Annotated in this window: 38 protein-coding genes, 1 tRNA gene and 1 pseudogene; 9 read left to right on the forward strand and 31 right to left on the reverse strand. The window is 67.9% G+C overall.

Going from position 1 to position 42,497, the window contains the following annotated elements; genetic code table 11:
* Positions 1–53: 53 nt before the first annotated feature.
* From ACXJKJ_RS23480 to ACXJKJ_RS23495, 4 genes are all read left to right on the forward strand, one after another.
* Complete coding sequence (locus ACXJKJ_RS23480) at positions 54–1,328, forward strand: M48 family metallopeptidase (RefSeq protein WP_457392929.1); 1,275 nt, start codon at positions 54–56, stop codon at positions 1,326–1,328.
* A 258-nt stretch (positions 1,329–1,586) separates the two neighbouring features.
* On the forward strand, positions 1,587–1,922 hold the full coding sequence (locus ACXJKJ_RS23485) for a 4a-hydroxytetrahydrobiopterin dehydratase (protein WP_157281616.1): 336 nt from the start codon (positions 1,587–1,589) through the stop codon (positions 1,920–1,922).
* Positions 1,919–2,821, forward strand: a complete 903-nt coding sequence (gene rsgA / locus ACXJKJ_RS23490) for a ribosome small subunit-dependent GTPase A (protein WP_056197673.1) — start codon at positions 1,919–1,921, stop codon at positions 2,819–2,821. The genes ACXJKJ_RS23485 and rsgA overlap by 4 nt, the downstream gene beginning before the upstream one ends.
* Positions 2,821–3,498, forward strand: coding sequence for a DUF3047 domain-containing protein (locus ACXJKJ_RS23495; protein ID WP_056197675.1), 678 nt, complete (start codon positions 2,821–2,823; stop codon positions 3,496–3,498). The genes rsgA and ACXJKJ_RS23495 overlap by 1 nt, the downstream gene beginning before the upstream one ends.
* Position 3,499: 1 nt before the next feature.
* Here ACXJKJ_RS23495 and ACXJKJ_RS23500 read toward each other — a convergent pair whose 3' ends face one another.
* The 6 genes from ACXJKJ_RS23500 to ACXJKJ_RS23525 form a co-directional block, all read right to left on the reverse strand.
* Positions 3,500–3,766: a hypothetical protein gene (locus tag ACXJKJ_RS23500; RefSeq protein ID WP_056197677.1), complete on the reverse strand. Its 267-nt coding sequence runs from the start codon at positions 3,764–3,766 to the stop codon at positions 3,500–3,502.
* Between the two features lie 53 nt (positions 3,767–3,819).
* Positions 3,820–4,545: an SDR family oxidoreductase gene (locus tag ACXJKJ_RS23505; RefSeq protein ID WP_056197679.1), complete on the reverse strand. Its 726-nt coding sequence runs from the start codon at positions 4,543–4,545 to the stop codon at positions 3,820–3,822.
* A complete protein-coding gene (locus ACXJKJ_RS23510) occupies positions 4,545–5,510 on the reverse strand; it encodes a CsgG/HfaB family protein (RefSeq protein WP_056197681.1) in 966 nt (321 codons plus the stop codon). Before ACXJKJ_RS23510 ends, ACXJKJ_RS23505 begins: the two co-directional genes overlap by 1 nt.
* A gap of 92 nt (positions 5,511–5,602) precedes the next feature.
* Entirely contained in the window at positions 5,603–7,963 is a 2,361-nt protein-coding gene (locus ACXJKJ_RS23515) for a penicillin acylase family protein (protein ID WP_457392936.1), read from the reverse strand.
* Positions 7,963–8,751, reverse strand: coding sequence for an SDR family oxidoreductase (locus tag ACXJKJ_RS23520; protein ID WP_056197683.1), 789 nt, complete (start codon positions 8,749–8,751; stop codon positions 7,963–7,965). Before ACXJKJ_RS23520 ends, ACXJKJ_RS23515 begins: the two co-directional genes overlap by 1 nt.
* A gap of 75 nt (positions 8,752–8,826) precedes the next feature.
* The gene (locus ACXJKJ_RS23525; RefSeq protein WP_235531985.1) at positions 8,827–9,942 is read right to left on the reverse strand and encodes an ABC transporter substrate-binding protein; all 1,116 of its coding nucleotides are present in this window, start codon (positions 9,940–9,942) and stop codon (positions 8,827–8,829) included.
* Positions 9,943–10,179: 237 nt separating this feature from the next.
* On the opposite strand from ACXJKJ_RS23525, the gene ACXJKJ_RS23530 reads away from it, so the two are divergent.
* The gene (locus ACXJKJ_RS23530) at positions 10,180–11,766 is read left to right on the forward strand and encodes a sensor histidine kinase (protein ID WP_457392940.1); all 1,587 of its coding nucleotides are present in this window, start codon (positions 10,180–10,182) and stop codon (positions 11,764–11,766) included.
* A gap of 2 nt (positions 11,767–11,768) precedes the next feature.
* Here the strand turns inward: ACXJKJ_RS23530 and ACXJKJ_RS23535 are convergent, their stop codons facing one another.
* From ACXJKJ_RS23535 to ACXJKJ_RS23600, 14 genes are all read right to left on the reverse strand, one after another.
* Positions 11,769–11,972, reverse strand: a complete 204-nt coding sequence (locus ACXJKJ_RS23535; protein ID WP_056197689.1) for a hypothetical protein — start codon at positions 11,970–11,972, stop codon at positions 11,769–11,771.
* A gap of 55 nt (positions 11,973–12,027) precedes the next feature.
* Positions 12,028–13,524, reverse strand: a complete 1,497-nt coding sequence (gene gtfA / locus ACXJKJ_RS23540) for a sucrose phosphorylase (RefSeq protein WP_056197691.1) — start codon at positions 13,522–13,524, stop codon at positions 12,028–12,030.
* A complete protein-coding gene (locus tag ACXJKJ_RS23545; protein WP_056197694.1) occupies positions 13,521–14,834 on the reverse strand; it encodes an MFS transporter in 1,314 nt (437 codons plus the stop codon). The genes gtfA and ACXJKJ_RS23545 overlap by 4 nt, the downstream gene beginning before the upstream one ends.
* Before the next feature lies 1 nt (position 14,835).
* Positions 14,836–15,717, reverse strand: coding sequence for a PfkB family carbohydrate kinase (locus tag ACXJKJ_RS23550; protein WP_056197696.1), 882 nt, complete (start codon positions 15,715–15,717; stop codon positions 14,836–14,838).
* Positions 15,718–15,722: 5 nt separating this feature from the next.
* On the reverse strand, positions 15,723–18,047 hold the full coding sequence (locus tag ACXJKJ_RS23555) for a TonB-dependent receptor (protein ID WP_056197698.1): 2,325 nt from the start codon (positions 18,045–18,047) through the stop codon (positions 15,723–15,725).
* 254 nt (positions 18,048–18,301) lie between these two features.
* Positions 18,302–19,354 (reverse strand): LacI family DNA-binding transcriptional regulator, encoded by a 1,053-nt coding sequence (locus ACXJKJ_RS23560; RefSeq protein ID WP_056199551.1) that lies wholly within the window; start codon positions 19,352–19,354, stop codon positions 18,302–18,304.
* Positions 19,355–19,471: 117 nt separating this feature from the next.
* Positions 19,472–21,151 (reverse strand): MFS transporter, encoded by a 1,680-nt coding sequence (locus tag ACXJKJ_RS23565; protein ID WP_457392945.1) that lies wholly within the window; start codon positions 21,149–21,151, stop codon positions 19,472–19,474.
* 263 nt (positions 21,152–21,414) lie between these two features.
* Positions 21,415–22,074, reverse strand: coding sequence for a 2-hydroxychromene-2-carboxylate isomerase (locus tag ACXJKJ_RS23570; RefSeq protein WP_056197702.1), 660 nt, complete (start codon positions 22,072–22,074; stop codon positions 21,415–21,417).
* Positions 22,071–22,298 carry a DUF1289 domain-containing protein gene (locus ACXJKJ_RS23575; protein WP_457392947.1) on the reverse strand — a complete coding sequence of 76 codons (228 nt, stop codon included), beginning with the start codon at positions 22,296–22,298 and terminating at the stop codon, positions 22,071–22,073. The genes ACXJKJ_RS23570 and ACXJKJ_RS23575 overlap by 4 nt, the downstream gene beginning before the upstream one ends.
* Positions 22,295–22,807, reverse strand: coding sequence for a YbaK/EbsC family protein (locus ACXJKJ_RS23580; RefSeq protein WP_457392950.1), 513 nt, complete (start codon positions 22,805–22,807; stop codon positions 22,295–22,297). Before ACXJKJ_RS23580 ends, ACXJKJ_RS23575 begins: the two co-directional genes overlap by 4 nt.
* 34 nt (positions 22,808–22,841) lie before the next feature.
* Positions 22,842–23,231, reverse strand: a complete 390-nt coding sequence (locus ACXJKJ_RS23585; protein ID WP_457355260.1) for a hypothetical protein — start codon at positions 23,229–23,231, stop codon at positions 22,842–22,844.
* A 32-nt stretch (positions 23,232–23,263) separates the two neighbouring features.
* Positions 23,264–23,650, reverse strand: coding sequence for a DUF3224 domain-containing protein (locus ACXJKJ_RS23590; RefSeq protein ID WP_457392953.1), 387 nt, complete (start codon positions 23,648–23,650; stop codon positions 23,264–23,266).
* Positions 23,631–24,896 carry a cyanophycinase gene (locus tag ACXJKJ_RS23595; protein WP_457355264.1) on the reverse strand — a complete coding sequence of 422 codons (1,266 nt, stop codon included), beginning with the start codon at positions 24,894–24,896 and terminating at the stop codon, positions 23,631–23,633. The genes ACXJKJ_RS23590 and ACXJKJ_RS23595 overlap by 20 nt, the downstream gene beginning before the upstream one ends.
* A 124-nt stretch (positions 24,897–25,020) precedes the next feature.
* Positions 25,021–26,505: a cyanophycinase gene (locus ACXJKJ_RS23600; protein WP_457355266.1), complete on the reverse strand. Its 1,485-nt coding sequence runs from the start codon at positions 26,503–26,505 to the stop codon at positions 25,021–25,023.
* A 167-nt stretch (positions 26,506–26,672) separates the two neighbouring features.
* Here ACXJKJ_RS23600 and ACXJKJ_RS23605 point away from each other — a divergent pair, with 167 nt between their 5' ends.
* A complete protein-coding gene (locus tag ACXJKJ_RS23605; protein WP_457392956.1) occupies positions 26,673–29,375 on the forward strand; it encodes a TonB-dependent receptor in 2,703 nt (900 codons plus the stop codon).
* Here ACXJKJ_RS23605 and ACXJKJ_RS23610 read toward each other — a convergent pair.
* Genes ACXJKJ_RS23610 through ACXJKJ_RS23620 form a run of 3 tightly spaced genes read right to left on the reverse strand, consistent with a single transcriptional unit; the run spans position 29,368 to position 31,189 of the window.
* The gene (locus ACXJKJ_RS23610) at positions 29,368–29,787 is read right to left on the reverse strand and encodes an acyl-CoA thioesterase (protein WP_457392958.1); all 420 of its coding nucleotides are present in this window, start codon (positions 29,785–29,787) and stop codon (positions 29,368–29,370) included. The genes ACXJKJ_RS23605 and ACXJKJ_RS23610 overlap by 8 nt on opposite strands.
* Positions 29,784–30,407, reverse strand: a complete 624-nt coding sequence (locus ACXJKJ_RS23615) for a YceH family protein (RefSeq protein WP_457392961.1) — start codon at positions 30,405–30,407, stop codon at positions 29,784–29,786. Before ACXJKJ_RS23615 ends, ACXJKJ_RS23610 begins: the two co-directional genes overlap by 4 nt.
* Positions 30,407–31,189, reverse strand: coding sequence for an SDR family oxidoreductase (locus tag ACXJKJ_RS23620; RefSeq protein ID WP_457392964.1), 783 nt, complete (start codon positions 31,187–31,189; stop codon positions 30,407–30,409). Before ACXJKJ_RS23620 ends, ACXJKJ_RS23615 begins: the two co-directional genes overlap by 1 nt.
* 132 nt (positions 31,190–31,321) lie before the next feature.
* Between ACXJKJ_RS23620 and ACXJKJ_RS23625 the strand changes: the two genes are divergently transcribed.
* On the forward strand, positions 31,322–32,998 hold the full coding sequence (locus ACXJKJ_RS23625; RefSeq protein WP_457392967.1) for a 4Fe-4S dicluster domain-containing protein: 1,677 nt from the start codon (positions 31,322–31,324) through the stop codon (positions 32,996–32,998).
* A gap of 69 nt (positions 32,999–33,067) precedes the next feature.
* A complete protein-coding gene (locus ACXJKJ_RS23630) occupies positions 33,068–33,883 on the forward strand; it encodes a DUF72 domain-containing protein (RefSeq protein WP_457392970.1) in 816 nt (271 codons plus the stop codon).
* Here ACXJKJ_RS23630 and ACXJKJ_RS23635 read toward each other — a convergent pair.
* Positions 33,880–34,497 carry an FMN-binding negative transcriptional regulator gene (locus ACXJKJ_RS23635; RefSeq protein WP_056197727.1) on the reverse strand — a complete coding sequence of 206 codons (618 nt, stop codon included), beginning with the start codon at positions 34,495–34,497 and terminating at the stop codon, positions 33,880–33,882. The genes ACXJKJ_RS23630 and ACXJKJ_RS23635 overlap by 4 nt on opposite strands.
* 38 nt (positions 34,498–34,535) lie before the next feature.
* Here ACXJKJ_RS23635 and fdhD point away from each other — a divergent pair, with 38 nt between their 5' ends.
* Positions 34,536–35,300 carry a formate dehydrogenase accessory sulfurtransferase FdhD gene (gene fdhD, locus ACXJKJ_RS23640; RefSeq protein ID WP_457324876.1) on the forward strand — a complete coding sequence of 255 codons (765 nt, stop codon included), beginning with the start codon at positions 34,536–34,538 and terminating at the stop codon, positions 35,298–35,300.
* Here the strand turns inward: fdhD and ACXJKJ_RS23645 are convergent.
* The 7 genes and pseudogenes from ACXJKJ_RS23645 to ACXJKJ_RS23675 form a co-directional block, all read right to left on the reverse strand.
* Positions 35,291–37,369: a diguanylate cyclase domain-containing protein gene (locus ACXJKJ_RS23645; protein WP_457392973.1), complete on the reverse strand. Its 2,079-nt coding sequence runs from the start codon at positions 37,367–37,369 to the stop codon at positions 35,291–35,293. The two genes, fdhD and ACXJKJ_RS23645, sit on opposite strands and share 10 nt — an antisense overlap.
* Positions 37,366–38,364, reverse strand: coding sequence for a tripartite tricarboxylate transporter substrate binding protein (locus ACXJKJ_RS23650; RefSeq protein WP_457392976.1), 999 nt, complete (start codon positions 38,362–38,364; stop codon positions 37,366–37,368). Before ACXJKJ_RS23650 ends, ACXJKJ_RS23645 begins: the two co-directional genes overlap by 4 nt.
* A 165-nt stretch (positions 38,365–38,529) precedes the next feature.
* Positions 38,530–38,623 (reverse strand) — tRNA-Ser (locus tag ACXJKJ_RS23655).
* Positions 38,624–38,671: 48 nt separating this feature from the next.
* A complete protein-coding gene (locus ACXJKJ_RS23660; RefSeq protein ID WP_457392979.1) occupies positions 38,672–39,952 on the reverse strand; it encodes an aspartate kinase in 1,281 nt (426 codons plus the stop codon).
* 60 nt (positions 39,953–40,012) lie between these two features.
* Complete coding sequence (gene tilS, locus ACXJKJ_RS23665) at positions 40,013–41,317, reverse strand: tRNA lysidine(34) synthetase TilS (protein WP_457392982.1); 1,305 nt, start codon at positions 41,315–41,317, stop codon at positions 40,013–40,015.
* Positions 41,286–42,257: an acetyl-CoA carboxylase carboxyltransferase subunit alpha gene (locus tag ACXJKJ_RS23670; protein ID WP_056197740.1), complete on the reverse strand. Its 972-nt coding sequence runs from the start codon at positions 42,255–42,257 to the stop codon at positions 41,286–41,288. Before ACXJKJ_RS23670 ends, tilS begins: the two co-directional genes overlap by 32 nt.
* Positions 42,258–42,362: 105 nt before the next feature.
* A pseudogene (locus ACXJKJ_RS23675) lies at positions 42,363–42,497 on the reverse strand (DNA-3-methyladenine glycosylase 2 family protein); the annotation flags it as partial.

Here is a 42,497-nt window from a genome sequence, read left to right on the forward strand (position 1 = left end):
ATGCTGGGCTCACTCTGAAGATGCGGAATTCTCGCAGCCTAAACTTGAGGCTTATGTCTCCCCTGCTGTTGTCCCTTGCTTTTGCGGCCGCGCTCGCCGCCTCGACCCTCGTCAAGTTCTGGCTGTCCTCTCGCCAGATCCGCCATGTCGCCGCCCATCGCGGCCAGGTCCCGGCAGCCTTCGCAGGCAGCGTGACGCTGGTGGCTCATCAGAAGGCGGCGGACTACACGGTCGCCCGCTCCCGCTTCGGCCTGCTGGCCCTGGCCTTCAATGCGGCCGTGCTGCTCGGTTGGACGTTGCTGGGCGGCCTGAACGCTCTGAACAGCTGGGCGCTGGAAGCCAGCCGCATGCTGCCCGAAGCTTGGCAAGGCATGGGCTACCAGCTCGGCCTGGTCGCCGTCTTCGTGCTGGCGGGGTCGCTGCTGGACCTGCCCTGGGAGCTGTGGTCCACCTTCCGCATCGAGCAGGCCTTCGGCTTCAACCGCACGACGCTCAAGCTCTTCTTCGCCGACATGGCCAAGGGCCTCGCCGTGGGGGTGCTGATGGGCATGCCCATCGTCGCCCTCATTCTTTGGCTGATGGGCGCGGCCGGCCCGCTCTGGTGGCTGTGGGCCTGGGGCGCGTGGATGGGCTTCAACCTGCTCATCATGGTCATCTACCCGACCGTCATCGCACCGCTGTTCAACAAGTTTGAGCCGCTGACCGATTTGGCGCTGAAGGATCGCGTCGAGAAGCTGATGGCGCGTTGCGGCTTTGCGGCCAAGGGCTTGTTCGTCATGGACGGCAGCCGACGCTCGGCGCACGGCAATGCCTATTTCAGCGGCTTCGGCCCGGCCAAGCGCGTGGTCTTCTTCGACACGCTGCTGACCAAGCTCAACGSCRGCGAGGTGGAGGCCGTGCTGGCCCATGAGTTGGGCCACTTCAAGCACAAGCACATCACCAAGCGCATCGTGTTGATGTTCGCTATGAGCCTGGCCGGCTTTGCGCTGCTGGGCTGGCTGGCGCAACAGCCGGCCTTTTACCTGGGCCTGGGTGCGACGCCGAATCTCGACGCACCCAATGACGCGCTGGCGCTGATCCTCTTCCTGCTCGCCGGCCCGGTGTTCGGCTTCTTCGTGACGCCGCTGGCGAGCCACTTCTCGCGCCGCGACGAGTTCCAGGCCGACGCCTATGCCCGCGCCCAGGCCAGTGGCGCCGACCTGTCCTCGGCCCTACTCAAGCTGCACGAGGACAATGCCGGCACGCTGACGCCGGACCCGGTCTACGCGCGCTTCTACTACTCCCACCCACCGGCCGCTGAGAGGCTTGCAGCGCTTGGGGCCTCTTGAGGGCTCGGAGGTCGGATGCGTTGTCACTCAAAAGCCCGCGAGCAAGGCGCGATGCCGAAGCTGGGGTCGCCCCCAGCGAGGCTTCGCAACGCCGCGCGCGGGTTTTTGAGTGCCAACCCTTCGGGAGAGGGTCTGCGCGGGCGCATGGCGTCGTTGCGCGCCTGGCCTGGGCACGAGCCCAGGCGGCGTCGCACGCCTAGCCCTGCACCCGCGCAGACCCTCTCGCACCGATCTCCGAGCCCTCAAGAGGCCCCTCTCATGAACGATCTGCTGCTTGCCCAATGTGACCCCAAGGCCCCGCTGATGGATGCCGACACGCGCAACCGCGTGCTGGCCGCCCTGCCCGGCTGGCTGCCCGACCCCGAGAACAAGCTGATCGGCCGACGCTTTGGCTTCGCGAACTTTTACCAGACCATGGCCTTCGTCGACGCGGTCGCCGAGATCGCCCATGCGCAGGACCATCACCCCGAGATGCTGGTCGGCTACGACGCCTGCACGGTCAGCTTCACGACGCATTCGCGCGGCGGGCTGACCTTGAATGACGCGATCTGTGCGGCACAAGTGAGCGCCTTGCCCGAAGCGACCGGTACATGAGTAAATTCCAGGCGCTGGACCTGGGACTTGTCGTGCGCGGCCATGGCCGCCACTACATCGTCGAGGACTCGGAGGGCAAGCGTTTCGTCTGCCACCCGCGCGGCAAGAAGAGCGAGGCTGTCGTTGGTGACCAGGTGCGCTTCGCCGATTCCGGCGATGAGGGAGTCATCGAAGCCGTCGAGCCTCGGCGCAATCTGCTGTTCCGCCAGGACGAGTGGAAGACCAAGAGCTTCGCAGCCAACCTGGACCAGCTGCTTGTCCTCGTCGCTGTCGAGCCGGTGTTCAGTGAGAGCCAGCTCACGCGCTCCCTGATCGCCGCCGAGTCCGCCGGCATCAGCATGGCCATCGCGCTGAACAAGACCGACCTGCCGGGCACCGATTCGGCCCGCGAGCGCCTGGCGCCTTATCGCGCCATGGGCCTGAAGATGTTCGAGGTCGCGCTGAAGGCCGACCCCGAAGGCTCCCGCGCGACGCTGGACCCCTGGCTGGCCGGCCAACGCACCTTCGCCCTCGGCCCCAGTGGCACGGGCAAGAGCACGCTGATCAACCTGCTCGTGAAAGACGCCAAGGCCCAGATCGGCGAGATCTCGCAGGCGCTGAACTCCGGCCGCCACACGACGACGACGACGCAGTGGTACTGGACCGACGAGACACGCACGACGGCGCTGATCGACTCGCCCGGCTTCCAGGAATTCGGCTTGCGCCAGATCGACGCCGCCGAGCTGTGGCGCTACATGCCCGACCTGCGCGAGCACGCCAACTGCCGCTTCGCCAACTGCAGCCACATCCACGAGCCCGACTGCGGCGTGCGCGCGGCGGTTCAAGCGGGGCTGATCAGCGCCAGCCGCTATCGCATCTACGGCGAGATCCTCGAAGAGCTGCAGCGCAAGACCTGGTGATGCGCGGCGCACTCGCCTTCAGCGCCCTGGCCTTGCTGGCCGGCTGCGCCACGACCGTCGCCCCGCCTCCAGCCGCCGAAGGCTGGCAGCCGCTGGCCCTGCCCGGCAAGAAGCTCACCCAGTACAGCTGGACGGAGAAGGACGGCCGCCCCGCGCTGGAAGCTGCTTCGGACCGCTCGGCCAGCATCTGGCGCAAGCGGCTGGAGCCGGCGCCGCCCAACGTCGGCGAGGTCAGCTTCTCGTGGTGGGTGCAAAGCCTGATCCCGGGTGCCAATGTCTCGGACATCGACCACGAGGACGCCGTCGCCCGCGTCATCTTCGGCTTCGCCGGCGACATCGACAAACTGCCGCTGCGCACGCGCATGAAGTTCGAACTCGCGCAGGCCCTGACCGGCGAGCTGCCGCCCTATGCGACGCTGATGTATGTCTGGGACAGCAAGCTGCCGGTCGGCACCGTCGTCATCAACCCACGCAGCGACCGCATCCGCAAGATCGTCGTCGACTCCGGCCCGGCCGAGCTGCGCCGCTGGCGCGAGCATCGGCGCGACCTGGCCGCCGACTTCCGCCTGGCCTTCGGCGAGGCGCCGGGCCCGTTGACGTCGATGGCCGTCATGACCGACAGCGATAACAGCCGTGCGTCGGCCCGCACCTGGTACGGACCCGTGGAACTGAAATAGCTCAGCGCTGGTCGGGTGAGCGCAACGATAGTGGCGCGGCGTCGTGCACTTCACGCGCTTCGACGTCCACCACTTCTCCCGCCGGCTGGCGGCGCTGCGCCCACGGGTTCTTGTTGACACGGAACTGCAGATTCGGCTTGCGGCCGGTCAGCAAGCTGACGAGCAGGAAGGCCAGGAAGGCCAGCACGGCGATCAGGAAGAGGCCCAGGCCGATAAAGGCGCCGACGACGAGCATCAGCAGGCGAAGCAGCAAACGGAACAGCGACATGACCCCTATTCTGAACGCTGAGCGCCCGCTGGGGCCGTGACGATCGTCACCCCTCAGCCCCGCCCGACAAACGGCATGCTCGTCGCCATCACCGTCATCGTCTGCACATTGGCCGACAGCGGCAGGCCGGCCATGTAGACGACGGCGCGGGCCACATCCTCGACGTCCATGCGCGGCTCCACTGCAACGGAGCCGTTGGCCTGGGGCACGCCGCGCGTCATCTTCTCGGTCATCTCGGTGGCGGCATTGCCGATGTCGATCTGGCCGGCTGCAATGTCGAAGGCGCGGCCGTCCAGGCTCAGCGACTTGGTCAGGCCGGTGATGGCGTGCTTGGTGGACGTGTAGGGCACCGTGTTCGGCCGCGGCGCGTGGGCCGAGATGGAGCCGTTGTTGATGATGCGGCCGCCGCGCGGCGACTGCGCCTTCATCAGCGCGAAGGCCGCGCGGGCGCAGAGGAAGCTGCCGGTCAGGTTGGTGTCGACGACTGCGCGCCATTGCGCCACCGTCAGCTCATCGATGGGCACGGCCGGCGCGGAGATGCCGGCGTTGTTGAACAGCAGGTCCAGCCGGCCGAAGCGCTCGCGCAGCGTCGCGAAGGCGGCGTCGACCTGGGCCTCGACACAGACATCGGTCTGCAGGGCCAGCGCATCCGGCAGGGTCTCGCGCAGGGCCGCCTCGCGACGACCCATCAACGCCAGCGTCCAGCCCTCGGCGGCCAGAGCGCGGGCCACGGCCCTGCCGATGCCGGAGCCAGCACCGGTGACGAGAGCGACCTTCATCAACGACCGCTCGGCGACACCAGGGTGCGCTGTACCCAGCCGCTGAAGTTGGCGGCGTCGACCTTGACGAAGCCGTCCTTGACCTCGCCGGTGGCAACGAGTTCATCGCTGCGGTTCAGCGTGGCGACGACCTTGCTGTCGCGCGACGGGGCGGCGTAGGCCTTCACGTTGGAGATCTTGGCCACGAGCATCTGGCCCGCCGGAACGGGTGCGCCCGCCTGCGTGGAGGCGCCCGCATTCGCGTCGCCGGCGGCGCTGCCGGTGCGGATCAGGCTCTGCTGGTCGCGGATGCCCAGCACGATCTTGTTGTAGTTGTCGAGCAGGCTGGCAGCGATGAGCTTGCCTTCGGGCGTGCTGGTGTAGCCGCCCGCGGCGCCCAGCGCGCCGCCGCCGTAGCCCCAGCCGCCGATGGAGAAGTCGGTCTTGGTGGCCTTGCCTTCAGCGGCAGCGACCTGGATGCTGGAGCGCACGTCGGCGATCAGCAGGCTGGTGCTGGCCTCCTTGAATTTCAACCCGCCGGCGATGGCGCCAATGCCACCCAGCCGGTTGCCCAGCAGCCCACCAATGGCGCCGCCGACACCGCCGGTGTTGCTGGCAGCCACCAGCACATTGGGCGTCATGACGAAGTCGGCCGCCTGCATCTGGCCCTTGCCGACGTTGGATTCCTGGCGCATCTCGCCGGCGGCGGCGAGGTTGCGCTCCTGCTGCAGGTTCTGCATGGCCACGCCGCGCTCGACGACGTCAAAGCAGCCTGACTGCTGCACCATCATGCGCAGCAGCGATGCAGGGGAGCCAAGGCCGTAGTGCGACAGGTGGTTCCAGCCGTGCTGGGGCTCGGCCACGGCCAGCACGCCGAGCTTCTTGGGGCACTTCTCGACATTGGAGCCTGCCTCCTGGGCCTGCGCGGCCACCGCGGCAAAAGCCAGAGAAGCCAGCACGGCCCTGCTGAGCGTCTTGTTGTTCATCGTGATCCTCGCTTCGTTATCGGGTGACAGGGATTGTGCCCAGCGGGCGGTTCGGCTGGCGTCCCCATTCCGCGGGAATAGGGTCGCCTGGATCAGGGGCGCAGCACGAGTCGGTGCACGGTCTCGCCGGGCAGGAAAGGCAGGGCCTCGCCGGCCAGCCAGGCGGCATGGTCGCCCCGGTAGAAGGGCGACATCGGGTGGCCGCTCTGGCCACCCGGGATGACGAGGATGCCGCTTTCCTCATGGCCGGGCGACACCACCATGCGCTCGCTCTGGCCATGGCCGTGGTTGTGCACGCGTGGCATGTGGCTGTCGCCGGCCATGCCCTGGGAGGCCTGGTCCAGCCAGCTTGTGAGCGCCGGCACGGCGACGCTCAGCGGGTGGCGCACGCTGGTGGGGTTGTCGGCGCCCCAGGTGGCTGCGGCGAGGCTGCCGTATTTGCTCAGCAGCTCCTTGCGGCTGTCGAGCGCGGCGCGCTGCAGGAGCTCGGGCCAGGTCTTGAAGCTGCCTGGAAGGGTGTCAGGCCGCGCCGCCTGGATCAGCGCCCAGCCGGGCGTCTCGGGCACCAGTTTCAGGTCGGACAGCTTCGCGCCTTGCGCTTCCAGCAAGCCAGCCAGCGGGTCGAAGACGTTTTTCAGCGCCTGCAACCGGAAGGAGCGCACGAGCAGATAACCGACCGCGTCCGGGCGGGCTGCGTCGGCGCCCTTCTCGACCTCGGCGCGATAGTCCGCCAGGCCGTTGTTGGCCACGAAGTCGGGCGTCAGCACCTGCTCCAGCAGCAGCTTGCGCCAGCGCTGATGGAAGAGCGCGCGGTGGTCGAGCTGGATGGCGTGCAGGCCGGCCTCGTCGAACTTGTCCTGGGCGCGCAGGTCATCGCGGATCTGCTGGGCGCGGGCGCCGAGATCCCAGCCACCGTTGCCGAGCAGCTTCATCGCCTCGCCACCGACCATGCGCGAATTGGCCGTCCACAGCCGCCCGTCGGCCGGGTCGACGATGCGCGGCTGCTCGGCCGCGCCAAGATAGCCCTGCCAGCGCGAGCGACCGTCGCTCCAGTCCTGGGGGCGGTCCATATCCTCGGCGCCGACGCGTTTGGGCATCGCGCCGATGACGGTCCAGGCGATGCGCCCGCCGGCGTCGGCCACCAGCAGGTTCTGGGCCGGCATGCCGGCGCCCGCGGCCAGTTGCACGGCCTCGTCGACATTGGCGGCTGTCTCCATGTGCATCAGGCGCAAATTCATGCCCTCGTGGTCATGGGCCACCCAGCGCAGCGCATAGGCCTGCCCGCTCGCTGCCTTTTGAGGCATGACGGGGCCCCATTCGCTTTCCAGCACGACATGGTCGACCGGGGCCTCGCCCGCGATCTCGATGCGCTCGACGGCACGTTGCAGCGGCTTCTCAGCGCCGCCAGCCAGGTAGTGCGTGCCAGCCGCGTTGAGCTTCAACGCGACGACATCGGCCCAGTCGGAGGTCGTGTTCGTGAAACCSCAGGCCACGTGGCCATTGCTGCCGACGACCAGCAGCGGCGCGCCGGGCAGGGTCACCCCAGCCACGTCATGGCTGCCGGCCGCGTCCTTCCACTTCATGCGCGCCTTGAACCAGGTGCCGGGCGAGCGCAGGCCCAGGTGCATGTCGTCGGCCAGGATGGCCCRCCCGCCGGTGCCATGCGCGGCCGCGACGGCGAAGTTGTTGCTGCCGATGTCACGGGCGTCACGCAGGCTGCAGTCGCTGCAGGCCGTCTTGGCAGCGCGCAATGCGGCCGGCAGCGGCCCCGCTGGCAGGGGCACGGCAGTCACGCGGCTGTCGTCCATGGCGGCCTGCCAGTCGGCGCTGTGCTGAGTCAGGAAGGCATACCAGTCGTCCGGCACGGCCTCGCGCAGCAAGCCCGTGGCGACGTCGTCGCGGCCCTGGGCGCCCTGCAGGTCGAGGTACATGCCATAGGCGACGAGGACGGTGTCGGCCGCGACCCAGGGCTGGGGTTGCTGGCGCAGCAGCAGGTATTCGGGCGGGCGTGCGCCGAGGCCGGCCAGGCCAGCGTTGACGCCGCTCACGTAGGCGTCCAGCAGCGCGCGCTCATCTGCGGCCAAGGCCGCGATGCCGGCTTCAGCACGGTGGCGGAAGCGATGCAGGCGGCGCGACTTGTCCAGCGGCAGCGCCTTCGCGCCCACCAGCGCGGACAGCTCGCCAGCCGCGTTGCGGCGCATCAGGTCCATCTGGAAGAAGCGCTCCTGAGCGTGTGCGAAGCCCAGGGCCCGGGCCACGTCCAGGCGGTTCTCGGCCGTGATGGTCAGGTAGCCGCGCGCGTCGCGCTGCAACTCGGCCGGCGCACTCAGGGCGGCGATGGCACGTTCACCGTCGAGCTGGGCCAGGCTGCCACGCAGCGTCAGCCACAGCGCCAGAGCGAGCAGCAGCATGAGGGCCAGCAGGGCAAGGAGGATGCGCTTGAGCCACCTCATCAGAATGTCCCCGGGTAGCCGCCGCCGTCGAGCAAGATGTTCTGGCCCGTCAGGTAGGCGGCTTGGGCGCTGCACAGCATGGCGCAGATGGCGCCGAACTCGGCGGCGTTGCCGAAGCGCCGCGCCGGAATGGCCGCGCGGCGCCTGGCCGCCAGTTCATCCGCGCTGACGCCCGCCTTGGCGGCGCCGGCGGCGAAGCCCTTCTTCAGCCGGTCGGTATCGAAGGCACCCGGCAGCAGGTTGTTGATCGTCACGTTGGCGCCGGCCAGGCGCGGTTGGCGGGCCACGCCGGCGACGAAACCCGTCAGGCCGGAACGCGCGCCGTTGGACAGACCCAGCGTGTCGATGGGCGCTTTAACCGCGCCCGAGGTGATGTTGACGATGCGACCGAAGCCGCGCGCCGCCATCGCGTCCACCGTCGCCTTGATGAGCTCGATGGGTGCCAGCATGTTGGCGTCCAGCGCGGCGATCCACTGCTCGCGGCCCCAGTCGCGGAAATCCCCGGGCGGCGGGCCGCCGGCGTTGTTGATGAGGATGTCCACCCGCGGGCAGGCCGCGAGCGCCGCTGCTCGGCCTTCGGGAGTGGCAATGTCGCCGGCCACCGCGCGCACCTCGGCGTCAGGGTTCAGGGCCCGCAGCGCATCAGCTGTCGCCAGCAGCTCGGCTTCGCCGCGCGCCGTGATGACGACGTTGACGCCCTCACCCACCAACGCCTCGGCACAGCCTCGGCCCAAGCCCTTGCTCGCCGCACAGACCAGCGCCCAGTGGCCTTTCAAACCCAGATCCATGTCAGCTCCTCGATCGCCATGCGCCGCCTTGACAGGCCCGCATCATCGCGCGGTCGAGGGTGCTGCGCGCCGAGTTCAGCGCTTGAACTTGCCGTCCTCGCCCACGATGGACACGTCGGTGTACTCCAGGCCGCTGTGCTCCTTCTCGGAGTAGTGCACCTGCAGACCGCCCAGGTCGATGCGGGCGCCGTCCAGCGCCTTGGCCAGGCTGTCGCGGCTGATCTCCTTGCCCGGTGTGCGCTTGAGGGCTTCGACGATCAGTTTCGCCGCGGCAAAGCCTTCAACATGGGCCGGCGTCAGCTCGTTGCGGCCGGCGGACTTGGCCAGGCTCAGCGCCTCCCGCACCATCAGGTTGGCCGTCGAGCGCTCGTAGGGGAAGAGCTGGGTCACGATGACCCCACGGCTGTCATTGCCCAGCGCCTTCACGAAATCGGCCGAGGCGTTGTTGGACAGCGTGGCCACGTGCGCCGTGGAGCCGGCCGCGCGCAGCGCCTGCACGCCCTCCACAACCGCATAGGCCGGCCCGATCAGCACGACGGCCTCGATGCCGGCCTTGGCGATGGCCTGCATCGTCGGTGCGAGATCGGGCTTGTTGCGGTCAAAGCGCAGGTTGGACATGGCGCGCAGCTTGATGTCGTCCAGGCCCTTGATGGCGCCCTTGCCGGCGTCATTGCCGAAGGGGTCGTTGACCTGCACGATGGTGATGCGCTTGACGCCAATGCCGGCCAGGTGCTTGACCGCGCGTTCGGCCTCCTTCTGGTAGCTGGCGCGCAAGTGGTAGACCCAGGGCTGGACCGGCTCGCGCAGGCTGATGGCGCCAGTGGCGGGCGCGATCAGCGGCAGCTTGTTCTCCTTCAGCACGGGCAGCAGAGCCTCGGTCGGGCCGGTGCCACGGCTCAGCATCAGCGCCAGCACACCCTGGCTGGCCAGGGACTTGGCAGCGGCCACGGCGGTCGCCGGGTCGTATTTGTCGTCCTGCGTGACGAGCTCGATGTTCTGGCCCTTGATGCCGCCCTGCGCATTGACCGAGTCGAAGTACAGCTTCGCCCCCTCGGCGCTCTCCTGCACGATGCCGGCCACGGGCCCTGAAAAGCCCGCCACCATGCCGATGCGCAGGGTGCTTTGCGCGAATGCGCCATTCATACCAATACAGGCAGCGAACAAGGCCGCCAGGCCAACCCAACGCTTCACTGTTTTTCTCCAGGACAAGCGCCACCGGGGCGCGTTTATGGCCGCGGATTGTGGGGCCAGCCCCCCCGCCCCCAGCAGCCCCTCTCCCCCAGGAAAAACCCGCCCTCCACCGGGTCTGAATGCGCATTTGCACCGCTTTTGGCGGGCCTACACTCTGGCCGCCTCGGTGCCGTGTTCGCGCTGCCAGCGCTCGTCTCCGCGCCGCCCATGCCGGAAAGCCCCTTGCCGCCTATCGCCTTGCCCCGCACGCCCGCACCTGCATACGGTTGGCAGCGCAGTTCCCTGACCTTCGCCGTCGTGCTGGCCCTGCTGCTGGGGCTGCTGCTGCCGACAACGGCCGTGTTGCTCTATGACGGCCAGAAGACCCGCGCCACCGCGATGGAGGACTTGAAGCGCGACCTGTCACGCGCCACCGAGGTGATGGCCCTGTCGCTGGCCGAGCCGGTCTGGCAGGTCTCGCCGGACCTGGCTGACCCCATGGTCAAGGCGCAGATGGACGATCCACGCTTCGTGTCGGTGCAGGTCGTCGAGCCGGCGTCATCGGCCCCCTTCCTGTCGCAGCAGCGCGCTGGCGAGCAGGGCGACAGCGATCTGGTGCTGAGCCAGACCCGGCCCATCCAGCGCGACGGCCGCGAGATCGCCAAGCTGACCGTTCGCATGAGCGCCGCGCCGCTGCTGCAGGCCAAGCAGGCCGAGGTCTGGCGCACGGTCTGGCGCAGCATGCTGACGCTGACACTGTCGCTGGCACTGATGCTGTGGGTGCTGCAGCGCTATGTGATGCGGCCCATGACCGAGTTGACCGGCTCAGCCGAGGCGCTGGCGGCCGGGCGGTTGGACCAGCCTTTGCGTGTGGCCGGCGCCGACGAGATCGCACGCGTGGGCGTGGCGATGGAGCGCATGCGCCAGGCCTTGCTGTCGGCCTTCGAGGCGCTGCGCCAGCACAACGTGAACCTGGAAGAGACCGTGGCCCAGCGCACGGCCGAGCTGACGACCAGCAATGCCGAACTGTCCGAGGCGCTGGAAACGCTGCAGAAGGCGCAGCGCGAGCTGGTCGAGTCGGAGAAGCTCGCGTCGCTAGGCCGCCTGGTGGCGGGCGTTGCCCATGAGCTGAACACGCCGCTGGGCAATGCACTGACCGTGGTGTCGGCCCTGGACGACCGCTACAAGCAGCTCGAGGCCATGCTGTCGGGCAGCGTGCAGATGCGCCGCAGCACACTGGAGGAACTGGCGCGCGACACGCGGCGCGGCCAGGACATCCTGCAGCGCAACGTGCAGAAGGCCGCCGACCTGGTGCGCGACTTCAAGCAGGTGGCCATCGACCAGACGGCCGACCTCAGGCGCGACTTCGACCTGGCCAAGGTCGTCGAGGACGTGCTCGTCATGGTCGAGCCCAGCTTCAAGCACACGCCCTTCGTCATCGACACCGAGCTCTGCCATGGCCTGGTGATGAACAGCTATCCCGGCGCGCTCGGCCAGGTGCTGACCAATCTGCTGATGAACGCGCTGCTGCACGGCTTCGACAGCGCGGCACAGGGGCACGTCAAGGTCTATTGCGCGGCGCTGGACGAAGAGCAGGTCGAGCTCAGCGTGACGGACGATGGCCGCGGCATGGACGAGTCCGTGCGGCGGCGCATCTTCGACCCCTTCTTCACCACCAAGCTGGGCACCGGCGGCTCGGGTCTGGGCATGCACATCGTGCACAGCATCGTGACCAATGTGCTGGGCGGCCAGATCGAGGTGCGCTCCTCGCCGGGCGAAGGCACGCAGATGCTGATGCGGCTGCCGCTCAACGCACCGCAACGCGCCAGCGGCGAGCCGGCATAGGCTTACTGCGACGCGCCAGAGGCCGGGGCGGACGCCGCCTCGACCGCAGCGGCGACGGCGGCCGAAGCCGCTGCAGAAGCGGCAGGCTCGTGTCCACCCGTCACGTCATGCTTCTCACCGCTCAGGTCGATGTTGCCGCCGCTCTTGGTCAGGATGAAAAGCGCCAGCGCGGCAAAAGCGATAAAGCCGACGATCAACTTCCACATGCTCGGGTCTCCACAGGTTTGTACTGCGGCGCATTCTGGCGGCCGAGGCTGACGCTCAACTGAAGGCGAAGGTCTCCCGGCGACCGCCCTCGCCGCTGTAGCTCAACTCGTGGGTGAGGTCGCGAAAGTTGACGCGCAGCGCCGCCCACTCGCCGTGCTGCTGCCAGCGCAGGTGCAACTCGTCGTCGCCACTGGGCTCGACGCGGAACTCGCCGCAGAACGCCGGGTGCTGGTTGCGCAGCCTGATCAACTCGATGAGCCGGCGCACCACGGGGCGTTCGCAGTCGCGCGCGATCTCACCTTCGCTGTAGTGATGGCGGTTGATGTCGCGGCCGACCTGCGTGCGTGCCAGCAGGGCCATGTCGTTGTGGCCGGCCAGCAGGCCGACGTAATAGACCTGCGGCACGCCGGGCAGGAAGAACTGGATGGCACGGGCCAGCAGATAGGCCGTCTCGTTGCGGCCCATCGCGTCGAAGAAGCTGCAGTTGACCTGGTAGAGGTCGAGATTGCTGGCCGCGGCCCCGGTGGCGCGCCGACTCTCGCCGCCGCTGGCCGCGTGGATGCGCTCCACCAGCGCGTCCAGCTCCGCGGGCGGCACGAGGCCGGGGTGGGCCGCGCGGTCGCTCGCGTCGGCACCGATGTCGATGATGCCGATGCCGTCGTGGGTGTCGAGCACGGTCAGCGCGTTGGTCGGGCGGATGTCGATCCAGCGCTTCAGCGCGGCGGCGGTGTGGAAGTTGAAGGCGTGCAGCACCAGTGGCGGCAGCGCGAAGTCGTAGACCCAGTCGACCCTGGCAGCGATCTCGATCTGGCGCTGGTGATAGGCGTGGATCTCGACGAGCACCTCGATGCCCAGCGCCCTCGCTTCGCCCGCGAACTCGGCGATGAAGTCGAAGGTCTCGGCCATCATGAAGCAGCTGCCGCCGGCCTTCTTGATGGCGTAGCCGACGGCGTCCAGCCGCACCATGCGAATGCCGTTGCTGGCAAAGGTGCGCAGGATGCCAGCGAGGTAGGCGCGGCCCTGGGGGTGGCGCACGGCGATGTCCACCTGCGCGGCAGTGAAGGTCGTCCACAGGATGCGGCGCTCACCGTTCTTCAGCGTGGCATAGGTAAGCGGCAGGCCGGGGCGGGGGCGGTAGACGGCCAGCAGGTCTCGCTCGCTGGCGCCCTCCGGGAAGACGGCGTCCAGCGTCAGGAACAGGCCCGCGTAGGCCGAGACCTCGCCCTTCTCGGCGTAGTCGAGGAACTGCGGCGACTCGCTGGACATGTGGTTGACGATGACGTCGGCCATCACGTCCAGATCCTTGGTCAGCGCCTTGATGTCATCCCAGTTGCCCAGGCGCGGGTCAACCTGCGTGTGGTCGATGGGGTCGAAGCCGGCGTCGGCGCCATCGATGGCATGGAAGAACGGCAGCAGGTGCACGCCACCGAACACGCCGTGCAGCGGCGAGCCCGGCTCACAGAGCAGCTTGCGCAGCCGTGCCAGGTCGGCGCCGTCGCGCTCGCCGCCGAGGCGGTCGACATAGGTGATGAGCTGGACTTGGTTCTTCATGGGGACTTGGGACTTTTGACCGCCAGCACGCACAGCGCGGCGAGCGCCAGCAGCACGCCGGCGAGGCGGATGACGTTCTCGGGCCGGCCGCCCAGCAGGCTGTCGTAGAACAAGGGCAGGGTCACCGCCTGGATCAGCATGGGGATGACGATGAACATGTTGAAGATGCCCATGTAGACACCGGCGCGCTCGGGCGGGATGCTGCCGGCCAGCAGCACATAGGGGTTGCCCATGATGGAACCCCAGGCGAGGCCAATGCCGACCATGGGCAGGAAGAGCCAGGTCTTGTCATGGATGCCGGGCAGCGCCCACATGCCGGCGGCCGCACAGGCGAGTGCGAAGGCATGGACCCATTTCGCGCCAAGTCGTTTGGTGAACGGCACCATCGCGAAGGCGGCAACGAAGGCGACGGCGTTGTAGAAGCCGCCGACCTGTCCGTTGAGCAACGCCGCGTCGCGAAAGCCGGCGCTGTGCGGGTCGTCCGTGCCGAAGACCGTCGCGGCCAGCGTCGGCACGATGTAGATCCAGTAGCACATCATTCCGTACCACTGGAACAGCGCCATCCACCACAGCCGCCGCATCGTGGCGGGCATGCCGCGCAGCGCGGCCCATATCTCGGTGAGCGTCGCGCCCAGGCCATGGGGCAGCGCACGCAGGCGGGCGATCTCTTCAGCCGGCAATGGCAGCTCCGGCACCCGGCGCACCGACCACCACACCGTCGTGAACGACAGCAGCGCGCCGATGACGAAGGCCAGCGTCGTGACGACCGGGATGCCGTTGGCGCCCAAGGCGTCCTTGTTCATGCCGAAGAAGACCAGCAGGCTGGGCGTCAGATAGGCCAGCGTCTGCGCCAGGCCGGTGAACGAGGCCTGCGTGAGAAAGCCGCTGGCGTGCTGCTCTTCGCGAAGCCGGTCGCTGACGTAGGCGCGGTAGGGCTCCATCGTCACGTTGTTGGCGGCGTCCAGGATCCACAGCAGGCCGGCCGCGAACCACAGCGCAGGGCTGAAGGGCATGGCCAGCAGGCCCAGCGAGCAGATCAGCGCGCCGATGAGGAAATAAGGCGTGCGCCGGCCCAGGCGGTGGGTCGTGCGGTCGCTCATGGCGCCAATGACGGGCTGCACCAGCAGGCCGGTGATAGGGCCTGCCAGCCAGAGGTAGGGCAGGCTCTTGCCGTCAGCGCCCAGCATCTGGTAGATCGGGCTCATGTTGGCCTGCTGCAGGCCGAAGCTGAACTGGATGCCGAGGAAGCCGATGTTCATGTTCACGATCTGCGTGAACGACAAATGCGGCGACAGGTGGGGCTTGTTCATCTCATTCCTCGGCCGGCAGCGCGTGCAAGGCCTCGCGCCAGGGGGCCAGCGCTGCCGGGTCTGGCGGCAGCGGACCGCGCACGCCGCAGATCATCGCGGCGTAACGGTTGGCCAGGTGCAGGGTCGCACCCAGGTCACGACCCAGCGCCAGCCCGGCCAGCAACACCGCCGTGAAGCCGTCGCCGGCGCCGACGCTGTCGACGAAAGCCGGCTGGGCCACGCCCTCGCCTGTCGCCAGCACGCGGCCGTGCTCGCCGTGCAGCACGTAGCCGGCGGCGCCGCGCGTCAGCACCAGGCCTTGCAGCGCAAAGCGGGCCATCAGCGCCGGCAGCGTGGGCTCGAACCAGGTGAGCAGGCAGCCGAGTTCGTCCTCGTTGAGCTTGACCCAGTCGGCCAGCATCAACACTTCAGCGGCCAGTTCGGGCGTGTCGGTGCCGGGGCGCAGATTGAGATCCAGCAGACGCGGGCCGGCCATGCGCTTGACCGTGGCGCGGATGGCTGCACGCGAGACGGCGTGGCGCTGGGCCAGGCTGCCGAAGTAGACGATGCCGGCGTCACCCACGGCCGGCGCTTCGAGGTGGTCCCAGGCCGCGTCGGTATGGATCTCGAAGCGGTGGCCGCCGCCCGCATCCTCATGCACGCTGACGCGTCCAGTCGCACGGGTCGTATCGCGCTGGATGCCGTCGATGGCGAGGCCGTAGCGCGCTGCACTTTCCAGCACGAGGCGGCCGGCCGCATCATCGGCACCGACGCGACTGACGAAGCGCAGCGGCACATCCAACGCGGCCAGCGAGCGCGCCACGTTGAAGGGCGCGCCCCCGGCGACCGGGCCGTCGTGGAACTCGTCCACGAGGGCCTCGCCCAGTACCAGGATGGGACTCATCGCGCTCAGAAGCTGTAGCGCAGCGAGGCCTTCACGGTGCGGCCCGTGTAGGCACGCGCGGCGCCGCGGCCGTCGTTGCTCTCGGTGTAGGCCAGCTCGTTGAAGAGGTTGTTGGCCGCCAGCGAGAGCGTCGCGCGGTCGGTGAGCGCGTAGCTGGCAAACGCGTTGACGACGGTGTAGGCCGGCAGCGTGATGGTCAGCGCACCGGTGGGGCCATCGTCCAGGCTCTTGGACGTGCCGACGATGCTGACGCCGAAGCTCAGTGCATCGTTGAGGTTGACCGTGGGCGTGAGCTGGTAGACGACCTTGGCCTGGCGCTTGGGAGCCCGGCCGTCGGCCTGCTTCGCGTCGGTGTAAGTCAGGCCGCCCAGCACGCTGACGACGCCGAAACGGGCCGAGCCTTCCAGCTCCAGGCCATTGCTGCGGTAGCTGTTGGCCTTGGCAACGATGGGGTTGGTCGTCACGTCGACGTTGACCTCGTCGGTCTTGGCGTGGAAGAGCGTGGCGAACAGGCTCATGCCACCGCCGCGGATCTTCACGCCGGCTTCCGCCTGCTTGACCTTGTTGGTCGGGATGGTCGGGCTCTTGCCGTTGACGAGGTTGGGGTTGTTGAAGAAGGTGATGCGGTCGGCGTTGTAGGCAGCGCCGTCGGAATAGCGGGCGAAGACGGACAGATCCTTGCTCAGCGCATAGTTGCCACCCAGCGAATACGAGGTGTGGCCGAAGTCGTAATCAATGGCGTTGGGCTTGGTCAGGTCGTAGCTGACGCCGGCGTTGGACTGGTAGTAGGCGCCGCTGGCCTTCTGGTTGTCGCGGCGCACACCGATGTCGGCCGACAGCGGGCCGGCCTCGTAGTTCAGCACCACGTAGGGCGCGTTGGTCGTGTACTTGCTGTCCTGTGTGTTGCTGCAGCAGCCGCCAAACCCCGGCGAGCCGTTGACGACGCCAGGCACGTTCAGCACGCGGGCGCCGTCCTGGCTGGCCGACAGCGAGTACTGGTTGAAGTTCCACGTCAGGTCCAGCTTCTGCACCGAGGTGTAGAGCCCTGCCACGGCGCTGAACTTGGTGCCCGCGCCGAGGTCAAAGTCACGCGAGAACTTCAGGTCGTTGGCCATCAGGCCGGCGTTGTCGACCTTGGTGTTGAAGACGACGGCGGTGAACTTGTTGCCCGTGAAGGCCGCGCCGGCATCGGGGCCGGTGGCCAGGGTGGTGCCGGCCGGCGCGGCGGCCACGTCGTCGCCCGGGAAGATGCCGATGAAGCGGCCCGAGTTGCGGCTCCACGAGAACTTGTTCTGCAGGCGGAAGCCCCCGCCAGCGTCGAGGTCCATCTCGGCGCCAAAGGCATCACTCTTGGCCGAAAGGCCATCGCGGATGTTGCTGGTGGCGCGGCTGTTGGTGTTGGTCAGCGTGCTGTCCAGCGGCCAGGCGACGTCGTAGAAGGCGGCGCGGCGCGGGTCCAGGCCGGGAATCTCCTGGATGCTGCCGTTCACGTACTTCACCGGCGTGGGCATGAAGGTCGGGCTGTGGTCGTCCAGGTGCTTGACGCTGAAGCGCACATAGCTCTTGCCCTCCAGTTCGAAGGTGACGTTGGCGCGCACCTGACCGCCGTTCTCGGTGCCGTCGGCACCCTTGCGGCCGCCGTCGCCCACGCGGTAGAAGCCGCCGATGAAAAAGCGCGTTTTGGCCGCCAGGCGACCGCCGTAGCCGAAGTCGACGCGGGTCTGGTCGAAGTCCAGGCCCTTGGTCAGCTGCAGGCTGCCACCGGGCTCCAGGCCGGTCTTGCCGATGAAGTTGATGATGCCGCCGGGCGCACCGGTGGCCAGCAGCGCGGCCGAACCGCCGCGCACGACCTCCAGGCGCTCGAAGCCGGCGTCGGCGCGCATCCAGGTGTCGGGCGTGGCGAAGGCGATGTCGCCGAACTGCAGCACGGGCAGCCCGTCCTCCTGGAACTGGATGTAGCGCGCGCCGCCCGCCGAGACCGGGATGCCGCGCACGGCGACGTTGGCGTTGGACTCACCGCCGCTGGCCTCGGCGCGGATGCCGGGCACGCCGCGCAGCAGGTCCGTCGCACTGGCGGCGGTGACGGCCGCGACGCCTTCGCTCTCGATGGTCGAGATGGCCACGCTGGAGCGCATCTTGGACTTGGCCGTCGAAGTGCCAGTGACGACGACGGCGTCGAGCTTGAGTCCATCGGCCGATTCAGCGGCGGTAGCGGCGACCTGTTGGCCTTGCGCGGCCACGCTCAACAGCGCCAGGGCCACGGCGGCGGACAGGGGTTGCAGAGACGGGCGGCGGCTGGACCGCGCGGCGGTCGGATGGGGGCTGGGCATGGAGTCTCCTGGTGTCGGTGTTTGAGCGCCCTCTGCGGGGCGAAGCGGCTTGGCCGCCCTGTCGAGCGCCGATCCGTGCCGCCATTCTGCGTCGCCGTCGTTTGTTTTGCAATCGATTGCATTTCAGTAGAAACACGTATTCGACAAACATCATTGGTACTGATATTTGACCGAATGAAAACGATAGGCAGCCGTGCTTCGGCCCACAGCTGCGCTGACCGGGCGGCGCGGGCCGCGCGGTCAGGGTGCTGCCGTCAGGCGTGGGGAGCGCTCTCGCGCAGCGTCAGGTAGACCGGCATCGTGCGCGGCCCGGCGCGTTCGCCACGCAGCTGGCCCAGCAGTGCTTCCACCAGCTCAGCACCCGCTTCGGCCACCGGTTGGTGGACGGTGGTCAGCGGCGGGTCGCAGTAGGCGGCCAACGGCATGTCGTCGTAGCCGATGACAGCCACATCGCCCGGCACGCTGCGGCCCACGGCGCGCAAGGCCTGGATGGTCAGCAGCGCCAGCACGTCGCTGCAGCAGACGACGCCGTCGAAGCCACGCTGTGCAGAACAGAACTCGCGCAGCACTTCGGTCGCCACGCCGGGCTCGAAGGGCGCGGCCAGCTCCAGCGCGGGGTCGACGTCCAGGCCCGCCTCACGCAGCGCCTGGGCGTAGCCCTGGCGGCGCAGCCAGACCTCGGGCAGATTGGCGTCGCCCACGAAGGCGATGCGGCGCCGGCCCAGTTGCAGCAGATGACGCGCGGCCAGCGTGCCGCCCAGCACGTTGTCGCCACCCACGCTGCAGTAGAGCTGCTGCGGCATCTCGCCGCCCCAGACGACCAGCGGGAGCTTGCGCGCGGCCATGTCGTTGAGCTGGTCGTGGTGGCGCCATTGGCCGATGAGGACGACGCCAATGGCCTTGCCGGAGTCGAACCAGTGCGAGGCCAGGTCCAGCCGCTCGGCGTCGACGCGCGACAGCAGCACGTCGTAGCCGCGGTCGGTCAGCGCGTCGGCGATGGAGCCGACGATGGACAGGAAGAAGGGGTCGGAGATGTGCTGGCGGGACTTGGCGTCGTAGGGCACGACGACGGCCACCGTCTTGTTCTCCTGCAGGCGCAGGTTGCGCGCGCCGAAGTTGATCGAGTAGTTCAGCGAGCGCGCCAGTTCGGCGACGCGCTGGCGCGTCTCGGCGTTGACGAGCTCGCTGCCGTTCAAGGCCCGTGACACGGTGGACACCGACACGCCGGCCAGGCGGGCGATGTCGACCATCTGCAGCCGGCGTTGCTCACCGGCGCTGCTGTCAGAAGGGTCTTTGGACTTGGGCATCAGCGGCATCGTCGCAGGGCAGACTGCCATCGACAAGCAGGGCTAGCCAGAACGAAAAAGGCCGGCATGAAGCCGGCCTCGTGTAGACATCCCGGGAACTCCCCGGGAAAAACATGATCAGTCGCGGGCGTAGATGTCCACGTCCTTGGTCTCGCGCACGAACAGCACGCCGATGACGAAGGTCGCCGCCGCGATGATGATGGGGTACCAGAGGCCGTGATAGATGTTGCCGTTCTGCGCCACCATCGCGAAGGTGATGGAGGGCAGCATGCCGCCGAACCAGCCGTTGCCGATGTGGTACGGCAGGCTCATCGAGGTGTAGCGGATGCGGGTCGGGAACATCTCCACCAGCATGGCCGCGATCGGGCCGTAGACCATGGTCACGTACAGCACCAGCACGAACAGGATGGCAATGACCATCGGCACATTGGCCTTGGCCATGTCGGCCTTGGCCGGATAGCCGGCAGCCTTCATCGCTTCGCCCAGCTCCTTCTTGAAGCCGGCGATGGCCTTGGTACTGGCTTCGTCGAACTTGTGCTCGGTCAGCTTGGTGGCGGTCGGGACGGCGATTTCCTTTTCGCCGACCTTCACGACCGTTGGTGCACCTGCGGGAGCCTCGATGGTCTCGGAGCTGGCCGACGACTGGGCCAGAGCACGCTTGGCAATGTCGCAGGCGCTGGTGAAGTCCACCTCGCGTGCCAGCGGGCTGCCCTGGAAGGAGCAACTGGCCATGTTGGTGGTCAGCGTGACCTTGGCGGTCTCCTGGGCCTTGGCGAGGTCGGGGTTGGCCGCAGCGGTCAGGGCCTTGAACAGCGGGAAGTAGGTCAGCGCGGCGAGCAGCAGGCCGGCCATGATGATGGGCTTGCGGCCGATCTTGTCCGACAGCGTGCCGAAGATGACGAAGAAGGGCGTGCCCAGCAGCAGCGAGATGGCGATCCAGATGTTGGCCGAGGTGAGGTCCACCTTGAGCACCGACGTCAGGAAGAACAGCGCGTAGAACTGGCCCGAATACCAGACCACGCCCTGGCCGGCCACCAGGCCGAAGAGCGCCAGCAGCACGATCTTCAGGTTCTTCCACTGGCCGAAGGATTCGGACAGCGGTGCCTTGGAGGTCTTGCCCTCCGCCTTCATCTTCTGGAAGGCGGGCGATTCGTTCATCGACAGGCGAATCCACACCGAAACGCCCAGCAGCAGGATCGACACGATGAAGGGAATGCGCCAGCCCCATTCGCCGAAGTCCTTGTCCGACATCGAGTTCTTCACGCCGAGGATGACCATCAGCGACAGGAACAAGCCCAGCGTCGCCGTCGTCTGGATCCACGAGGTGTAGGCGCCACGCTTGCCGTGAGGGGCATGCTCGGCCACGTAGGTGGCGGCACCGCCGTACTCACCGCCGAGGGCCAGGCCCTGCAGCAGACGCAGGCCGACCAGGATGACCGGGGCCGCGGCGCCGATGGTCGCGTAGGTGGGCARCACGCCGACGATGAAGGTCGASAKGCCCATGATCAGGATGGTGACCAGGAAGGTGTACTTGCGGCCGATCATGTCGCCGAGGCGGCCGAACACCAGCGCGCCGAAGGGGCGCACGATGAAGCCGGCGGCAAAGGCCATCAGCGAGGCGATGAAGGCCGCGCTGGGATCCAGGCCGGCAAAGAACTGCTTGGCGATGACGGCCGCCAGCGAACCGTAAAGGTAGAAGTCGTACCACTCGAACACCGTGCCCAGCGAGGAGGCGAAGATGACCTTCTTCTCCTCTTTGGTCATCGGCGTCGCGGCCGTCGAAGTCGCAGTTGCCATTGATATGTCTCCATCAGTTGTCGGGCCGCCCCACAGGCTTCCCTCACCGCGACTATTCACACCGCCTCTGACCGTGTTCTGACGCCAGTCTGAATCGAGGCTGACAAACTCCGCAGGAACCCGCAGTCAGCATTTCTCAATGCGAGATCAGATGACCCTCGCGGGTAAATCCTGAGACGTTTTGAATCATGTCTGCCGGCCTGCATGCAGGCAGTCCTTCGCGAGGCGTCGAACAAGCCGCAGGGCTTGTTCTTGGTCCGCGCTCAGTGTTTCCGGGTGATGCCGGGCCGGGCCTGGGCCGCTGATTCCCAAATGCCGCTGCGAAACCAGGGGTCGCCGTCCAGCGCAGCACGCAGCATCGGCAGCGCATCCTGGCCCCAGAACAGCCGGCCTTCGAACTCGACGGTCGGCACGCCGAAGACGCCCAGGGCCAGTGCCGCCTCGGTCTCGCTGCGCAGGCGCTGCTTGACGGGCTCGCCGGCCGGATCCTGCGCGGGCGCAAGGCGTTCGGTCAGCGCGGCGATGCGGGCGGCGTCACTGGCGTCGGCACCGGCGCCACGCCAGACGTGATGAAACAGCTGCTCGACGACCCAGCGCCCCGGCGTGTCGCCCGGCTGCCCTTGCGGCGCCGTACAGGCCCAGGCCAGCCGCAGCAGCGGCAAGGGGTTGAAGGGATGCTGGGCCGGCGGATCCAGCACGAGGCCGTGGGCATGCGCCAGCCAGGCCACCTGGCGGAAGGTCCAGCGCCGCTTGGCCTCGATCTCGGCCGGGCCCTTCTGGCCCAGGGCCTGCAGCAGCGCCGCGAACAGGATGGGCCGGTAGACGACCTCGACGCTGTGGCCCGCCAGCGCTTCGGGCAGGGCCTCGAAGCCCAGGGCCGCGTAGGGCGAGATGGGGTCGAAATAGAAGGTSAGCTGCTTCATCGGTCCTGTTCCTCGSTGTGGGGCCAGGGCCCCAGCCAAAGGCCGTGRCGATGCATTTCGACGCGCCTCTCGGGCAACTGGTCGAGGATGTGGCGCTGCACGGTCTCGGGCGCTCCGCCCCAGCCGGCAATCTCATTGATGCTGCGCCCGCAGCCGCGGCACCAGCCGCTGGCCGCGTCCATCTGGCAGACGTTCACGCACGGCGACGCGGCGACGGCTTTCATGCCTGGACAACGTCGATGACGGGCGCGCCCGTCAGCTTCTCCAGCTCGCCGGGCGTCAGCTTGAACACGCCATTCGGATGCCCGGCCGCGGCCCAGATGATGTCGAAGCGGAACAGCTCGCGGTCGATGAAGAGTTGAGGGGGTGCCGCGCCATCACTGGGTGCGAAGCCGGCCGGTGACACGCCACCGATGGAGAAGCCGGTGCGCGCCTTGACGAAGTCGGCGTCGGCGCGGCCCAGAGCGCCCGTGTGGGGCTTGAGCTTGGCCTCGTCGACACGCCTGTCGCCCGAGGTGATGACGAGAACGGCCGCGTCATCGGCCTTGCGCCGGAAGACGACGGACTTGGCGATCTGGCCCAGGGTCACGCCCAGGGCGTCGGCGGCCTCCTGGGCGGTGCGGGCCGCAACGTCCAGCCACAGCGGCCGGTGGGGATGGGCCAGGGCGGTGAGCGCGGCGCTGACGCGCAGAAAGCCTTCGGGTCGGGTATCGCGGAGATCGGTATCAGCCATGGCCGCAATTGTGTCGCGGCCGGCGCCCGCCACGTCAGTCGCGGTCCTTGCCCTTGTGCTTGCCATGGCCCTTGCCATGGCCTTTGCCCTGGTCGTTATCGTCGCCCCGCCGCTCGTAGCGCTCCTGGTACCAGTCCTCGCGGACGAAGTAGACCGGCATGCCGCAGGCGTTGTACTTGGCGCAGTGCTTGTCCCAGTGCTTCTGGTGGCCGGGCGGGATGCGCATATAAACGGGCTCGACATGCACCGGCCGCCGCTGTACCCAGACGGGCTCGCGCAGCACGACGGGCGGCGGCGCCGTCTGGCCGATGTCGATGCGGCCGTAGAAGCCGGGCTGGCCGACCTGGATGGACACACCGACGTCGGTAGCCTGGGCGGCGCCAGCAATCAGCAGCAGCGTGATGAGGGGCAGGATCTTCTTCATGGTGTCTCCTTGCTTCAGGCCAGGTTTCAAGCTTAAGGCAGCGTGAAATCGAAATCGTAGAAATGCTGGTGGCCTTCAACGCGGATGTTCATGCGGCCCACCAGGCCGGCCAGTGCACCGGTGCCGGAGTCTGGCACAACGGTGATGGCGAGGCTGGGCGTGCCGCGCTCCATCAGGCCGTGATGCACGAGGGCGAAGCTACCCTCGCGGCCCTCCAGGCTGCCGGTCACGGTCTCCAGCGCCACATAGGCCGCCGAGCCGGCGATGCTGCCGTGCGTGGCCAGCATCTGGCCGGCGCCACGGGCCTCGATGGCGCCGCGATATTGCTTGTCCAGCACCATGCGGCCGAGGGCCGGACTTGCCGCCTCGGCAGCCTGGGCCGTCATCCCCACCGTGAACTCACCGCTGACCGTCGCCATCACCACTCTCCTTCGAGCCGGGCCGGCTCGCCAACGCCGATTCGACCACGGGCTGCCCCTCGGCGGCGAGGGGTGTGAACAGTGGCTTGGCGACCCGCACGGGGATGACATCCAGTCGGGCCTGCAGCACCGTGTAGTCCTCGCCGCCGCCGCGGACGGCACTGCGCCAGCCCACGAAGCCAGGGGCACGGCGCAGCCGGAACTCGAAGCCCACGTCGGGCGCCGGATCGTCGGCGTGCGGACGGGCGCGGTAAGCGAGGCCGCCCACCTCGGGCTCGGGGCCGTCCAGCAGCTGCGTCAGCGCGCCGAGGATGCAGCCGTCGCCGAGGATGTCGAGGAAGAACCGGTCGGACTGCAGACGCGGCTTGAAGCCCGGGGCGCCAGGGTCGATGCGGGGCTCGCGCTGCTTGTGCGGCGCCGGCGTCGTCTCGCCGCTGGCCAGGTCGTGGCGGTCGCCATGGTCGAGGTAGGACAGGCGCACGCCCTGCAGGTTGAAGGCCGGCAGCGCGGCGTCGCGCGTCGCGTCGCCAAGGTCGACCAGGACGGCACCGCTGCCGCCGATGACCTCGAGTTGCCCGCCCTTGATGACGACGGCCGCGTTCTCGTCCACACCGAGGCCCAGGCGGCAGCCCAGGGACTGCAGGGCTGGCAGCATGCGGCCGATGCGGCCGCGCTTGAGGAAATGCTGGTCGATCAGCAGGTCGGGGCCGAGGAAGGCCAGGCCCCGGTCGTATTCCAGGCCCGCCCGCCACTGGCCCTTGAGAACGGCCAGGCTGTCCATCGCATCGCGGAACATCATGCGGCTCATGACTGCGGCACCGGCACTGGTGCCAGCGATGACGCCGCCACGCTCGAAGACCTGGCGGATGGCCGCCAGCATGGCCGTGGGCTCGCCGCCCGGCTGCAGCGTGTCGACGATGAGCTCCTGGGCGCCACCGGAGAAGAAGACGGCGCGGCAGGCAGCGACGCGGGCGATCAAGGCCGTATCGTGCAGCGTTCCCTGCAGATCACCCGCTTCGAGATTGGGGGCGACGGGAATGATCTCGGCGTGCGCGCCGCAGCGCTCCAGCGCGGCGGCGATCTGGGCCGCAACGCGCTCGGGCTCATAGGCCGCGGTCGGGAAGACGGCGATGGACGCACCGGCGCCCCCGGCCTCGTCGACGATGCGCTGCCAGACGGCGTCGCTGTCAGCTTTGAGCGCGCCGCCGATGACGATGACGGTGCCGACGGGGGAGTGGCTGGGCAAGATGGGTGCCGGGCTGGCGCAGTTCACGAGCCCGACATCTTGGCAGGCTCCCGCGCAATCCAACAGCGGGTCAGGCCCGAGGAAAAGCAACGCTTGTGACCAAGCGCTGCAACCGGCTGCCGATTCACTGGCCCGAGGGCGCCGACGCTGCGGGAACGCTCGTGGCGGGCAGGCTGGCCGCAGGCTTGGGCGGCCCTGACCAGCCGCCATACAGCGGCATCGGCAGGCGCACGGGGCTGATGTCGAGGTAGAGGTTGGTGACCGTGAACTGTTCGCCGCCGAATTCCTCGGTGCTCCAACCCAGCGAGTCCGAGCCCTTGTAGAGGCGGAACAGGAAGCCGAGCTCGGCCAGCGGGTCGTTGGTGCGCGGCAGCACGTCGAAGGCCAGGCCCTTGACCTCCTTGCGCACGCTGTCGATGAGGCGTGTCATCGCGTTGGAGATGGTCGAGTCGCCCATCATGTCGAGGTGGAAGACATCGTCGATGTAGCTCGGCTTGAAGTTGGGCGACTCGGCGTCGTGCAACTCGCCGCGCAGCTTGGGCGCCGACGGCGTCGCCGAGCGCGCGCGCAGGTGGTAGCGGTCGCCGTGCTCGAGGTAGGACAGGCGGGCGCCCTGCACGTTGAAAGCGCCCAGCGAGGGATCGCTCTTGGCCTCGGTGAGGTCCACGACCAGACAGCCGCGGTCGCCGATGACCTCGATCTCGTCACCGCGGATGATGGCGGCGGTGTTCTCGTCCACGCCCAGGCCGAGCTTGTAGCCCTTGGCCATCATCAGCGGGATCATGCGGCCGAAGCGGCCGCGCTTGAGGAAATGCTGGTCGACGAACAGATGAGGGCCGACGAAGCCCAGCCCACGGTCGATCTGCTTGCCATCCGAAAAGCGGCCCTTGAGGATGTTGATGTTGCTGGGCGGGTCACGGAACATCACGGTGCTCATGATGGCCGCACCGGCGGAAGTGCCGGCGATGACGCCGCCCTTGCGGTAGACGTCCCAGATCGCCTCCAGCATGGGCGTGCTCTGGCCACCGGGCTGCAGCACATCGACGATGCGCTCCTGCACGCCGCCCGTGAAGAAAATGCCCTTGGCGGCCTTGACCTTGGCGATCAGGGCCGGGTCGCGCACGACCTTGCTCAGGTCCACCCACAGGAACTTGGGYGCCACCGGCAAGGCCTCGGCCACGGCGCCTCGGCGCTGCAGCAGATCCACGATCTGCTTGGCGCTGGCCTCGGGATCCTCACTGGCTGTGCCGAAAACGACGAAGCGCGCGCCCTTGCCGCCGGCCAGTTGAACGATGCGTTGCCAGACCTCTTCGTTGTCGGCCTTCAGCGCGCCGCCGATAGGCACGGCATAGCCGCGGATGGCGGGCTCGGACTCGGGCAGCGGCTGCAGCGCCCCTGAGGCCTGTGCCGGACCGGCTTGAACGGCCGACGCGGCCTTGGCGGGCGCCGGTGCCGCAGCGCGTGGTGCCGATGCCGAGGCCGGCGCCGACGGACGCAGCAGCCTGAAGCCTTGCGGCGCGCTCGCCGCCGGTGCCGTCGCCGGCGGAGCCGCCTGTACGCCCATGGCTGCCGCCATTGCCGCCACACCGGCCCAGATCCATGCCCTCATGCCCACACCCCTCCTTGGTCAGACCGCGCATGATGACAGAGCGCCGATGACCGTTCGCCCCTAATTCGAACGACGAGGGCGTGGCGCGCACGAGACGAATCGCCGGCTTGGAGCCCGGCAGCTAGCGCCGCCGTGCCTAGACTCGCCCGAACCACGGAGAGCCGCCCATGAAAACCCCCTGCCCTTCCCGCATTGCCGTCACTGCTGCTGCAGCGGCCCTGCTTGCGCTGAGCTGCGCTGCCCAGGCCCAGTCGACGCTGGAGCGCGTCGAGATCACCGGCACGGCGATCAAGCGCATCGAGGGCGAGACAGCGCTGCCGGTGCAGGTCATCACGCGGGGCGAAATCGACAAGGCCGGCGTGACGACGGCCGCCGAGCTGATCGCCCGCATCAGCGCCAGCGCCAACAACCTGACCGACGGCGGCAGCGTGGCCTATGGCGGCTTCCGGGACCAGATGGGCTTCAACGCCGCCAACCTGCGCGGCCTGGGCGTGTCGTCCACCCTCGTGCTGCTGAACGGCCGGCGCGTGGCCAACTTCGCCTCGCCCGGCGACGCGGCCGGCGTGGACCTGAACAGCATCCCGGCCGCCGCCATCCAGCGCGTCGAGATCCTGCTCGACGGCGCCTCGKCRCTGTACGGCTCGGACGCCATCGSCGGCGTSRTCAACWTCATCACCCGCAAGGACTTCTCCGGCATCGAAATCAACGCATTGGCCGGCAGCACCACCGAAGGCCACGGCGCGGCCAAGCGCTCGGCGACCGTGGCCGGTGGCTTCGGCGACTTCGGTCGCGACGGCTTCAATGTCTTCGGTGTACTGGACGTGCAGAAGACCAGCAGCCTGAACGCCTCCAAGCGCCAGTTCATCAAGGACCTGGACATCCCGGGCCGGCTGCCAGACCTGCTGTCCAGCGCGAGCTTCCCCGGCAATATCCGGCTGTCCAACTACCAGCGCGACACGCTGATCGGCGAGGGCTACAGCAGCAACGGCAGCACGGTCATCGACTCCAAGACCGTCAACCCGGCCGCCGCCGCGGGCTGCAACCCGCCCGCCAGCCTCTACCTGCCTGACGGCATTGGTGGCGCGGACGGTTGCACCTTTGACTACATGCGCGATATCGAGCTGTATCCGAAGTCGAAGAAAAGCAGCATCTTCGGCCGCGGCATCTTCAACCTCGGTGGCGGCCACCAGGCCTTTGCCGAGGTGTCGCTGGCAAGGGCTCGCACCCTCTACACCGGCACGCCCAACCGCGTGGACGCCGACATGGACGTTTCGCGCGTGCCGGCCTTTGCAGGCAGCGCGCTGAACAGCCTGGACGCCGACGACGAGGAACGCATCATCACCGTGCGCACCCGCCTGTCCGAAGCCGGCCTGCGCACCAGTGAGCTGGTGTCGACCACCCAGCGGGTCGTGGCCGGCATGACCGGCCTGGTGAGCGGCTGGGACTATGAGTGGGCACTGAACCACAGCACCAGCAAGGTCTCCGACCGGGACTTCCAGGGCTACCTGAACGAGCAGATGATCCTGGACGGCTTCGCGAACGGCACGCTGAATGCCTTTGGCCCCTCCAGCGCCGCCGGCCTGGCGCTGTATGAGAAGTCGCAGATCCGCGGCGAGGTGCGCCACGCCACCGGCAACATGGACAGCCTGGACTTCAAGGCCTCCAAGGCGCTGACGAAGCTGGCGGGCGGCGACCTGGCCGTGGCCATCGGCGGCGAGTACCGGCGCGAGAAGCAGAACTACCACCAGTCCGACGCGCTCAAGCAGGACCTCATCCTCGGCGAGACCACGCAAGGCCCCGACTCCGACTTCGGCAAGTCGCGCAAGGTCGGTGCCGTGTTCGGCGAGCTCAGCGCGCCCATCACCAAGCAGCTGGAGCTGTCGGCCGCGCTGCGCTATGAGCACTACCAGGTCAGCGGCGGCGCAGCCAGCCCCAAGCTGGGCCTGAAATACGTGCCGATGCCGGAGCTGCTGCTGCGCGCCTCCATCGGCAAGGGCTTCCGCGCGCCCAGCCTGTCGGACCTGTACCGCCCCGTCACCGAAGGCAATTCGGCCACGCTGGTGGACCCGGTCTGCCTGGCAGCCGACCCCACCAATACGCCCACCGACTGCTCGGACATCTGGGTCACGCGCAACTTCAGCAATGCCAAGCTCAAGCCCGAGAAGTCGCGCCAGTATTCGCTGGGCATCGTCTTCGAACCCCGGCGCGGTGTCAGCCTCAATGCCGACTACTGGAACATCGAGAAGACCAACCTGATCAGCACGCTGGGCGTGGACGTCATCCTGGGCAACCTGGCCAAGTACGGCAGCCTGGTCCACCGCGATGAAGACGACGCCATCGAGGCCGTCGACCTCTTCAAGGAGAACCGCGGCAAGCAGCGCATCTCCGGCCTGGACCTTGGCGTGAACCTGAGCGGCCTGAAGACCGGCTTCGGGCAGTTCGGCCTGCGCATCAACGGCACGCTGACGCTGAAGTCGCAGCAGCAGACCGGCGACGGCGACCCCTTTGTCAGCAACCTGGGCGTCTTCATCAACGACGGCGTCGTGCAGCGCTGGCGCCACACGGTCAGCCTGGATTGGGAAACTGGCCCCGTGTCTATGACGTTGTCCAACAGCTATCTGCAGGGCTACAACGACCAGCACATCATCGGCAAGCCCGACCGCAAGGTGTCGGCCTATTCGCTGTGGAACATGTCGGCCGGCTGGGAGGCCAGCAAGTCGACCACCCTGCGCGTCGGCGTGCAGAACATGCTCAACAAGGCGCCGCCGTTCTCGCAGCAGGCCTGGTTCTTCCTGTCCGGCTACGACCCGAGCTACACCGACTCGCGCGGGCGCTACATCTACGCCAGCTTGAAGTACGCCTTCAGGTGACGAGGTTTCTCACCCAGTCCGGCAGGGCAATGGCCTTGTCGGTCTGGGCGTCGAACCACAGCGTCGTCGCGCCGCCCTCGGCGCGGATGACGCCGGGTTCGTCGGCGCGCTCCAGCGTGATCCAGGTCTCGAAGCTGGTGCGGCCCGCGTCGCTGACGTAGTGCCTGGCCAGCACCTCGCCCGGGCATTTAAGCTGGCGATAGAAGTTGCAGAAGGCGTTGACGATGACCGGCCCCTGCCCGCCCGGATTGGGCGCGGCGCCGATCTGCGTCAGCCAGTCCACACGCGCGATCTCCAGGTAGCGGAAATACAGCGTGTTGTTGATGTGGCCCATCGCATCCATGTCGCCCCAGCGCATGGGAATGCGCACCTCATAGGTGAGCTTCTTGTCGACAGGGACGAGATACCTCACGGCGTGATGCCGAGGTCAGCGGCGATGCGGTTGACGAGGCTGCGCAGCGCGGCGACCTCGGCGCGCAGCAAGGCGATCTCTTCATCGCGCGGTTGAGCGAAGGCCGCCGCTTGCTCTACGGACGCGACCGGGCCGCACAGCAAGTGGGCCCAGCGTGCCTCACGGGCACCCGGTGCCCGGGGTAGCTTGACGGCCATCGGCTGCTCGCGCTCAGACAGCTCCTCCAGAAAGCCCTCCACCGACGACACATCGGCAAAGCGGTGCAGCCTCTCGGTGTTCTGGCGCAGTTCGGCCGCCGTCTGCGGGCCGCGCAGCATCAGCTGGGTCAGCAGCGCCATCGCTGCACCCGGCACGCCCATGCCGCGCGCGAAGTTGTGCTCATAGCGCACGACGCGGCTACCGCTGACCGTATTGACGAGGTGCAGCGCCTTCAGCTCTTCCACGGTGGCCAGCACCTCGGCTTCGCTGACGTCCATCACCGGGTCGCGCGCGGTCTTCTGGTTGCAGCCGGCAGTCAGCGCGTTGGCCGACAGCGGATAGCTGTCCGGTACGGTGCTTTCCTTCTCGACAAGAACGGCGAGGACGCGGGCCTCCAGCGGGGTCAGGTCTCGCTTCAACATCAAACTCCGAAGCCGTCGTCGGCCTGGATCACTGCACCGTTGATGAAATGGCTTTCGGTGGCGCACAACATCAGCAGTGACGTATCCAGATCCTTCGGCTGGCCGACGCGCTTCCTGGGCAGCATGTCGACCAGCTTCTTGCCCTGCTCGGTGCCCCAGTGGTGGTGGTTGATCTCGGTGTYGATATAGCCCGGGCAGATGGCGTTCACGTTGATGCCGTAGCGGCCCCACTCCAGCGCCATCGCTCGCGTCATGTGGATGACCGCGGCCTTGCTCATCGCATAGACGCCAATCTGGCCCAGCACACGCAGGCCGGCCATGGACGCGACGTTGACGATGCGCCCACCGATGAAGGTGCCCGGCGCCGAGCCGCGCGCGCGGGCCAGCATGCGCTTGCCCACCTCCTGCGCGACGAAAAAGGCGCCGCGCGTGTTGGTGTCCATCACGTAGTCGTAGTCGTTCTCGGTGACGTCGGTGAGGCGCTGCGTCGTGGACACGCCGGAGTTGTTGATCAGGATGTCCAGCGTGCCGACTTCGGTCTCGGCGTGGGCCACCGCGCTCTTGATGCTGGCCACGTCGGTCACGTCCAGCTGCACCACATGGGCGTCACCGCCATTGCCCTCGATTTCGGCGCGCAGGTCCTTCAGCCGCTCGACTCGCCGGCCCGCCAGCACGACGCAGGCACCGGCCTGGGACAGGGTCCTGGCGAATTGCGCGCCCAGGCCGCTGGACGCACCGGTGATCAAGGCCACGCGGCCTTCGAGATTGATGGAGTAACTCATGGGACTGCCTTCCGAGTGGGTTGCGTCCATCCTACCGGTCTAGACCGCCCAACCTAAAAAAGCACGATCGTTCGATTCGCAATCCAGCCTCTCTAGAATCGCGCGCAATTCAAAAGCTGACGGAGAACCTGCATGACGTCCGAAGAGATCCTCGCCCAGTTCGGCCCTCGCGAGTCCATGGAATACGACGTGGTCATCGTCGGTGGCGGCCCGGCCGGCCTGGCCACGGCCATCCGCCTGAAGCAGCTCAAGCCCGATGCCAACATCGTCGTGCTGGAGAAGGGCTCTGAGCCTGGCGCCCACATCCTGTCGGGCGCCGTGATGGACCCGCGTGCGATGGAGGAGCTGTTCCCGAACTGGAAGGAACTCGGCGCGCCGCTGAACCAGGCCGTGTCCGGCGACGACGTGCTGTTTCTGTCCGAGACGGGCAGCCAGCGCACGCCCGACTGGCTCGTGCCTCGCAATTTCCACAACCACGGCTGCTACGTCATCAGCCTGTCCGACGTCGTCAAGTGGATGGCGCAGCAGGCGGAAGGCCTGGGCATCGAGATCTTCCCGGGCTTCGCCGCCGCCGAGGTGCTGTACGACGAACAGGGCCGTGTGAAGGGCGTGGCCACCGGCAATATGGGCCTGGGCAAGGACGGCGAGCCGACCGACCACTTCCAGCTCGGCATGGAACTGCTCGGCAAGTACACGGTGTTTGCCGAAGGCGCGCGCGGCCATCTGGGCAAGCAACTGCTTGAGAAGTTCAAGTTGACCGAAGGCAAGGACACGCAGACCTACGCCATCGGCGTGAAGGAGCTGTGGGAGGTTCCGGCGGACAAGGCCCAACCCGGCAAGGTCGTGCACACGGCCGGCTGGCCGATGGAGGGCGACACCTTCGGCGGCGGCTTCCTCTACCACCTGGAAAACAACAAGGTCACGCTGGGCTTCGTCATCGGCCTGGACTACGACAACCCCTTCATGAGCCCGTTTGAAGAGATGCAGCGCTGGAAGGCCCATCCGGCCATCCGCGCCCACATCGAAGGCGGCAAGCGCATCGGCTATGGCGCCCGCGCCATCAACAACGGCACGCCGCAGGCCCTGCCCAAGACGGTGTTCCCGGGCGGCTGCCTGATCGGCTGCGATGCCGGCTACCTGAATGCCGCGCGCATCAAGGGCAGCCACGCAGCCATCAAGAGCGGCATGCTGGCCGCCGAGGCGTTGGCACCCGCGCTGGACGCCGGCCGCGCCCAGGACGAGCTCGCCGCGTACCCCGAAGCCTTCGAGAAGAGCTGGCTGAACGAGGAACTGCAGCAGACGCGCAACTTCAAGCTCTGGTTCAAGAAGGGCAAGACGACCGGCCAGCTGATGACGGGCATCGAGCAGTGGCTGCTGCCCAAGCTCGGCATCAACAACCCACCTTGGACGCTGCACAACCACAAGGGCGATCACCAGTCGCTGCGCCCGGCCGCCGAATGCAAGCCCATCAGCTACCCCAAGCCCGATGGCAAGCTGACCTTCGACCGCCTCTCATCGGTGTTCATCTCCAACACCAACCACGAGGAAAACCAGCCCGCCCACCTGACGCTGAAGAACAACTCGGTGCCGGTGCAGGTCAACCTCGCCAAGTACGCAGGCCCCGAGAGCCGCTACTGCCCGGCAGGCGTCTACGAGTTCGTGCCCAATGAGGCCGGCGGCGGCGAGCGGCTGCAGATCAACGCGCAGAACTGCGTGCACTGCAAGACCTGCGACATCAAGGACCCGACGCAGAACATCGTCTGGGTCACGCCCGAGGGCGGCGGCGGGCCGAACTACGCGGGCATGTAAGCCCTCTTGCAATGCAAGCACCCTGGCCGATAGACTGTTTTTTCATACAGCCATCAGCCAGGAGTCGGCGTGAGCAACGGAACCATCAGGGTCGGTATCGGCGGCTGGAATTTCGAGCCCTGGCGCGACAACTTCTATCCCAAGGGCTGGCCGCAGGCCCGTGAGCTGGAATATGCGAGCCAACGCCTCACGGCCATCGAGATCAACAGCACCTACTACGGCGCGCAGAAGCCCGCCACCTTCGCCAAGTGGCGCGATACGGCACCCGCCGGCTTCATGTTCTCGCTCAAGGCCATCCGCTTCGCGACCCAGCGCCGCGTGCTGGCCGACGGGGCGGACTCCATCAAGCGCTTCATCGACAGCGGCATCGCCGAACTCGGCGACAAGCTCGGCCCCATCGTCTGGCAGTTGGCGCCGACGCACCGCTTCGACGCTGGCGATCTGACGGCCTTCCTGGAACTGCTGCCTGCTCAAGTCGATGGCCTGAAGCTGCGCCATGCACTGGACGTGCGCCATGCCAGCTTCCAGTGCCCCGAATACCTCGCGCTGGCCCGCCAGTACAAGGCCGCGACGGTGTTCACCGAGTCCGACGACTACCCGCCGATTGCCGAGCCGACGGGCGACTTCGTCTACACGCGCATCATGCGCACGCACTCGGAAGAGGCGCTGGGCTGCAAGCCCGAGGTCTTCCCGCAACTGGCCGGGTCGGCGCGCATCTGGAGCGAGGGCGGCGAGCCCGAGGGCGTGCCGCGCATCGCACCCGTACCCACGGCGAGCACGGCGCCGCGCGATGTCTTCGTCTACTTCATCAGCGGTGCCAAGGAGCGGGCGCCGCATGCCGCGATGGCGCTGCGCCGGGCGCTGGGCGAAGAGGTCCCTGTCTAGGCCTCCAATCGCGTCATCCATTCAGCCGTAGCGCGTTCTTCGGCCCGCTCGGAGGCCGCGAGCGCCTCGCGAATGCGCTGGCGTTCCACCGCCGCGCGGTTCTGGCTCATCTTGAGCTTGAGTTCCCAGCGCGTCACGCGGATGCGAAAGCCGACGATGGCACCCAGCAGCTTGCGCTGGTAGTCCTCGTTGAGGCCACGCCACTGCTCGGCGTACTCGGGCTCGAAGCGGCCGATCAGCCGCTTCAGCAGCCCATCCTTGTCGACCTGGCCGTCGATCAACTCGATGTCGCCATAGGCATGCAGGGCCGCATAGTTCCAGGTCGGCACGTTCTGCACCGCGTCATAGTGGCTCGGGCTGATGTAGGCGCTCGGGCCGCTGAAGACGGCCAGCAGGCTCTTCTGCTGTGACAGCCAACCCCAGTGCGGATTGGCGCGTGCCATATGGCCTTCCAGCACAAGGCCGTCCTGCTGCGGCACGACGACCAGCGGCAGATGGCTGCCGAAGCTCTCGCCCTGCGCATCCGGCCCGATCAGCAAGGCCAGCGGATGCTCGGCGATCAGGCGCAATGCATGGTCGAGGTCGGCAGACTTGAAATGGGCGGGCAGGTACACGGTGGCTCCAGCAAAACGAGGCTTCTATCATCGCCGCCATGCAAACCGAGGCCGCGCTGCGGACATTGAAACCCCTGAATACGGCGACTGACGAAGAGGTCGCCGCCGAGGTGCCCGTGGCGCTGACGGTCAACGACATCTCGCAGGCCGTCATGCTGGCCACGCCGGCCGATCTGGAGGACTTCGCCCTCGGCTTCGGCCTCGCGGAAGGTTGGTTCACGTCGCGGCGCGAACTGCTGGACGTCGAGATCGAGACCCGGCCCGAAGGCATCGAACTGGCCCTGACGGTGACCGCCGCCTGCGAGCAGCGCCTGAAGGTGCGCCGGCGCACCCTGGCAGGCCGCACCGGCTGCGGCCTGTGCGGCGTCGAAAGCCTGGCCCTGCTTGGCGCGCTGCAACCCGCCGCCGTCAGCGCGCCAACGCTGGCCCCGCAGGCGCTGGACCGGGCCCTGGCCGCCCTGCCCGCCGCGCAGGTGCTGAATGCGCGCTGCGGTGGTCTGCACGGTGCGGCGTGGTGCCTGCCCAGCGGTGAACTGCTGCTGGTGCGCGAGGATATCGGCCGCCATAACGCACTCGACAAGCTGACCGGCGCCCTCGCCCGTCGCGATACCGATCCGCGTGAAGGCTTCGTGCTGATGTCCAGCCGGGCCAGCTTCGAGCTCGTGCACAAGACGGCGATGGCCGGCGTCGGCTTGCTGGCCTGCATGTCGGCCCCCAGCAGTCTGGCCATTGCGACGGCGCGCGGCCTGGGGCTGGAGCTCTGGGCCTTCGTGCGCGAGGGCCGCGCGACGCGCTACGCCTGACGGTCGCTCAGCGCCATCGGCTCTGACGTTCGGGTTTCGCCTTCGCCGGCCAGGAAGCAGCGAATGACGATCTGATCGCGGCCGCAGCGCTTGGCTTCGTACAAGGCGTCGTCGGCCGCGGCGTACATGGCCTCCGGCGTCAGGTTGGAGCTCGGCGCGGCCCACCAGGCCAGGCCGAAGCTGGCGGTCACAACGCGCTGAGGGCTGCCCTCGTGAGGCAGAGCCAGGGCGTGCAGGGCAGCGCTGAGCTGGCTGACGAAATGCTCGGCCGTCTCGGCCGACGTGGCCGAGAAGATCACGCCGAACTCCTCGCCGCCCAGGCGGAACAGCGCATCGGTCGAGCGCTTGAGGGAGTCCTTGAGCGTCTGCGCCAGGGCCTTGAGGACGGCATCGCCGGCCTGGTGGCCGTAGCGGTCGTTGTAGGCCTTGAAATGATCCACGTCGAGCATGCACAAGGCCACGGCCTGGCCGCGCTGGGCGCCGGCCAGGGCGGCCAGGCAGACATCATTGAAATGACGCCGGTTGAAGGCGCCGGTCAGGGCGTCGACGATGGCCAGGTCGCGCAACTGGCGGTTTGCCGCCTCCAGGGCGCGGGCATCGTCATACAGCCGCTGCTCGTCAGCCTTGCGGCGGGAGATGTCCATGTGCGTGCCGGCCAATCGCAGCGGGCGCCCCTGGGCGTCACGCTCGAAGACGCTGCCGTTGCTCTGCACCCAGACCCAGTGGCCATCGGCATGGCGCATGCGGAACTCGGCGGTGTAGCGCTCGTCCGCACCGCTGAAATGGCGCTTCATCGCCAGGTTGGACTCGATGAGGTCGCCGGGATGGCAGAGTCTTTCCCAGGTCGTGCTCGTCACAGGTTCGAGTTCGGCGCGGCTGCGGCCCAGCATCCGGGCCCAACGCTCGTTGATGTCGAGCCGGCCGGTGTCGATATGCCAGTCCCAGGTGCCGGCCGCCGTGCCGTCCAGCACATTGGCCATGCGCTGGCGATCCTCGGCCAGGTCGGCCTCGGTCCGCTCCAGGCGGCGCCTGACGACGAGGCTGCGCGCCACCGCCAACGCGACGAGCAGGCTTGCCAGGCTGCCTGTGGCCAGGACCAGTAGCGGTGTCCTGTCACCTTCCCCAGCCAGCACGCCGGGCCGGGGCCTGAGCACCAGTTGCCAGGGGCGCCCGCCCACGTCGATGCTCAGCGCCGTGTCGCGCTCGTCGGACTGGAAGGGTTCACTGCCGGCCGATGAATAGATGAGCCGGTGCTTCTCCTCCTGGTCGAAGACGAAGACATCCAGGCCATTGGCGTCGGCCCGCAGCGCCGCCTCGGCCATCAGCGTCGGCAGCTCGATGACGCCGGCCAGGAAGCCCGTCAGCTCGCGGCGACGCGCCTCGACGCCCGCCGGCTGCGTGATCCGGTAGACCGGCGCGGACACCGCGAAGCCGCTGATGGCGGCCGCCTGCTGGCCAAGCCGGATCAACGGAAATGTCTCGGACGCGATGGGCACGCCGGCATCGCGGGCGAGCAGCTTGGAGCGCATGCGGCGCGGGTCGAAGGCCATGTCCACACCAACGGCGGAGCCGTTCTCGGGCCAGGAATAGCGCACCGGCACATGCATGTCGCGCTCGCGCGCGGCGATGAGCCCATCGCCCTGGTATTGCGGCGCCGGCTCGACGACGCGATAGCCCGGTTGCTCCAGATTCGCCTGCCTCTCGAACTCAGCCAGCTGCGCATGCGGCACGACGGGCTGCCACTCCAGCAAGGTCAGGGCCGAGGATTCGGTGACCAGGCCGGCGCCATAGCGCGCGAATTGAGCGCGCGTCAGCCCCGGTTGGGCCGACAACATCCGGCTGGCCGCCTGCAGCGTCTCCACCACCCTCACCAATTGCAGATCAAAGGCGCCGACGACGCTCTGCCCCATCGCGTTCAACAGCTCGCGCTGCTGGCCCGCAGCCTTCAGCGCCAGCGAGCGGTAGGCGCCCACGCTGCCTGCCAGGCCCATCACCAAGATGAGCACGACCAGCGCCGCGTCCACGATCCAGGGCCAGAGTCGACGGCGCGACGGACTGCCCAGGCTCATGGCCGGGCCTCCAGCGTCGTCACGAGGCGCTCGTAGAACTGCCCCTGCTGGCGCAAGTACTGCGTCGGGTCCTTGACTGCGTGGATGCGCGCCGACGCGCTCAGCGCTTCGGTGCCGGCCTGCCATTCCGGATCGGCGGCGACCTTGTCGAGCAGTGCGCGCCAGCGCAGAACGGCCTCGACCGGCATGCCCGCCGGCCCGAGCAGGGCCGACCAGCCCTGCAATTGCTGCATATCGCGCAGGCCGAGCTCGGCGGCGTTCTGCAGCTGTGGCAGCGACCTCAGCCGCCCGTGGGCGGTCGTCATCAAGCCGCGGAGCGCGCCCGATTGCACTGCCGGCACGATGCTGCGCGCGCTGTTGCAGCTGAAATCCACCTCGCCGTTGAGCAGGGCCTGGGTGGCCAGCGAGTCCTGGCCGAAATGCAGAGGCTTGGCCGCGTCCGCGGGCAGGCCGTTCAGTGCCAGCAGATAGCGCACGGCCAGGTTTTGCAGGGTGCCGGCACCGCCCGTGCTGTAGCGCAGCTGCCCTGGCGTCGTGGCGATGGCTGCCAGCAACTCGCGCATGGACACAATGGGCGTGCCGCTGCGAACGGCGCAGATGAGCGGCGCCTGGTCGAGCACGGCCAACACCGTGAAGTCACTCAATGGCGCGGCCGTGCGCGGCGACAGCGCCGGCAGGATGGCAATGCTGCCCACCCGGGCCAGCAACAGCGTCAGGCCATCGGGCGCGGCTTGCCTGACAGCCCGCCCCGCTGCGGCGCCCGATTCAGCCGTCAGATGGACGATCTCGAAGCCCACGCCGCCAACGCGTGCCGCGCTCTGGACGAAATTGCGCGCCGAGCCGTCGGCCTCACCGCCGGCCATGACGGGCACGAAAAGCCGGACGGTGGTCGGCGACACCGGCAGAGCATGAGTGATGGGCTGCACGGCGCGCGCGGCCGCAGCGGCCAGCAACGCCCCGGCAAGCACCAGCAGGGTAGCGCAGCCCTGCCTCACCCGATTTATTGTCTTGACCGCCACGTGCCGATCATAAATAACCGAATAAACGGGAGATTTGGCAAATTTGGACTCAAAACGATCAATTCGTGACGAATCGCCCAAAAGCGCCTGTTGGAACGCCGAAAAGACAAAGCCCGTCACGAGGACGGGCTTTGATGTGTTTGGAGGAGACGGAGGGATTCGAACCCTCGATTCGCGTTTTAGCGCAAATACTCCCTTAGCAGGGGAGCACCTTCGGCCACTCGGTCACGTCTCCAGCACAGCCCCGCATTCTATACCAGTGCGGAGCAATCTCAGACAGAAATCAGGCCGCGGTAGCGGCTTCCTGATCGAGGTCGAAGGCCTTGTGCAATGCGCGCACGGCCAGCTCCATGTACTTCTCGTCGATGACGACGCTGGTCTTGATCTCGCTGGTCGAGATCATCTGGATGTTGATGCCCTCTTCACTCAGCGCACGGAACATCTTGCTGGCCACGCCGACATGCGAGCGCATGCCGATACCAACGATGGAGACCTTGCAGATCTTGGGGTCGCCCACGACCTTGCTGGCGTTGGTGGCCGGGCCGACCGTGTTCTGCAGCAGCTCCATCGTGCGCGCGTAGTCGTTGCGGTGCACGGTGAAGGAGAAGTCGGTCTTGCCGTCGTGGGAGACGTTCTGGATGATGACGTCGATGTCGATGTTGGCCTCGGCCACGGGTCCCAGGATCTGGAAGGCGATGCCGGGCTTGTCGGGCACGCCGAGCAGCGTCACCTTGGCCTCGTCACGGTTGAAGGCAATGCCCGAAACGACGGCTTGTTCCATGTTGTCATCCTCTTGTTCGAAAGTGATCAGCGTGCCGGAGGCCGCCTCTTCAGTGATGTCGATGTCCCAGGGTGTGAAGCTGGACAGCACGCGCAGCGGCACGCGGTACTTGCCCGCGAACTCCACGGAGCGGATCTGCAGGATCTTGGAGCCGAGCGAGGCCATCTCCAGCATTTCCTCGAACGTGATGGTGCTCAGGCGCCGCGCCTCGGGCACCACGCGCGGGTCGGTSGTGTAGACGCCGTCCACGTCSGTGTAGATCAGACATTCGGCAGCCTTCATCGCCGCAGCAATCGCCACGGCCGACGTGTCGGAACCACCGCGGCCCAGCGTCGTGATGTGGCCTTCCGGGTCGATGCCCTGGAAGCCGGTGATGACAACCACCTTCCCAGCGGCCAGATCAGCACGCACGCGGACATCGTCGATGCTCTCGATGCGGGCCTTGGTGAAGGACGAGTCGGTGGCCACCGGCACCTGCCAGCCGGCATAGCTGACCGCTTCCAGCCCTTCGGCCTGCAGCGCAATGGCCAGCAGGCCGACGGAGACCTGCTCGCCGGTGGCGGCGATGGCGTCCATCTCGCGCATCACGGCTGGCGTCACGCTGGTGGGCGACAGCTCCTTGGCCAGACCGAGCAGGCGGTTGGTTTCACCGCTCATCGCCGAGGGCACGACCACCAGTTGGTGGCCGGCGCGCACCCATTTGGCGACGCGCTTGGCCACGTTGCGGATGCGATCGGTGGACCCCATCGAGGTGCCGCCGTACTTGTGGACGATCAGAGCCATGTGTTTGAGCGAAGGCTGGAAGAGTGAGCTGCCGGGACGGATGCTCGCAAACCCCCGATTTTATGCGGCAGTCCCGCCCTCGCCTTCGCTCTGCGGCAAGGCTGCGTCCTCCAGCCAGCGCAAGGACAGCTTCGGCTCATCTTGATCGGCGAAGGCACGGGCGTCCATGCCAAGCCCGGCGACGGCAATGAGGCGCTGCTGCGCGTCAAAAAGCAGAGGCCCGCCGCGCCGCCACGGCGGCAGGCCGGCTTCCTGGCAGGCCTTCTTGAGGGCACGCTGCACGGAGGCCGGGGCCCGTTGGAATTGCTCACCGCCGGCGCGAGCGCGCTGGGTCAGTTGGGCGAGTCGCCCCACCGCGATGCCGGGCGAGGCCGGCTCGACGAGCCATGCGCCCTGCCAGGCCGGCTGAGGATGCAGGCCGGGGCGACTCAGGTTCAGCATCGATGCAGGCGGCGGGGCGGCCGATTCGGCGGCCCAGTAAAGGCCGTCGCGATAGGCGTGCACGGCACCACCGGGCGCGGGCCAGGACAGCGTGGCGCCCGAATGCCATTCAGACCGCAGGCGCTCGACCAGGCTGGCCGGCACGCTCGCGTACCGCGACAGCCAGGCGCGTAGCGCGTTGCTTGCGCGGGCGGGCGACAGGCGGAACACGGCGGCCAGATCCAGCCGCTCGGCGGTCGCGAGCTCCGCAAGGTCGGATGCCGCGACTTCCGCAGCCAGTTCCTCAGCCTGCTGCGCCCAGCGCGCCGACTGGGCCAGGCCCGCTTCGGCCGCCGCAAAGGCCGGCCACAGCGTCTGGCGCAGTCGGTTGCGGGCATGGCGCGCATCGGCATTGCTCGGATCTTCTATCCAGCTGAGCCCATGCTGCTCGGCGTAAGCGCGGATGAGGTCGCGCGGCTGATCAAGCCAGGGCCGTGCCCAGCAGACGCCGTCGCGCCATTGCGCCCTGGGCATGCCAGCAAGGCCCGCAGTGCCGGCGCCGCGCAAAGCCTGCAGCACGAAGGTCTCGGCCTGGTCCTGTCGGTGATGGGCCAGCAGCAGCAGGTCGGCCCCCGCCGCAACAGCCATGTCGTGCAGGGCGCGATGCCGGCCCGCATGAGCCCAGGCCTCCACGCTGTCGCCGCGCGCCGGCGATCCGCTCAGCCGCGTGCAGACATAGGCCGCTCCGAACTCATGCGCCACGCGCTCGCAATGCGCGACCCAGTCGTCGGCCTGCGGCTGCAGGCMGTGGTGGACATGAAGGGCAACGACCCTGCTGCCTTGCGCCGCGCGAGCGGTCGCATGCAACAGGGCCGTGGAATCCAGGCCGCCGCTGAAGGCGACGGCGACCGCATCACCTGTTCTTGGTGTCGCCGAATCGGCCATAGGCCTGCAGGCGCTCGTAGCGGCGGTCCACCAGTTCACGAGTCTTGAGGTCGCTGACCTGGCGCAGTGCGTCGCTCAGCGCGCGCTTCAGGTTGGACGCCATCTGCTTGGCGTCGCGGTGCGCGCCACCCACCGGCTCGCTGACGATCTTGTCGATCAGGCCGAGCGCTTTCAGGCGGTGAGCCGTGATGCCCAGGGCCTCGGCCGCCTCGGAGGCGCGTTCGCTGCTCTTCCACAGGATGGACGCGCAGCCCTCCGGCGAAATGACGGAATAGGCCGCGAACTGCAGCATCAGCACCTGGTCGGCCACGCCGATGGCCAGCGCACCACCCGAGCCGCCCTCGCCGATGACGGTGGCGATGATGGGCACTTCGAGCTGCGCCATCTCGAGGATGTTGCGGCCGATGGCCTCGCTCTGGCTGCGCTCCTCGGCACCGATGCCAGGATAGGCGCCCATGGTGTCGATGAAGGTGAAGACCGGCAGGCCGAACTTCTCGGCCAGCTTCAGCAGGCGCAGCGCCTTGCGGTAGCCCTCGGGGCGCGGCATGCCGAAGTTGCGCAGCGTGCGCTCCTTGGCGTCGCTGCCGCGCTGGTGGCCGATGACCATGCAGGCCTGGCCGTTGAAGCGCGCGATGCCGCCGACGATGGCTGCGTCGTCGGCGAAGTGCCGGTCACCGTGCAGCTCCTGGAACTCGGTGAAGACTTCCGAGCAGTAGTCCAGCGTCTGCGGGCGCTGCGGGTGGCGGGCGATCTGGTAGACCTGCCAGGGCAGGACGTTGGCGTAGACCTCCTTGGTCAGCTGCTGGCTTTTCTTGGAGAGGCGATCGATCTCCTCGGAGATGTCGACCGCAGACTCGCTCTGCACATAGCGCAGTTCTTCGATCTTGGTCTCGAGCTCGGCGATGGGCTGCTCGAATTCCAGAAAATGTTTTTTGCTCAATGGATCCCCTCGTCCGGTGAGTACGCCGGCTGATCCCTTGACGGGTGTCTGTCGGCTTTGGAGCGTCCCGGCGTGCGGCCCGCTCTGGGTGGTTGAACAATGACCTCAATAGTCCACAGGCAGCGGGTCGAGGCTGCGCCAAATGTACCAAACCGCTACCGAACGGTAGGGTGCCCAGGCGTCGCCGACTTCGCGCGCCTCGGCGCGGGAGACAGGTTCGCCCGAAAAGTAATTCTGGCT

It is taken from the genome of Roseateles sp. P5_E1 (genome assembly GCF_054049335.1).

What these genes read in the sequence shown, in the direction of transcription:
- ACXJKJ_RS23485 (WP_157281616.1), top strand. Translation starts at nt 1,587, where the DNA reads ATGAACGATCTGCTGCTTGCCCAATGTGACCCCAAGGCCCCGCTGATG.
- rsgA (WP_056197673.1), top strand. Translation starts at nt 1,919, where the DNA reads ATGAGTAAATTCCAGGCGCTGGACCTGGGACTTGTCGTGCGCGGCCAT.
- ACXJKJ_RS23495 (WP_056197675.1), top strand. Translation starts at nt 2,821, where the DNA reads ATGCGCGGCGCACTCGCCTTCAGCGCCCTGGCCTTGCTGGCCGGCTGC.
- ACXJKJ_RS23500 (WP_056197677.1), bottom strand. Translation starts at nt 3,766, where the DNA reads ATGTCGCTGTTCCGTTTGCTGCTTCGCCTGCTGATGCTCGTCGTCGGC.
- ACXJKJ_RS23505 (WP_056197679.1), bottom strand. Translation starts at nt 4,545, where the DNA reads ATGAAGGTCGCTCTCGTCACCGGTGCTGGCTCCGGCATCGGCAGGGCC.
- ACXJKJ_RS23510 (WP_056197681.1), bottom strand. Translation starts at nt 5,510, where the DNA reads ATGAACAACAAGACGCTCAGCAGGGCCGTGCTGGCTTCTCTGGCTTTT.
- ACXJKJ_RS23520 (WP_056197683.1), bottom strand. Translation starts at nt 8,751, where the DNA reads ATGGATCTGGGTTTGAAAGGCCACTGGGCGCTGGTCTGTGCGGCGAGC.
- ACXJKJ_RS23535 (WP_056197689.1), bottom strand. Translation starts at nt 11,972, where the DNA reads ATGTGGAAGTTGATCGTCGGCTTTATCGCTTTTGCCGCGCTGGCGCTT.
- gtfA (WP_056197691.1), bottom strand. Translation starts at nt 13,524, where the DNA reads ATGAAGAACCAAGTCCAGCTCATCACCTATGTCGACCGCCTCGGCGGC.
- ACXJKJ_RS23545 (WP_056197694.1), bottom strand. Translation starts at nt 14,834, where the DNA reads ATGAACAAGCCCCACCTGTCGCCGCATTTGTCGTTCACGCAGATCGTG.
- ACXJKJ_RS23550 (WP_056197696.1), bottom strand. Translation starts at nt 15,717, where the DNA reads ATGAGTCCCATCCTGGTACTGGGCGAGGCCCTCGTGGACGAGTTCCAC.
- ACXJKJ_RS23555 (WP_056197698.1), bottom strand. Translation starts at nt 18,047, where the DNA reads ATGCCCAGCCCCCATCCGACCGCCGCGCGGTCCAGCCGCCGCCCGTCT.
- ACXJKJ_RS23560 (WP_056199551.1), bottom strand. Translation starts at nt 19,354, where the DNA reads ATGCCCAAGTCCAAAGACCCTTCTGACAGCAGCGCCGGTGAGCAACGC.
- ACXJKJ_RS23580 (WP_457392950.1), bottom strand. Translation starts at nt 22,807, where the DNA reads ATGGCTGATACCGATCTCCGCGATACCCGACCCGAAGGCTTTCTGCGC.
- ACXJKJ_RS23585 (WP_457355260.1), bottom strand. Translation starts at nt 23,231, where the DNA reads ATGAAGAAGATCCTGCCCCTCATCACGCTGCTGCTGATTGCTGGCGCC.
- ACXJKJ_RS23590 (WP_457392953.1), bottom strand. Translation starts at nt 23,650, where the DNA reads ATGGCGACGGTCAGCGGTGAGTTCACGGTGGGGATGACGGCCCAGGCT.
- ACXJKJ_RS23615 (WP_457392961.1), bottom strand. Translation starts at nt 30,407, where the DNA reads ATGTTGAAGCGAGACCTGACCCCGCTGGAGGCCCGCGTCCTCGCCGTT.
- ACXJKJ_RS23625 (WP_457392967.1), top strand. Translation starts at nt 31,322, where the DNA reads ATGACGTCCGAAGAGATCCTCGCCCAGTTCGGCCCTCGCGAGTCCATG.
- fdhD (WP_457324876.1), top strand. Translation starts at nt 34,536, where the DNA reads ATGCAAACCGAGGCCGCGCTGCGGACATTGAAACCCCTGAATACGGCG.
- ACXJKJ_RS23645 (WP_457392973.1), bottom strand. Translation starts at nt 37,369, where the DNA reads ATGAGCCTGGGCAGTCCGTCGCGCCGTCGACTCTGGCCCTGGATCGTG.